Annotated in this window: 58 protein-coding genes, 1 tRNA gene and 1 pseudogene (1 of these 60 running past the window's edge); 14 read left to right on the top strand and 46 right to left on the bottom strand. The window is 70.5% G+C overall.

What is annotated here, in order from left to right; translation table 11 throughout:
- A protein-coding gene (locus IF00_RS0123585; RefSeq protein ID WP_030321126.1) for a hypothetical protein crosses the window boundary here: on the bottom strand, positions 1–190 show its 5' portion. Its footprint begins 140 nt before the window's first position; the window shows 190 of its 330 coding nt (coding positions 1–190); the start codon lies at positions 188–190; its stop codon lies beyond the left edge, outside the window.
- 199 nt (positions 191–389) lie between these two features.
- On the opposite strand from IF00_RS0123585, the gene IF00_RS0123580 reads away from it, so the two are divergent.
- Entirely contained in the window at positions 390–1424 is a 1035-nt protein-coding gene (locus IF00_RS0123580) for an LLM class flavin-dependent oxidoreductase (protein ID WP_030321125.1), read from the top strand.
- Between the two features lie 132 nt (positions 1425–1556).
- Here the strand turns inward: IF00_RS0123580 and IF00_RS0123575 are convergent, their stop codons facing one another.
- Positions 1557–1949: an SCO5389 family protein gene (locus IF00_RS0123575; protein ID WP_015036224.1), complete on the bottom strand. Its 393-nt coding sequence runs from the start codon at positions 1947–1949 to the stop codon at positions 1557–1559.
- Positions 1950–2210: 261 nt separating this feature from the next.
- On the opposite strand from IF00_RS0123575, the gene nucS reads away from it, so the two are divergent.
- Positions 2211–2882: an endonuclease NucS gene (gene nucS, locus IF00_RS0123570; protein ID WP_030321124.1), complete on the top strand. Its 672-nt coding sequence runs from the start codon at positions 2211–2213 to the stop codon at positions 2880–2882.
- Between the two features lie 97 nt (positions 2883–2979).
- Here nucS and IF00_RS0123565 read toward each other — a convergent pair whose 3' ends face one another.
- The 3 genes from IF00_RS0123565 to IF00_RS0123555 all read right to left on the bottom strand — a co-directional run bounded on the left by IF00_RS0123565 (position 2980) and on the right by IF00_RS0123555 (position 7205).
- Positions 2980–5643: an ATP-binding protein gene (locus IF00_RS0123565; RefSeq protein WP_037638871.1), complete on the bottom strand. Its 2664-nt coding sequence runs from the start codon at positions 5641–5643 to the stop codon at positions 2980–2982.
- Between the two features lie 263 nt (positions 5644–5906).
- Positions 5907–6230 carry an STAS domain-containing protein gene (locus IF00_RS0123560; protein ID WP_015036221.1) on the bottom strand — a complete coding sequence of 108 codons (324 nt, stop codon included), beginning with the start codon at positions 6228–6230 and terminating at the stop codon, positions 5907–5909.
- Between the two features lie 126 nt (positions 6231–6356).
- Positions 6357–7205: a 3-hydroxyacyl-CoA dehydrogenase family protein gene (locus IF00_RS0123555; protein ID WP_030321121.1), complete on the bottom strand. Its 849-nt coding sequence runs from the start codon at positions 7203–7205 to the stop codon at positions 6357–6359.
- 222 nt (positions 7206–7427) lie between these two features.
- On the opposite strand from IF00_RS0123555, the gene IF00_RS0123550 reads away from it, so the two are divergent.
- The 3 genes from IF00_RS0123550 to IF00_RS0123540 are packed head-to-tail and all read left to right on the top strand — an operon-like array spanning position 7428 to position 10376.
- Positions 7428–8414 (top strand): EamA family transporter, encoded by a 987-nt coding sequence (locus IF00_RS0123550; protein ID WP_051820565.1) that lies wholly within the window; start codon positions 7428–7430, stop codon positions 8412–8414.
- Positions 8411–9178: a hypothetical protein gene (locus tag IF00_RS45130; RefSeq protein WP_030321118.1), complete on the top strand. Its 768-nt coding sequence runs from the start codon at positions 8411–8413 to the stop codon at positions 9176–9178. Before IF00_RS0123550 ends, IF00_RS45130 begins: the two co-directional genes overlap by 4 nt.
- Positions 9179–9227: 49 nt before the next feature.
- Positions 9228–10376: a cysteine desulfurase family protein gene (locus IF00_RS0123540; protein WP_030321116.1), complete on the top strand. Its 1149-nt coding sequence runs from the start codon at positions 9228–9230 to the stop codon at positions 10374–10376.
- A gap of 61 nt (positions 10377–10437) precedes the next feature.
- On the opposite strand, the gene IF00_RS0123535 is transcribed toward IF00_RS0123540, so the two are convergent.
- Entirely contained in the window at positions 10438–11076 is a 639-nt protein-coding gene (locus tag IF00_RS0123535) for a TetR/AcrR family transcriptional regulator (protein ID WP_030321114.1), read from the bottom strand.
- 106 nt (positions 11077–11182) lie between these two features.
- Between IF00_RS0123535 and IF00_RS0123530 the strand changes: the two genes are divergently transcribed.
- From IF00_RS0123530 to IF00_RS0123520, 3 genes are read left to right on the top strand one after another with little or no spacing between them, the layout of a single operon-like run.
- A complete protein-coding gene (locus tag IF00_RS0123530) occupies positions 11183–11956 on the top strand; it encodes an ABC transporter ATP-binding protein (RefSeq protein ID WP_030321113.1) in 774 nt (257 codons plus the stop codon).
- A gap of 35 nt (positions 11957–11991) precedes the next feature.
- Entirely contained in the window at positions 11992–12741 is a 750-nt protein-coding gene (locus IF00_RS0123525) for an ABC transporter permease (protein ID WP_030321111.1), read from the top strand.
- 13 nt (positions 12742–12754) lie between these two features.
- Positions 12755–13327 (top strand): cob(I)yrinic acid a,c-diamide adenosyltransferase, encoded by a 573-nt coding sequence (locus IF00_RS0123520; protein ID WP_030321109.1) that lies wholly within the window; start codon positions 12755–12757, stop codon positions 13325–13327.
- On the opposite strand, the gene IF00_RS0123515 is transcribed toward IF00_RS0123520, so the two are convergent.
- Positions 13247–13870 (bottom strand): hypothetical protein, encoded by a 624-nt coding sequence (locus IF00_RS0123515; RefSeq protein ID WP_030321108.1) that lies wholly within the window; start codon positions 13868–13870, stop codon positions 13247–13249. The two genes, IF00_RS0123520 and IF00_RS0123515, sit on opposite strands and share 81 nt — an antisense overlap.
- Before the next feature lie 152 nt (positions 13871–14022).
- Here IF00_RS0123515 and IF00_RS0123510 point away from each other — a divergent pair, with 152 nt between their 5' ends.
- The 3 genes from IF00_RS0123510 (at position 14023) to IF00_RS0123500 (ending at position 17840) form a co-directional block, all read left to right on the top strand.
- Positions 14023–15219 carry a sensor histidine kinase gene (locus IF00_RS0123510; protein ID WP_030321106.1) on the top strand — a complete coding sequence of 399 codons (1197 nt, stop codon included), beginning with the start codon at positions 14023–14025 and terminating at the stop codon, positions 15217–15219.
- Positions 15216–15869, top strand: coding sequence for a response regulator (locus tag IF00_RS0123505; protein WP_030321105.1), 654 nt, complete (start codon positions 15216–15218; stop codon positions 15867–15869). Before IF00_RS0123510 ends, IF00_RS0123505 begins: the two co-directional genes overlap by 4 nt.
- A gap of 123 nt (positions 15870–15992) precedes the next feature.
- Positions 15993–17840 carry a glycosyl hydrolase family 18 protein gene (locus IF00_RS0123500; protein ID WP_030321103.1) on the top strand — a complete coding sequence of 616 codons (1848 nt, stop codon included), beginning with the start codon at positions 15993–15995 and terminating at the stop codon, positions 17838–17840.
- 55 nt (positions 17841–17895) lie between these two features.
- Here IF00_RS0123500 and IF00_RS0123495 read toward each other — a convergent pair whose 3' ends face one another.
- The 25 genes and pseudogenes from IF00_RS0123495 to IF00_RS0123375 form a co-directional block, all read right to left on the bottom strand.
- Positions 17896–18342: a DUF2550 domain-containing protein gene (locus IF00_RS0123495; protein WP_030321101.1), complete on the bottom strand. Its 447-nt coding sequence runs from the start codon at positions 18340–18342 to the stop codon at positions 17896–17898.
- A 142-nt stretch (positions 18343–18484) separates the two neighbouring features.
- A complete protein-coding gene (locus IF00_RS0123490) occupies positions 18485–18859 on the bottom strand; it encodes a F0F1 ATP synthase subunit epsilon (protein WP_024761909.1) in 375 nt (124 codons plus the stop codon).
- Between the two features lie 114 nt (positions 18860–18973).
- Positions 18974–20416: a F0F1 ATP synthase subunit beta gene (gene atpD, locus IF00_RS0123485; RefSeq protein ID WP_030321098.1), complete on the bottom strand. Its 1443-nt coding sequence runs from the start codon at positions 20414–20416 to the stop codon at positions 18974–18976.
- The gene (locus tag IF00_RS0123480; RefSeq protein WP_030321096.1) at positions 20416–21333 is read right to left on the bottom strand and encodes a F0F1 ATP synthase subunit gamma; all 918 of its coding nucleotides are present in this window, start codon (positions 21331–21333) and stop codon (positions 20416–20418) included. Before IF00_RS0123480 ends, atpD begins: the two co-directional genes overlap by 1 nt.
- Before the next feature lie 20 nt (positions 21334–21353).
- A complete protein-coding gene (atpA, locus tag IF00_RS0123475) occupies positions 21354–22952 on the bottom strand; it encodes a F0F1 ATP synthase subunit alpha (RefSeq protein WP_030321094.1) in 1599 nt (532 codons plus the stop codon).
- A 146-nt stretch (positions 22953–23098) separates the two neighbouring features.
- A complete protein-coding gene (locus tag IF00_RS0123470; protein WP_030321092.1) occupies positions 23099–23914 on the bottom strand; it encodes a F0F1 ATP synthase subunit delta in 816 nt (271 codons plus the stop codon).
- Complete coding sequence (locus IF00_RS0123465; protein WP_030321090.1) at positions 23911–24456, bottom strand: F0F1 ATP synthase subunit B; 546 nt, start codon at positions 24454–24456, stop codon at positions 23911–23913. Before IF00_RS0123465 ends, IF00_RS0123470 begins: the two co-directional genes overlap by 4 nt.
- A 40-nt stretch (positions 24457–24496) precedes the next feature.
- Positions 24497–24763: an ATP synthase F0 subunit C gene (gene atpE, locus IF00_RS0123460; RefSeq protein WP_030321088.1), complete on the bottom strand. Its 267-nt coding sequence runs from the start codon at positions 24761–24763 to the stop codon at positions 24497–24499.
- A 94-nt stretch (positions 24764–24857) separates the two neighbouring features.
- On the bottom strand, positions 24858–25667 hold the full coding sequence (atpB, locus tag IF00_RS0123455; protein ID WP_030321087.1) for a F0F1 ATP synthase subunit A: 810 nt from the start codon (positions 25665–25667) through the stop codon (positions 24858–24860).
- A 222-nt stretch (positions 25668–25889) separates the two neighbouring features.
- Positions 25890–26303: a Cg1360 family ATP-synthase-associated protein gene (locus IF00_RS0123450; RefSeq protein ID WP_030321086.1), complete on the bottom strand. Its 414-nt coding sequence runs from the start codon at positions 26301–26303 to the stop codon at positions 25890–25892.
- 262 nt (positions 26304–26565) lie between these two features.
- Positions 26566–27879 (bottom strand): MraY family glycosyltransferase, encoded by a 1314-nt coding sequence (locus IF00_RS0123445; RefSeq protein ID WP_030321085.1) that lies wholly within the window; start codon positions 27877–27879, stop codon positions 26566–26568.
- 118 nt (positions 27880–27997) lie between these two features.
- Positions 27998–29245, bottom strand: coding sequence for a serine hydroxymethyltransferase (locus IF00_RS0123440; protein ID WP_030321081.1), 1248 nt, complete (start codon positions 29243–29245; stop codon positions 27998–28000).
- Between the two features lie 222 nt (positions 29246–29467).
- Positions 29468–30106, bottom strand: a pseudogene (locus tag IF00_RS0123435) (low molecular weight phosphatase family protein); the annotation flags it as partial.
- Complete coding sequence (locus IF00_RS0123430) at positions 30103–30750, bottom strand: L-threonylcarbamoyladenylate synthase (protein ID WP_030321077.1); 648 nt, start codon at positions 30748–30750, stop codon at positions 30103–30105. The pseudogene IF00_RS0123435 and the gene IF00_RS0123430, both read right to left, overlap by 4 nt.
- A gap of 49 nt (positions 30751–30799) precedes the next feature.
- Complete coding sequence (gene prmC / locus IF00_RS0123425) at positions 30800–31645, bottom strand: peptide chain release factor N(5)-glutamine methyltransferase (RefSeq protein ID WP_015036198.1); 846 nt, start codon at positions 31643–31645, stop codon at positions 30800–30802.
- A gap of 46 nt (positions 31646–31691) precedes the next feature.
- Positions 31692–32768, bottom strand: a complete 1077-nt coding sequence (gene prfA / locus IF00_RS0123420) for a peptide chain release factor 1 (RefSeq protein ID WP_030321072.1) — start codon at positions 32766–32768, stop codon at positions 31692–31694.
- 97 nt (positions 32769–32865) lie between these two features.
- Complete coding sequence (gene rpmE / locus IF00_RS0123415; protein WP_030321069.1) at positions 32866–33084, bottom strand: 50S ribosomal protein L31; 219 nt, start codon at positions 33082–33084, stop codon at positions 32866–32868.
- A 180-nt stretch (positions 33085–33264) separates the two neighbouring features.
- The gene (locus IF00_RS0123410; RefSeq protein ID WP_030321067.1) at positions 33265–34362 is read right to left on the bottom strand and encodes an LCP family protein; all 1098 of its coding nucleotides are present in this window, start codon (positions 34360–34362) and stop codon (positions 33265–33267) included.
- A gap of 215 nt (positions 34363–34577) precedes the next feature.
- Positions 34578–36620, bottom strand: a complete 2043-nt coding sequence (gene rho, locus IF00_RS0123405) for a transcription termination factor Rho (RefSeq protein ID WP_037638922.1) — start codon at positions 36618–36620, stop codon at positions 34578–34580.
- Positions 36621–37038: 418 nt separating this feature from the next.
- Positions 37039–37956, bottom strand: a complete 918-nt coding sequence (gene thrB / locus IF00_RS0123400) for a homoserine kinase (protein ID WP_030321061.1) — start codon at positions 37954–37956, stop codon at positions 37039–37041.
- 310 nt (positions 37957–38266) lie between these two features.
- Positions 38267–39337: a threonine synthase gene (gene thrC / locus IF00_RS0123395; protein WP_030321059.1), complete on the bottom strand. Its 1071-nt coding sequence runs from the start codon at positions 39335–39337 to the stop codon at positions 38267–38269.
- A gap of 6 nt (positions 39338–39343) precedes the next feature.
- The gene (locus IF00_RS0123390; RefSeq protein WP_030321057.1) at positions 39344–40642 is read right to left on the bottom strand and encodes a homoserine dehydrogenase; all 1299 of its coding nucleotides are present in this window, start codon (positions 40640–40642) and stop codon (positions 39344–39346) included.
- A 146-nt stretch (positions 40643–40788) separates the two neighbouring features.
- Positions 40789–42180: a diaminopimelate decarboxylase gene (gene lysA, locus IF00_RS0123385; protein WP_030321055.1), complete on the bottom strand. Its 1392-nt coding sequence runs from the start codon at positions 42178–42180 to the stop codon at positions 40789–40791.
- Between the two features lie 12 nt (positions 42181–42192).
- Positions 42193–43251: an ArgS-related anticodon-binding protein NrtL gene (nrtL, locus tag IF00_RS0123380; RefSeq protein ID WP_030321053.1), complete on the bottom strand. Its 1059-nt coding sequence runs from the start codon at positions 43249–43251 to the stop codon at positions 42193–42195.
- A gap of 101 nt (positions 43252–43352) precedes the next feature.
- Positions 43353–43835, bottom strand: coding sequence for a response regulator (locus tag IF00_RS0123375; RefSeq protein WP_030321051.1), 483 nt, complete (start codon positions 43833–43835; stop codon positions 43353–43355).
- 160 nt (positions 43836–43995) lie between these two features.
- Here IF00_RS0123375 and IF00_RS0123370 point away from each other — a divergent pair.
- Positions 43996–44067, top strand: a tRNA-Arg gene (locus IF00_RS0123370).
- Between the two features lie 148 nt (positions 44068–44215).
- Here IF00_RS0123370 and IF00_RS0123365 read toward each other — a convergent pair.
- The 14 genes from IF00_RS0123365 to IF00_RS0123300 all read right to left on the bottom strand — a co-directional run bounded on the left by IF00_RS0123365 (position 44216) and on the right by IF00_RS0123300 (position 52882).
- Entirely contained in the window at positions 44216–44896 is a 681-nt protein-coding gene (locus tag IF00_RS0123365) for a hypothetical protein (RefSeq protein WP_030321049.1), read from the bottom strand.
- A gap of 132 nt (positions 44897–45028) precedes the next feature.
- On the bottom strand, positions 45029–46402 hold the full coding sequence (locus IF00_RS0123360; RefSeq protein ID WP_030321048.1) for a tyrosine-type recombinase/integrase: 1374 nt from the start codon (positions 46400–46402) through the stop codon (positions 45029–45031).
- On the bottom strand, positions 46399–46572 hold the full coding sequence (locus IF00_RS0123355; RefSeq protein ID WP_030321046.1) for a helix-turn-helix transcriptional regulator: 174 nt from the start codon (positions 46570–46572) through the stop codon (positions 46399–46401). Before IF00_RS0123355 ends, IF00_RS0123360 begins: the two co-directional genes overlap by 4 nt.
- An 11-nt stretch (positions 46573–46583) precedes the next feature.
- Positions 46584–47987, bottom strand: a complete 1404-nt coding sequence (repSA, locus tag IF00_RS0123350) for a replication initiator protein RepSA (RefSeq protein ID WP_030321043.1) — start codon at positions 47985–47987, stop codon at positions 46584–46586.
- Positions 47984–48625, bottom strand: coding sequence for a DNA methylase (locus IF00_RS0123345; protein WP_245234616.1), 642 nt, complete (start codon positions 48623–48625; stop codon positions 47984–47986). The genes repSA and IF00_RS0123345 overlap by 4 nt, the downstream gene beginning before the upstream one ends.
- Positions 48626–48675: 50 nt before the next feature.
- Complete coding sequence (locus IF00_RS41520) at positions 48676–48867, bottom strand: hypothetical protein (RefSeq protein ID WP_037638859.1); 192 nt, start codon at positions 48865–48867, stop codon at positions 48676–48678.
- A 95-nt stretch (positions 48868–48962) separates the two neighbouring features.
- Positions 48963–49511 (bottom strand): GGDEF domain-containing protein, encoded by a 549-nt coding sequence (locus IF00_RS0123335; protein ID WP_030321040.1) that lies wholly within the window; start codon positions 49509–49511, stop codon positions 48963–48965.
- 5 nt (positions 49512–49516) lie between these two features.
- Positions 49517–49828, bottom strand: a complete 312-nt coding sequence (locus IF00_RS0123330) for a hypothetical protein (RefSeq protein WP_030321038.1) — start codon at positions 49826–49828, stop codon at positions 49517–49519.
- A 13-nt stretch (positions 49829–49841) separates the two neighbouring features.
- Positions 49842–49997, bottom strand: a complete 156-nt coding sequence (locus tag IF00_RS45125; RefSeq protein WP_106975866.1) for a hypothetical protein — start codon at positions 49995–49997, stop codon at positions 49842–49844.
- A gap of 18 nt (positions 49998–50015) precedes the next feature.
- Complete coding sequence (locus IF00_RS0123320) at positions 50016–50204, bottom strand: mobile element transfer protein (RefSeq protein WP_030321037.1); 189 nt, start codon at positions 50202–50204, stop codon at positions 50016–50018.
- Between the two features lie 20 nt (positions 50205–50224).
- Positions 50225–50905 carry a DUF2637 domain-containing protein gene (locus IF00_RS0123315; protein WP_030321035.1) on the bottom strand — a complete coding sequence of 227 codons (681 nt, stop codon included), beginning with the start codon at positions 50903–50905 and terminating at the stop codon, positions 50225–50227.
- Between the two features lie 20 nt (positions 50906–50925).
- On the bottom strand, positions 50926–51117 hold the full coding sequence (locus IF00_RS0123310; protein ID WP_030321032.1) for a hypothetical protein: 192 nt from the start codon (positions 51115–51117) through the stop codon (positions 50926–50928).
- 80 nt (positions 51118–51197) lie between these two features.
- Positions 51198–52547, bottom strand: coding sequence for an FtsK/SpoIIIE domain-containing protein (locus tag IF00_RS0123305; RefSeq protein WP_030321026.1), 1350 nt, complete (start codon positions 52545–52547; stop codon positions 51198–51200).
- A gap of 2 nt (positions 52548–52549) precedes the next feature.
- The gene (locus tag IF00_RS0123300; protein WP_030321024.1) at positions 52550–52882 is read right to left on the bottom strand and encodes an SCO3933 family regulatory protein; all 333 of its coding nucleotides are present in this window, start codon (positions 52880–52882) and stop codon (positions 52550–52552) included.
- Between the two features lie 166 nt (positions 52883–53048).
- Between IF00_RS0123300 and IF00_RS0123295 the strand changes: the two genes are divergently transcribed.
- Entirely contained in the window at positions 53049–53885 is an 837-nt protein-coding gene (locus IF00_RS0123295; protein WP_030321022.1) for a hypothetical protein, read from the top strand.
- A 1-nt stretch (position 53886) separates the two neighbouring features.
- Positions 53887–54699 (top strand): protein phosphatase 2C domain-containing protein, encoded by an 813-nt coding sequence (locus IF00_RS0123290; protein ID WP_030321021.1) that lies wholly within the window; start codon positions 53887–53889, stop codon positions 54697–54699.
- Positions 54700–55167 lie beyond the last annotated feature (468 nt).

Here is a 55167-nt window from a genome sequence, read left to right as displayed (position 1 = left end):
GGATCTCCTGGTCGCAGCCGGGGCAGCGGTAGCGCTTGCCGGGCGCGCTCGCGCCGGCGACGAGGCGGACGAACCACTCCTCGCCCTGCCAGGTCTCGGTACGCTGCACGCCGCCGTACCGGTCGCCGTGGTCGCCCTGCTGCTGCTCGGGCTTCTCGCCGCCTCGGGAACGGTTGTGGCGCGGGGACACGGGCACACCTCACGGGGTCTGGGAACACGGACCGTTCCCTCAAGCCTACGGGCCGCGATGCGGTGCCCCGGGCCCTGTCCGCGACGGCTTAGCCGAAAATCGCAAGAACTTCATGAACGGCCGTTGCCTTTGGCACGTGTCAGACGTTGGTGCCAGTGCGAGGGGAGTTACGCGTCGGCCGCAAAGGAGGCACAAGGCGATGCGCGTGGGTACGTTCGTTCTGGCAGCCCAGTTCCCGGGCCAGGGACAGGGTGAGGCCCTGCACCGGGCGGTGCGGACCGCCGAGGTCGCCGAGGAGGCGGGCCTCGACGCGGTCTGGCTTGCCGAGCACCACTTCGTGCCGTACGGGGTCTGCCCCTCGGCCGTGACACTGGCCGCACTGCTCCTGGGCCGCACCCGCCGGCTGCGGGTGGGCACGGCGGTGAGCGTACTGCCGAACGTGCACCCGGTCGCCCTGGGCGAGCAGGCGGCGCTGCTGCACCTCACGTCGGGCGGCAGGTTCACCCTCGGGGTGGGCCGGGGCGGCCCCTGGGTCGACCTGGAGGTCTTCGGCGCGGGCCTCGGCGCGTACGAGAAGGGCTTCCCCGAATCGCTCGACCTGTTGCTGCGCTGGCTCTCCGAGCCCCGTGTGGGCGCCGAGGGAGAACGGTTCGCCTTCCGCGAGGTGCCGGTGGTGCCCCGCCCCGACGAGCTGATCGGCGGGGACCCGGCCCCGGAGGTCGTGGTGGCCTGCACGTCGCCGAAGAGTGTGCGGCTGGCCGCCGAGCGCGGACTGCCGATGCTGCTCGGGATGCACTGCGGTGACGAGGAGAAGGCCGAGATGGTCACGGCCTGGGCGCACGGCGCGCGGGAGGCCGGACGCGACCCGGACGAGATCGCGCGGATCGGGTCCCACCACGTCTCTGCGGGCGTGGCCCAGCTCGCGGACCGGGGCGCGGACGCGGCCGAGGCGCTGGTGAAGGCGATGCCGGGCTGGCTGAAGCAGGGTCTCGACGCGCATGTGACGGTCGACGGCCGGCACCGGGCGATGCGGGACCCCGTGGCGTACACGGAGCTGCTGTGCGGGCTGCACCCGGTGGGCACGCCCCGGCGCGCGGCGGACCGGCTGGCGGCGACGGCGGAGCGCACGGGCATCACCCGCTTCGCCCTGCTCGCCGAGGGCACGGGCGACCTCGCGGCGACCGAGGAGAACGTGCGGCGGCTCGGCGCGGAAGTCCTGCCGCTGCTCGTCTGACCGTACGGACCGAAGTGCGAACCGTACGGGCTCAGGGCGGGGCTGTGCTGCCGCTCCGGCATCTCCGCGCGGCGATGCGCGTCGACACGCATCGATCGCGTCTCCCGCGATGCGGAGCGACAGCACCATGTCTCAGCAGTCGCGCAGTTCCGGCGACTGGTTCAGCAGCTGCCCCCGTACGGACGTGAAGCGGGCGAGCCGCTCGTCCACCGACGGGTCCAGCGGGAAGACCGCCACCCGGTGGCAGTTCTGGAAGGCGAGACGCACCCCGAAATGCCGCTGCAGCGCACCACGAATGGCATCGCTCGCGAGCGCGCGCAGCAGCTGACCACGTGCCTGCTCATTCGGCGGCGGCGTCTGGTTGTCGGCGAACTCTCCGCCGTCGACCTTCAGCTGAGCCACCAGAGAACTGATCATCTCCCATGCATAGGGCAGGGAGGTCCGGACGCAGTCGACGAAGTCGGCTTCGTCGACCTCGCCTCGCTCGGCCTGTTCCAACAGTGCCGGTGAGACGTCGAGCGACATGGGTTCTCCTCTCGCGACCCCGCGGACGGGGTCTTGCGGGCAGGGGCGAAGGCCGGGCCGCCCGCCACGCAGCGTGCACGGACGACGACCTCCAGCTTCCACGGTAAGCGCGCAGTCCTGCACGCACCAGGAGATGGCGAACACAACCGGCTGATAACCGACGGGTGTTCGGCTCAGGATCATGCTTGGAGGGGGCCCGGAGCGGGTCCGGGTGATGCCCGAATCGCGCGGAAGAGCGCCCGTCTTGTAGCGTTGGCGACCATGCGTCTCGTCATCGCCCGTTGCTCCGTGGACTACGCGGGCCGGCTCACGGCCCACCTGCCCTCCGCGCCCCGTCTGATCCTCATCAAGGCAGACGGCAGTGTCTCCATCCACGCGGACGACCGGGCGTACAAACCGCTCAACTGGATGTCCCCGCCCTGCACCCTCAAGGAGGGCGCAGACGGTGAGGCGGGCGTCTGGACCGTGATCAACAAAGCGGGCGAGAAACTGATCATCACGATGGAGGAGATCCTCCACGACTCCTCGCACGAACTGGGTGTGGACCCGGGTCTCATCAAGGACGGTGTCGAGGCGCACCTCCAGGAGCTGCTCGCCGACCGCATCGAGACCCTGGGCGAGGGCTACACCCTGATCCGCCGCGAGTACCCGACCGCGATCGGCCCGGTGGACATCCTCTGCCGGGACGCGGACGGCGCGACGGTCGCGGTCGAGATCAAGCGGCGCGGCGAGATCGACGGCGTCGAGCAGCTGACCCGCTACCTCGAACTGCTCAACCGCGATCCGCACCTCGCCCCGGTACGGGGCGTCTTCGCGGCGCAGGAGATCAAGCCGCAGGCCCGGGTCCTCGCGACGGACCGCGGGATCGGCTGCGTCGTCCTGGACTACAACGCGATGCGGGGCATCGAGGACGACAAGCTGCGGCTGTTCTGACGGACGGCGGTGGCGGTACGGGACGGCCCCGGGTGCGGTGAACGCGCCCGGGGCCGTCCCCCGTCTCCGTACGTGCGCTCCGGCTCGGTCCCGCCCGTCAGGCGGGGGAGCCCGTGACGTCGCCGGGGGCGGGCGAGCCGCCGAGGGACGAGGACGCGGAGATGCTCGGGCTGTCCGCCCCGCCGGTCGACGGGGAGGTGGTCGGCGGGTCCGTGGTCGGCTCCGGCGGGGTCGTCGTCACCGGCGGCGGGGTCGTCGTCGGCGGCTTCGACGTCGTCGTCGGCGGCTTCGGGGGCGTCGTCGTGGGCCGCGGCGGCCGCGTGGTCGGTCTCGTCGGCGGGGTCGTCGCGGTGGGCGGAGTGGTCGTCGACGGGCTGCCCGAGGACGACGGCGCGCCGGAGCCGCCCGGGGTGCCCGAGCCCGACGGGTCCGTCGAGCCCGACGGGGAGGCGCTCCCGGAGACGGAGGGGCTCGGGGAGCCGGAGCGGGTGGCCTCGCCGGTCTCGCCGGGCTCGTCGCCCTCGGCCGGCTCCTCCTCGCCGTCGATGCCGTCGTCGGTGGTGTCGTCGGTGGCCGTGCTGTCGGAGGTGACGCGATTGGTGGCCGGGTCCTCGCCGTTGCCGGAGGTGGCGCCGAGGGTCACGACGGTGCCCAGGACGGCGACGAGCAGAGCGCCCGCGCCGACGGCGGCGAGGTTGCGGCGCGCGCCGTTGATGATGCCGCCCCCGAGGCCCGGGCGGCCGGCGCCCTTGGCGGTGTCGGGGCGGGTGATGAGCGTCGGGCCCTCGTCGGCGAAGTCGGGGAACGCCGGCATCGAGGACTGCGCCGTCCCCCGGCCGGCGACGCCGGACGGCGCGGTCCGGCCCAGGACTCCCGCGGTTCCGCCCGGGGGCGTGGGGAGGGGCTGGGGGGCCGGTCTGCGTGCGGGGCCACGCAGGGAGGGAATGCCGCGGGGCGGCGAGACGGGCTCCTCGGCGCGGGTCTCGGCCGGGGCGGCGTGCTCCCCGGAGAGGTCGGCGACCAGGGCGAGCGCCCGGCGTCCCGCGACGGTGCCGCGCTTGTCGGCGAGCACGCCGCGCATGCCGATGGAGGCCTCCAGCTCGGCGCGGGCCCGCTCCAGGTTTCCGGCGCACAGGGCGAGGACACCGAGCTCGTGGTGGAAGTAGGCCTCTTCGGCGACCTCGCCGGTGAGCCGGGCGGCCTCCTGTCCGGCGCGCAGGGTCCGCTCCCAGGCGCCCCAGTGCAGTCCGGCGGCGAAGGCGGGGGCGGCGGCGCGGGCGAGCAGGACGGCGGTGGCGCGGTGCTCGGCCTCCGTGTCGGGCTCGCCTCCGGTGCCGGCGACGAGGACGGACAGGGCGGCGAGGACGGCGTCGGACTCGGCGACGGCCCGCTCGGGGGTGACGGAGGGGTGGGCGGCCCACCAGGCGTAGTGCTGGGCGATGGTGTGGGCGCGGTCGGCGGCCGCCTGGTCGGGCTCGTACCCCTGGGCGAGGAGCTGGGTGAGGACGCCGGCGGCCAGCCGGTAGCGGGGGCCGACCGGGGAGAGCAGGCCGCAGGCCCGCAGTTCGCCGAGGGCGGCGTCGGCGTGGGTGTCGCCGACGAGGGCCGGCAGATGGGCCTGGTGCGGTACCTCGCCGCCGAGGGCGACGGCGAAGCGCAGCGCGCTCTGGGCGGAGCGGCTGAGGCGGGAGGCGAGCAGGGCGGCGGGGGCGGCTCCCTCGCCGAGGCTGGGCAGGGGTATCTCGCGCAGTTCGACGTCGGGGTCGTCGACTCCGTCGAAGGCCGCCGCGGCGACGGCCGCGGCCGCTTCGGGGTCGGTCGGTCCGAAGGCCTCCTCAAGGGCGCCGAAGGCGTCGAACTCGGCGGGGGTGACGCGGAGCCGGTCGCGCTGGCGGAGCAGGGCGCCGGCCTGGACGAAGCGGAGCGGCAGGCCCTCGGACTCGAACCACAGGTCGCCGGCCCAGTTGGCCTCGTCGTCGGTGAGGGTGCGGCCGACGGCGCTCTCCAGGAGCTTGAGCGCGGCGCCGCGGCCGAGGCCGGCGAGGTGGATGTCCTCGACGTGAGCGTCGGCCGAGGGGGCGGGGGTGTCGGGTCCCGCCGCGAGCAGGAAGGCGCATTCGGGGGCGGCGGCGAGGAACTCGTCGAGGGCGGCGCCGCCGAACTCCAGGTCGTCGACGACCACGACGGCGCCGATCTCGCGGAGCCGGTCGTGGAGCACGGTTCGGCCGGGCCGGTGGTCCGGGGCGTACCGGACGGCGGCGAACAGCTCGTGGAGGAGTTCGGCCGGGGTGCGGTGGTGGCCGGAGAGCCGGACGACTCCGTCGGGCGCGAGGTCGGCGCAGTCGGCGGCGACGGCGTCGAGGAGGGCGGTGCGGCCGGATCCTGCGGGGCCGCTCAGGCGGGCGGAGCGGCCGCGGCCGAGGATGCCGACGAGGCGCTCGCGCTCCTCCTGGCGTTCGAGGAGGGGCAGGGTGGGAGCGGCCGGGCCCGGTGGTACGGGCGGGGCGGCGGCGCGGGCGGCCTCGGCGCGCTCCTCGGCGGTGAGGGGGCGGGGGGCCGCGGGTTCGTGGCCGGGCGGGCAGGGTTCGATCTCGCTGCCGTCGACCGGGTTGACGGTGACGAGCAGGTCGCCGGAGACGAGCCGGACGACGCGGGCACGCGCGGGTGCGGGGGCCGGGGCGGGGGTGCCGCGTCCCTGGCGGGCGTCGTCGCCCTCGCCGTCGTGTCCGTACTCCTCCGGCCCCCGGTTGATCGGGTCCATGGTCCAAGCCCCCAAGAAGCGGTGTCCGGTGCCCGCCGGGTGGGTCCGTCAATGTGCAGGCGACCGAACCCTAGACCGTGGTCAGGCGCTCGGGAACAGGTGGGGTGCCCAGGAGACCCAGTCGTCACGGTCTTGTGAGGATTGAGCGTGACGCCTGGTTCACACAGCTGCTTCACACACGCGCGCCACCGCGGATCGTCCCGGTCCGGATCGGCCCTGCTCGCGGCCGCCGGCCCGGTCCGGGTCGTCCCCGCTCCGGGTGGTCACACCCGGGGCAGGGACTCCAGCGCGAGGCCGCCCTCGATGGCGAGGATGCGATGCAGCTTCGTGGCGACGAGCAGCCGCTGCATCTGGGGCGGCACCCCGCGCAGGACGAGCCGTCGGCCGCAGCGGCCCGCGCGTCGGTGGGCGCCCATGATGACGCCGAGTCCGGTCGCGTCCCAGGAGTCGAGGCCGGTCAGGTCGAGTACCAGGTCGCCGACTCCGTCGTCGACGGCCGAGTGCAGGACCGTACGGGCGTCCGCCGCGCTCCGGACGTCGAGGCGGCCCCCGACGACCAGCTCGACATGGTCGCCCCTGATGTGCATATGCGCTCCCCGAGAGTGCTCCGTCTTCGCAACAACTGACTGCCGCACCGGCAGATACGTTGCGCCTTGTCAGCGAACCGATACCGAAATTCACCCCACGGGGTGAGGCGGGGTGGCGGGTACGGCTCAGTACTCGTAGAAGCCCTGCCCGCTCTTGCGGCCGATGTCACCCGCGTCCACCATCCGGCGCATCGCTTCGGGCACCGCGAACTTCTCGTCCTGGGACTCGGTGTAGATGTTGTTGGCCGCGTTCACCAGGATGTCGATGCCGGTGAGGTCGGCGGTGGCGAGCGGGCCCATCGCGTGGCCGAAGCCGAGCTTGCAGGCGATGTCGATGTCCTCGGCGGTGGCGACGCCCGACTCGTGGAGCTTGGCGGCCTCGACGACGAGGGCCGAGATGAGGCGGGTGGTGACGAAACCGGCGACGTCGCGGTTGACGACGATGCAGGTCTTGCCGACGGACTCGGCGAACTCCCGGGCGGCGGCGAGGGTCTCGTCGCTGGTCTTGTAACCGCGGACGAGCTCGACGAGCTGCATCATCGGGACCGGCGAGAAGAAGTGGACGCCGACGACGGACTCGGGGCGCCCGGTCACCGCGGCGATCTTGGTGATCGGGATCGCGGAGGTGTTGGAGGCGAGGACCGCGCCGTCCTTGACGACCTTGTCGAGCGAGCGGAAGATCTCGTGCTTGACGTCGAGGTTCTCGAAGACGGCCTCGACGACGATGTCGGCGTCGGCGACGGCCTCGAGCTCGGTGGTGGCGGTGATGCGGCCGAGCGCGGCCTCGGCGTCGGCGGCGTCCAGCTTGCCCTTCGCGACGAACCGGTCGTACGACGCCTTGATGCCGTCGGTTCCCCGGGTGAGGGCGGCGTCGGTGACGTCACGCAGGACGACGTCCCAGCCCGCCTGTGCCGAGACCTGTGCGATGCCGGATCCCATGAGTCCGGCCCCGATGACGGCGAGCTTCCTGGCCACGATGTTCCACCCCTTAACGCCTGTTCACTTCTGGCTCTCCGGCGGAGATTAGCGGTCGGGAGCCGTCGTGTGACCGTGAAGTAATGCGCGTCACGCCCTGTTTGACGGACGTCACACTCGCACCACCCCGTTCGGGCACCTCCACGGTCGCGACATACCCTCGGGGGGTATATGGTCGAGCGCACTTGTCCGACTGCCGCCGCACGGGGAGGAGCCGCCGTCATGCGCCCGTACGCCCCGGGGACCGTCCCCGCGCCGCTGCTCCTGCTGACCGGCATGATCAGCCTCCAGTTCGGCTCCGCGTTCGCGAAGCGGCTCTTCGAGGAGACCGGCCCGGCCGGCGCCACCCTGTTACGGCTGCTCATCGCCGCCACCCTGCTCTGCCTGTTCTCCCGGCCCGCGCCCCGCCTGCTCCGCACCCACGGCCGACTGCTGCTGCCGTACGGGGCCGTGTTCGCCGTGATGCAGTTCTCGTTCTACGAGGCGACCTCACGGCTCCCCCTCGGCGTGGTGGTGACGCTGGAGTTCAGCGGACCGCTGCTGCTCGCCGCCGTCACCTCGCGGCGCGCCCTCGACCGGGTCCGGGTGGCGCTCGCCGGGGCCGGCCTGCTCGTCCTCGGCGGCACGAAGGGCATGGACGACCCGGTCGGTCTGGCCGCGAGCCTGCTCACCGGAGCGGCCCTCACCGCGTACATCCTGCTCGGCGCCCGGGTCGGCAGGGCCGTCCCCGGCGGCTCGGGCCTGGCCCTCGGCCTCACCGTGGCGGCCGCGCTCGCCCTGCCCGCCGCCCCGGCCCTCGGGCTGCCCCCCGCGGACGTCCTGCTCGAACCGGGGGTACTGGGGGCCGCGCTCGCGGTGGCCGTGCTCACGACGGTGGTGCCGTTCTCGCTGGAGTTCGCCGCGCTGCGGCGGATGCCTCCGCGGGTCTTCGCCGTCCTCTCGACGGTGGAGCCGGTGATCGCGGCCCTGGTGGGCCTCGCGCTGCTCGGCGAGCACCTGACGTGGCTCCAGTGGGCGGCCGTGCTCTGCGTGGTGGGCGCGGCCCTCGGCACGGGCCTGGCCGCGGGCGCCCCGGACAAGGAGGCCGCGCCGCCCGGCACGTCACCGGGCACGTCCGACCCGGCCCCGGACCCCCCGCCCGAGCCGCCCGGCACCTCCCCCGCACCGTCCGATCGATCCCCCTCCCGGAAGAACGGAGTGCACCCATGACCCACACCACCAGCACCTGGAGCCCCCAGGTCACGGACCGCGTCGCGCCCCTCCTGGAGACCGTCTCCACGACCTCCCGCTCGGCGGTCCTCGTCGCGGGCGGCTACTTCGACACGGCCGCCGGCATCGGCGCCTTCTCGCTCAACTCCTTCGCCCTCGCCCAGGAGACCGGCGCGGCCGCCCGCCGGCTGCACCGCGGCAACAAGGTGCTCTACGACGTCATCGTCAACGACCTCGGGATGTCCTGTGCCACCGACGTCTGTGCGCTGCCGGCCGCCGCCGGCCCCGCCGGGATCGACCTCTCCCCGCTCACCGCCTCGGCCGCCGGGGCCGGGATCTCGTTCACCGTCACCCGTGAGCGGAACCTGCGCAATCGCGCGGCCCGTTCGATGAAGCGGTGGCTGCGCGACCCGGCGGCCCGGCCGCTGTTCACCCGCGAGGGCGACGAGATCGTCTTCCGCTCCCGCCAGTACGAGAAGGTGCTGGCCGGGGTCGTCACGGACGGCCATGTCGTACCGCGCTGCCCGTTGATCGTCGCCGAGTACTTCGCCCGCTACTTCGCCCGGCTGCGGCGGGCCTTCCCCGACTGCGCGCACCGCCATGTCGTCGACATCAACTCGCTCGCCGACCGCGACAAGGTGACCAAGGGCGCGGAGATCTACCTCCGCACGCACGGCACGCCCGAGGAGGAGATCGTCCTCGTCTTCGCCGACCCCTCCTGCGTCGATCCACTGGCCCTGACCTACACGGCGTACGACTTCTGACGCCCCTTCACCTCCGATCACCCGTCCGAACGGAAGAGGGAGAACCGGCATGGCCACGATCTATCTCGACCACCAGGCGACCACCCCGATGGACCCGGCGGTCGCCGAGGCGATGACCTTCGCCGCCACCCACTGCTACGCCAACCCGTCCAGTCCTCACGCCGCCGGCATCCGCGCCTTCCGGGAGGTCGAGCGGGCGCGCGGGGCGGTCGCCCGGTTCATCGGGGCGGGGCGCAGCGAGATCTGCTTCACCTCCGGCGCGACGGAGGGCAACAACCTCGCGATCAAGGGGGTCGTTCGGCCCGGCGCGGCCCGCCATGTGGTGACGACGGCGGTGGAGCACAAGTCCGTGCTCGACACCTGCCGTTCGCTGCGGGAGGCGGGGCACGAGGTGACGGTACTGCCGGTCGACGAGGAGGGCCGGGTCGATCCGGGGCAGGTGGCGGCGGCGTTACGGCCGGACACCGCGCTGGTCTCGGTGATGCTCGCGAACAACGAGGTCGCCACCGTCCAGCCGGTCGCCGAGATCGGCGCGCTGACCCGGGCGGCGGGGGTCCCGCTGCACTGCGACGCGACCCAGGGCGTGGGCTCGCTGCCGGTGGACGTGGCGGCGCTCGGCGTCGATCTGCTGACGTTCTCCGGGCACAAGATCTACGGCCCCAAGGGCGTCGGCGTGCTGTACGTCGCCAATCGGCTCTCGGACCGGGCGCCGCTGGTGCCGCTGCTGCACGGCGGCGGTCAGGAGCGCGGGCTGCGCGCGGGCACCCTCAACACGGCGGCGGTCATCGGGCTGGGCGCGGCCGTCGGGGTCCTCGCGACGGGCCGGGAGGCGGAGGCGGTACGGCTCGCGGGGCTGCGGGCGCGGTTCCTGTCCGAGCTCGCGGATCTCGTCCCGTACGTGCTCAACAGCGGTACGGGCCCGGGTTTCCTGCCGCACGCCGTCAACCTGTCCTTCCCGGGCGTGGACGCGCAGCAGCTGCTCCTCGAGGTCGCGGATCTGGCGGTCTCGACGGGGTCGGCGTGCAACAGCTCGGCCCAGGAGCCCTCGCACGTGCTGCGGGCGATCGGGCTTGCGCCGGAGCGGATCCGGGGCAGTGTCCGGATCTCGTTCGGCCGCTTCACGACGGAGGCGGACGCGGCCACCGCCGCCCGCGCGCTGGCGGCGGTGGCCGCCCGTGAGCCGGCGCGCTCGGCCTGACCGGGGGCCCTCGCCGTCCCCGGACCGCGGCGCCGGCGTCGCCCGGGGCGCGGTGCCCCCGTCAGCCCTCGCGTACCGCGTAGTCCAGCACCTTCTCGCTCAGCAGCTCCTCGATCTCGTCGAGGAGCACGAGCGCTTCGCGGGAGACGGCGGTCGCCCTGCCCCCGGTGGTCATCGCGCGGGTGATGTAGCCGACGACGGTGCTCTCGATCCAGGCGAGCTGTCCGCCGACGAGCAGCGGCAGCGGGTCCTCGGCGGCGGCGCCGGTCTCCTCGCGGAGGGTGGTGACGACGGCGTCGTGGACCTGCTGCTGGACGTGGAAGAGCCGGGCCTTGAGGGTGGGGGCGTGCTCGATGACGTTCATGAAGGCGTCGAAGCCGTCCATGAGTCCGTACGCGGGTGATACGGCCCCGATGTCCTGGCGGAGTTCGCGCAGGACGGCCCGCGCGGCGGACTCCCCCCGGTCGCGGCCGCGGATCGCGCGGGCGAGGCGCTGGGTGACGCCGTCCATCCGGTCGAGGAAGAGGTCCTCCTTGGCCGGGAAGTAGTTGTACACCGTGTTGACGGACACGTCCGCCGCCTCGGCGACGTCCGCGACGGTCACATGGACGAAGCCGCGCTCCAGGAAGAGCCCGGTCGCGATGTCCGAGATCCGCTGCTTCGTCTCGCGCTTCTTGCGTTCCCTGAGTCCCTCGGCCATGCCCCTCATCCTAGGCTCCCTGAAATTTCAGCACCTCACCAATCTTGCCTGCGCTGAAATTTTGGAGGCGTTGCAAAATTTCAGTGACTCTGTTTTTGTAGTCGCCATGCCCATCATCAGCACGGCCGGGCTCGCCCGGACCTTCACGACCAGGAGCGGCCCCGTCGAGGCCGTCCGCGGAATCGACCTCACCGTCCGGTCCGGCGAGATCCTCGGACTGCTCGGCCCCAACGGCGCCGGCAAGACCACCACCCTCCGGATGCTCACCACGCTGCTGCCGCCCACCGGCGGCGCCGCCACCGTCGCCGGCCACGACCTCCTACGGGACCCCGCCGCCGTCCGCCGCCGCATCGGATACGTCGCCCAGTCCGGCGGCCTCGACCCCCAGGAGACCGTTCGCTCCGAGCTCGTCACCCAGGGCCGCCTCTACGGCATGAACCGGGCCCGCGCGACGGCCCGCGCCGAGGAACTCGCGGACGACCTCGGACTCACCGAGCTCCTCGACCGCAGGACCCCGGCGCTCTCCGGCGGCCAGCGCCGCCGGCTCGACCTCGCCATGGGACTCACCCACCGGCCGGAGATCCTCTTCCTCGACGAACCGACGACCGGCCTCGACCCCGGCAGCCGCACCGACCTGTGGGCCCTGGTCCGGCGTCTGCGCGACGAGCACGGCACCACCGTCGTCCTCACCACCCACTACCTGGACGAGGCAGACAGCCTCGCCGACCGGCTGGTCGTCGTCGACAACGGAACGGTCGTCGCCGAGGACTCCCCCGCCGGCCTCAAGGCCGCCCACGGCGCCGCCAGCCTCCAGGACGCGTTCCTCGCCGTCACCGGGCGCGGTCCGGCCCCCGTCGACACGACCCCCGTAGCCGTCTAGGACCTCCCGGTCCCCTCACGTCCTCAGGACATCCGATGCTTCTCCACGACACCGCGCTCCTCTTCGATCGCTACGCCCGCCAGACCCTGCGCTCCCCGTTCCAGATCTTCTTCGGCGCCCTGATGCCGCTGCTCTACCTGCTGCTCTTCGGGCCGCTGCTCACCGGGCTGCCGCTCGGCACCGAGGGCGACTCCTGGCAGATCCTCGTCCCCGGACTCCTGCTCCAACTGGGGCTCTTCGGCGCCTCGTTCGCCGGCTTCTCGATCATCATGGAGAAGAACTGGGGCGTGTTCGACCGGATGCGGGTCACCCCGGTGAGCCGGCTCGCCCTGCTGCTCGGCCGGGTCCTGCGGGACGCCGCCCTCTTCGTCTTCCAGGCGGCACTGCTCGTCCTGATCGCCCTGCCGATGGGCCTCAGGGCGCCGCTCGCCGGCATCCTGATCGGCTTCGGCTTCGTCGCGCTGCTCTCGGTGGCCCTGGCCTCCCTGTCGTACGCGCTCGCCCTGAAGCTGCGGACCCCGCAGGAGTTCGGACCCGCGATCAACACGCTCGCGATGCCGGCGATGCTGCTGTCGGGCCTGATGCTGCCGATGACCCTCGCCCCCGGCTGGCTGGACGCCCTCTCCCGCCTGATGCCGTTCCGCCATCTGGTGGACGCGGTCCGGGAGGCGTACGTCGGGCACTACACGACACCGACGCTGCTGTACGGAGTGCTCGTCGCCCTAGGCGTCGCGGCGCTCGCCGTGACGGTCGGCACACGGACGTTCCAGAAGGCCATCGCCTAACTAGGCTGGTCCCATGGTCAATCTGACACGCATCTACACCCGTACCGGCGACCAGGGCACCACGGCGCTCGGCGACATGAGCAGGACCGCCAAGACGGATCTGCGGATCTCGGCCTACGCCGACGCCAACGAGGCCAACGCCGCCATCGGTACGGCGATCGCCCTCGGGCAGCTCGACGGGGAGGTCGTGAAGGTCCTCGTCCGGGTGCAGAACGACCTGTTCGACGTGGGCGCCGACCTCTGCACTCCGGTGGTCGAGGACCCGAAGTACCCGCCGCTGCGGGTCGAGCAGTCGTACGTCGACAAGCTGGAGGCCGACTGCGACCTCTTCCTGGAGCAGCTCGACAAGCTGCGCTCCTTCATCCTGCCGGGCGGCACGCCCGGGGCGGCGCTGCTGCACCAGGCGTGCACGGTGGTCCGGCGGGCGGAGCGCTCGACCTGGGCGGCCCTGGAGGCGCACGGCGAGACGATGAACGCCCTGACCGCCACGTACCTCAACCGCCTCTCAGACCTGCTCTTCATCCTTGCCCGGACGGCGAACAAGGAGGTCGGGGACGTGCTGTGGGTCCCGGGCGGGGACCGCTGAGACCTCTCCCCCAGGGGCCTTCCGCGGCCAGATCGCGTAGCTGAGCGCGATCAGGCCGTGGATGCCCGCCGCCCGCCAGGCGACGAAGATCCAGCCGTGGAGACTGTCGGTGTTCCCGTCGTCGCCGACGTACAGGGCGGCCAGGAGCAGCAGCCCCGAGGCGACGGCCGCCGCCGTGACCGAGCCGAGCCAGACCTTGCCCTCGTGGCGGGCGCGGGCCATCCCGTACTGCGGCGGCTTCGGGGGCCGGGGCGCGCCGCCGAAGCGGTGGGCGGCGTGGCCGTCGAGCCACTTCACGGTGCGGTGGCCGTGGCCGACGGTGTAGCCGATGTAGAGGGCGGCGAGACCGTGCTTCCAGCTGGGGTCGGCGCCGTTCTTGAGATCGATCGCGGTGACGACGAGGAGGAGAACCTCCAGGAGCGGCTCGCAGAGCAGCAGCGCGATACCCGTCCGGGGCATCTTCAGGAGGTAGCGGGTGGCGAGGCCGGCTGCCAGCAGGACCCAGAAGCCCACCTCGCAGATGACGATCAGCGTGACGATCACGACGGTTCCCCTTTCGGTACCCCCTCAGCGTCCCCCGGCGGTCCGCCCGGATCGTCGTCGCCGATGACGACGTGCGACTACATCCTTCGACGGAGGAGCGGATCGGCCTGGACGGCGAGGCCCGGGGCGGGCGCGCCGTGTTGGATGGGAACGTGACACTCCCCCGACCGCACCGCCTCGACCTGCTCATGGCCGCCGGCGGCCTCGCCATCGGTCTGCTGATGTGGTCCTTCGGACTGCACACCCAGACCGACCGGATGATCACCGCGCGCTGGGCGACCCTGATCCCGCTGTTCGTCATGACCGCGATGCTGGCGCTGCGCCGGACGAGGCCGTTGACCGCCCTCAACGTGGGCACGGTCGCCCTCGTGGCGGACCAGTTCACCTACGGCACGCTCGTGACCGCGCTGATGTTCACGGACCTGGTCTACGCGGCCGTGCTGTACGGGACGGCCGCCGCCGCCCGGCGCATCCCGTATCTGACCGGGCTCATCACGATCGGCCTGACGATCGGCTTCCTGGTCTGGTGGCAGAACGCGATCGCTCTGGTGGTCGGCCTGATCACCGGCATGATCTCGTTCCTGCCCGCGCTGACCGGAGCGATCGTCCGCAATCACCGCCAGGCCACCGACGCCGCCCTGCTCCGCGCGGAGCAGACCGCACTGCTCGCCGAGATGGACCGCACCCAGGCCGTCGTCGCCGAGCGGGCCCGGATGGCGCGCGAACTGCACGATATGGTCGCGAACCACCTCTCGGCCATCGCGATCCACTCCACCGCGGCGATGTCGATCGACGAACCGGCCACCACCCGGCAGGCGCTGACCGTGATCCGGGAGAACAGCGTCGCCGGCCTCTCGGAGATGCGGCGGCTCATCGGCCTCCTCCGGGACAGCGGCGGCGACCCGGAGCCGGCCGCCGCGCCCACCCTCGCAGGTCTGGACGCCCTGATCGCCCAGGCGCGGGCCAACGCGGGGCCGAGCGGTCTCGACCTCGTCCTGGAGGACGGCCGGGAGTCGACGGAGTCCCTCCCGGCGCCGGTGGAACTGGCCGCGTACCGGATCGCGCAGGAGTCCCTGACGAACGCGCTCAAGCACGCGGCTCCGGGCGAGGTCAGGGTGGTCCTCACCGGCGGACGGGTGACCCTTACCGTCGAGGTGACGAGTCCGCTCGGGGAACGCCCCGGCCCGACCGCGCCCGGTTCGGGCGCCGGCCTTGTGGGGATGCGGGAGCGGGTGGACCTGCTCGGCGGCGCCTTCGAGGCGGGTCCGGTGACGGACCTCGACGGGCGGAAGCAGTGGCAGGTCAGGGCGGAACTGCCCATGGACGTGAAAGACGAGGAGCGGGCATGACAGTGCGGGTGGTGGTCGCCGAAGACCAGTCCGCGGTACGGGCGGGGCTTGTGCTCATCCTGGGCAGCGCACCGGACATCGAGGTCGTCGGCGAGGCGGCGGACGGCGAGCGGGCGGTGGAGCTCGCCCGCGAGCTGCGCCCCGATCTGGTCCTGATGGATGTGCAGATGCCCCGGATGGACGGGGTGACGGCGACCGGGATCGTCGTGTCGGAGGGCCTCGCCGATGTGCTGGTCCTGACGACCTTCGATCTCGACGCGTATGTCTTCGGGGCGCTGCGGGCGGGGGCTTCGGGCTTCCTGCTGAAGAACGCGGAGGCGCGGGAGCTGATCGAGGCGGTCCGGACGGTGGCGCGCGGCGAGGGGCTGATCGCTCCCGCGGTGACCCGGCGGCTGATCGCGGAGTTCGCGGCGACGGGCGCTCCGGTGCGGTCGACCGCGAAGACGGACCCCTCCGTGCTCGATGTCCTGACCCCCCGGGAGCGGCAGGTCCTGTCGACGCTCGGCCAGGGCCTGTCGAACGCGGAGATCGCGGTACGGCTCGACATGGCGGAGGCGACGGTGAAGACCCATGTCAGCAAGGTGCTCGGGAAGCTGGCGCTGCGGAGCAGGGTCCAAGCGGCTGTCCTGGCACAGGAGTTGGGAGTCTGAGCCGACTCGGCGACGTTGGTCTGGACCTCTTGACGATTGGTCCAGACCTTCCTACGCTCGCGGGGCGCGCGCATCTTCACGGACCACCCCCACCCATGTCCGTCCGCAACTTGAGGAGCACCGTTGAGCACTCAAGCACCGACGCGCAGAACAGGGTTCAGACACCGGGCCGCCGCCGGTCTCACCGCCCTGATCCTGCCCCTCGCCGCCATGGTCGGCCTCGCCACCCCCGCCGAAGCGGCCACCTCGGCCACCGCCACGTACACCAAGACCCAGGACTGGGGCACCGGATTCGGTGCCGGCTGGACCGTCAAGAACACCGGCACCACCACCATCAACTCCTGGACCGTCGAGTGGGACTACCCCGCCGGCACCTCCGTGACCTCCGCCTGGGACGCCACCGTCACCAGCTCCGGTAACCACTGGACCGCCAAGAACGTCGGCTGGAACGGAACCCTCGCCCCCGGCGCCTCCGTCTCCTTCGGCTACAACGGCGCAGGCCCCGGCGCCCCCAGCGGCTGCAAGATCAACGGCGCCGCCTGCGACGGCACCGGCCAGCCCGGCGACAACGCCCCCACGGCCCCCGGAACCCCCGTCGCCTCCGACATCACCGACACCTCGGTGAAGCTCACCTGGACCGCGGCCACCGACGACAAGGGCATCAAGAACTACGACGTCAAGCGCGACGGCACCACCGTCGCCACCGTCACCGGCCTCACATACACCAACACGGGCCTGACCGCCGGCACCGACTACAGCTACACGGTCGTCGCCCGCGACACCGTCGACCAGACCGGCCCCGACTCCGGCGCGGCCCCCGTCCGCACCACCGGCGGCGGTGGCGGCCAGCCGAACCCCAACGCCGTGAAGATGGGCTACTTCACCAACTGGGGCGTCTACGGGCGCAACTACCACGTGAAGAACATCGTGACCTCGGGCTCCGCGTCCAAGATCACCCACATCAACTACGCCTTCGGCAACGTCACGGGCGGCAAGTGCACCATCGGTGACGCCTACGCCGACTACGACAAGGCCTACACCGCCGACCAGTCCGTCGACGGCGTCGCCGACACCTGGGACCAGCCGCTGCGCGGCAACTTCAACCAGCTGCGCAAGCTGAAGAAGGCCTACCCGAACATCAAGATCCTGTGGTCCTTCGGCGGCTGGACCTGGTCCGGCGGCTTCGGTCAGGCCGTCCAGAACCCGGCCGCCTTCGCGCAGTCCTGCTACGACCTGATCGAGGACCCGCGCTGGGCCGACGTCTTCGACGGCATCGACCTGGACTGGGAGTACCCCAACGCCTGCGGTCTGTCCTGTGACACCAGCGGCGCCGCCTCCTTCAAGAACATGATGCAGGCCATGCGTGCCAAGTTCGGCCCCAGCTACCTGGTCACCGCGGCCGTCACGGCCGACGCCTCCGCCGGCGGCAAGATCGACGCCGCCGACTACGCGGGCGCCGCGCCGTACATGAACTGGTTCAACGTCATGACGTACGACTTCTTCGGCGCCTGGGCGGCGCAGGGCCCGACGGCCCCGCACTCCCCGCTCACCTCGTACGCCGGCATCCCGCAGGCGGGCTTCAACTCCGCCGAGGCGATCGCCAAGTTCAAGGCGAAGGGCGTCCCCGCCAACAAGCTGCTGCTCGGCATCGGCTTCTACGGACGCGGCTGGACCGGCGTCACCCAGGCCGCCCCCGGCGGCACGGCGACCGGCCCCGCCCCCGGCACCTACGAGCAGGGCATCGAGGACTACAAGGTCCTCAAGACCTCCTGCCCGGCCACCGGCACGATCGCGGGCACGGCCTACGCCAAGTGCGGCAGCAACTGGTGGAGCTACGACACCCCGGCCACCGTGAACTCGAAGATGAGCTGGGCCAAGAACCAGGGCCTCGGCGGAGCGTTCTTCTGGGAGTTCAGCGGTGACACCGGCAACGGCGAGCTCGTCGGCGCCATCAACACCGGCCTGAACTAGCACCTACGACGAAGCGGGGGACGACGCAGCACGCCGTCCCCCGCTTTCTCACGTCTCAGGCCACGTTGACCCGCTGCCCGGGAGGCGCCGCCTCCAGCCAGGCCATGAAACCCGTCCGGGCGTCCTCGCTCATCGCGAGCTCCAGGCGGACGCCCTCGTACATACAGGGCTGGATCACCATCTCGGAGAGCAGCGCGAGCTCCTCCTCGCCCTCCGGCATCCGGCGCTCCAGGGCCACGATGGAGGAACGCTCCAGGGTCCGGCGCGGGCGGGGCGCGTACGAGAAGACACGGAACCAGGCGATCTCGTCACCGCTGTAGCGGGCGACGCCGTACACCCAGCCCTTGCCGCTCGGATCCGGCTCGTCCGGGACGTTCCAGTGCAGCGAACAGTCGAAGGTGCCGCCGGCACGCTGAATCAGCCTCCGGCGCAAGCCGAAGACGAAGAGCCCGATCACCACCAGTGCGACGACCAGGCCGCACACGAGCAGAGCGAGGAACATCTTCACCGACCTCCTCGCTGCGTCCCGTAGCCGGCACCGCCGGCAGAACCGAATACAACCTGCATCTGCATCGCCTCAGCCGCGGCACGGTCTGGAAAATTCCAGCCGTGCCGCGGCTGAGGGCACTACTCTGCGCGGACCGTCAGCGGACCGCTACCGCGCGCAGCCGGACATCGGCGCGCCGCTCGGCGGCCGCGTCGGAATCCGACTTCGCACGCTCCAGCGCGCGCTCGGCGCGCTGGGCGTCGATCTCGTCCGCCAGCTCGCAGATCTCCGCGAGCAGAGACAGCTTGTCGTCGGCGAACGAGATGAATCCACCGTGGACGGCGGCGACGACAGTCGCGCCCTCACTGGTACGGATGGTCACCGGGCCCGACTCCAGCACACCGAGCAGCGGCTGGTGGCCGGGCATGACGCCGATGTCGCCGGAGGTGGTACGCGCGATGACCAGGGTGGCCTCGCCGGACCAGACACTCCGGTCCGCGGCGACCAGCTCGACGTGCAGCTCAGCAGCCAAGGGTGGCTCCTCGGGTCACCACCCGGCGGTCGTGCCGGGTGTTGGGGTCAATTCTAGGGGGCGTGGTGAGGGGGGCGGGACCGGAATCCCGCCCCCCTCGGGAGAGCACGGGGCTCAGGAGACGCCGAGCTCCTTGGCGTTGGCCTTGAGGTCCTCAATGCCACCGCACATGAAGAACGCCTGCTCGGGGAAGTGGTCGTACTCACCGTCGCAGATCGCGTTGAACGCGGCGATCGACTCGTCGAGCGGAACGTCCGAACCGTCCACACCGGTGAACTGCTTCGCCGCGTGGGTGTTCTGGGACAGGAAGCGCTCGACACGGCGGGCGCGGTGGACAACGAGCTTGTCCTCCTCGCTCAGCTCGTCGATACCGAGGATCGCGATGATGTCCTGGAGGTCCTTGTACTTCTGCAGGATTCCCTTGACGCGCGTGGCGGCGTCGTAGTGGTCCTGCGCGATGTAGCGCGGGTCCAGGATCCGGGACGTGGAGTCCAGCGGGTCCACGGCCGGGTAGATGCCCTTCTCGGAGATCGGACGGGAGAGAACCGTCGTCGCGTCGAGGTGGGCGAAGGTGGTGGCCGGAGCCGGGTCGGTCAGGTCGTCCGCGGGGACGTAGATCGCCTGCATCGAGGTGATCGAGTGACCACGGGTCGAGGTGATGCGCTCCTGGAGGAGACCCATCTCGTCGGCCAGGTTCGGCTGGTAACCCACCGCGGAGGGCATACGGCCGAGCAGGGTCGACACCTCGGAACCGGCCTGGGTGAAGCGGAAGATGTTGTCGATGAAGAACAGCACGTCCTGCTTCTGCACATCGCGGAAGTACTCCGCCATGGTCAGACCGGCGAGGGCCACGCGGAGACGGGTGCCCGGGGGCTCGTCCATCTGGCCGAAGACCAGCGCGGTCTTGTCCAGAACGCCGGCCTCCTCCATCTCCACCATGAGGTCGTTGCCCTCACGGGTGCGCTCGCCGACGCCCGCGAAGACCGACACACCGTCGTGCAGCTTGGCCACACGGACGATCATTTCCTGGATCAGAACGGTCTTGCCGACACCGGCACCACCGAACAGACCGATCTTTCCACCCTTGACGTACGGGGTGAGAAGGTCGACGACCTTCAGGCCGGTCTCGAACATCTCGGTCTTGGACTCGAGCTGGTCGAAGGCCGGGGCCTTGCGGTGGATCGTCCAGCGCGGCGCGTCGGCCACGGTGGACTCGTCCGCGTTCAGCACCTGACCCAGCGTGTTGAACACGCGGCCCTTGGTGACGTCACCGACGGGCACGGTGATGCCCGTGCCGGTGTCGGTCACCGGGGCCTGGCGGACCAGGCCGTCGGTGGGCTGCATCGAGATGGTGCGGACAACGCCGTCACCGAGGTGCTGGGCGACCTCGAGGGTCAGCGTCTTGGTCGCGCCCTCCTCGGCCGGGTCCGGAACCTGGACGTTCAGCGCGTTGTAGATCTCCGGCATCGCGTCGACGGGGAACTCCACGTCGACGACCGGGCCGATGACCCGGGCGACGCGGCCCGTGGCGGCGGCCGTCTCAACAGTGGTCGTCATTACTTGTCACTCCCCGCGGTCGCGTCGGCCAGGGCTGCGGTGCCACCGACGATCTCGCTGATTTCCTGGGTGATTTCGGCCTGGCGGGCCGCGTTGGCAAGTCGGGAGAGGTTGTTGATCAAGTCTCCCGCGTTGTCGGTCGCCGACTTCATCGCGCGGCGCGTGGCAGCGTGCTTGGAAGCAGCCGACTGGAGCAGCGCGTTGTAGATCCGGCTCTCGACGTACCGCGGCAGCAGGGCGTCGAGGACGTCCTCCGCCGACGGCTCGAAGTCGTACAGCGGACGAAGCGTGTCCGAGTCGCCCGCCTCCTTCGCCACCTCGTCGAGGCTGAGGGGCAGCAGCCGGGCCTCGACCGCGGTCTGCGTCATCATCGAGACGAACTCGGTGTAGACGATGTGGAGTTCGTCCACACCACCCTCGGCCGTGTCCTGCTCGATCGCCTCGATCAGCGGAGCCGCGATCGTCTTGGCGTCGCCGTACGAAGGCTGGTCCGTGAACCCGGTCCACGAGCCGGCCAGCTTCCGCTCACGGAAGTTGTAGTGCGCGATGCCACGACGGCCGACCACGTAGATGGTGACCTCGCGACCCTCGCCCTCCAGCTTCGCCGTCAGCTTCTCCGCCGCCTTGATGGCGTTGGAGTTGAAGGCACCGGCCAGACCACGGTCGCTCGAGAGGAGCAGGACCGCGGCCCGGATCGGGTTCTCCGCCTCAGTGGTCAGCGGGTGCTTGTCGTTCGCACCCGTGGCCACCGCCGTGACCGCGCGCGTCAGCTCGGTCGCGTACGGAGTCGACGCCTGCACCTTGCGCTGCGCCTTGACGACACGCGAGGCGGCGATCATCTCCATCGCCTTGGTGATCTTCTTCGTCGCGGTGACGGATTTGATGCGACGCTTGTAGACCCGGAGCTGCGCTCCCATGAGTCAGGTCCCTTCCGTCGTCACTTCGAGACGTTGACGGCGGCAGGAGCGTCCTCGCCCAGCAGCTTGCCGTCAGAGGTCTCGAACTGCTTCTTGAACTCCGCGATGGCGTCGCCCACGGCCTGCAGGGTGTCGTCGGACATCTTGCCGCCCTCACGGATGGAGGTCATGAGGCCCGAGTGGTTCTGGCGGAGGTACGCCAGGAGCTCGGCCTCGAAGCGGCGGATGTCGGCGACCGGGACATCGTCCATCTTGCCGGTGGTGCCGGCCCAGACGGAGACGACCTGGTTCTCGGTGGGCATCGGCTGGTACTGAGCCTGCTTGAGCAGCTCGACCATGCGCTGTCCACGCTCCAGCTGTGCCTTGGAGGCGGCGTCCAGGTCGGAGCCGAAGGCGGCGAACGCCTCGAGCTCACGGAACTGGGCCAGGTCCACGCGGAGGCGACCGGAGATCTGCTTCATCGCCTTGTGCTGGGCGGAGCCACCGACACGCGAGACCGAGATACCGACGTTCAGGGCCGGACGCTGGCCGGCGTTGAACAGGTCGGACTCCAGGAAGCACTGGCCGTCGGTGATGGAGATGACGTTGGTCGGGATGAACGCCGACACGTCGTTCGCCTTGGTCTCGACGATCGGAAGACCGGTCATCGAACCGGCACCCAGCTCGTCCGAGAGCTTCGCGCAGCGCTCGAGCAGACGCGAGTGCAGGTAGAAGACGTCACCCGGGTAGGCCTCACGGCCCGGCGGGCGGCGCAGCAGCAGCGACACGGCGCGGTAGGCGTCGGCCTGCTTCGACAGGTCGTCGAAGACGATCAGGACGTGCTTGCCCTGGTACATCCAGTGCTGGCCGATGGCGGAGCCGGTGTACGGCGCCAGGTACTTGAAGCCGGCCGGGTCGGACGCCGGGGCGGCGACGATCGTCGTGTACTCGAGCGCACCGGCCTCTTCCAGGGCGCCGCGCACGGACGCGATGGTCGAGCCCTTCTGGCCGACGGCGACGTAGATGCAGCGGACCTGCTTGTTCACGTCGCCCGAGCGCCAGTTGTCGCGCTGGTTGATGATCGTGTCGACACACAGAGCGGTCTTGCCGGTCTGACGGTCACCGATGATCAGCTGACGCTGACCACGGCCGACCGGCGTCATGGCGTCGACGGCCTTGTAGCCGGTCTCCATCGGCTCGTGCACCGACTTACGGGCCATAACGCCCGGGGCCTGCAGCTCGAGGGCGCGGCGGCCCTCGGTCGCGATCTCGCCGAGACCGTCGATCGGGTTGCCGAGCGGGTCGACGACGCGACCCAGGTAACCCTCACCGACACCGACGGAGAGGACCTCGCCGGTGCGCTGCACCGACTGACCCTCCTCGATGCCACTGAACTCGCCGAGGACGATCGCACCGATCTCGCGCTCTTCGAGGTTCAGCGCGAGACCCAGGGTCCCGTCCTCGAACTTCAGCAGCTCGTTCGCCATGGCCGAGGGAAGACCCTCGACCTTCGCGATACCGTCACCGGCCAGGCTGACCGTGCCGACCTCCTCGCGCGAGGCCGCGTCCGGCTGGTACGACTGGACAAAGTTCTCCAGTGCGTCCCGGATCTCCTCCGGCCGGATCGTGAGCTCCGCCATCTGGGTTCCCTGCTCTCCTTGTTGGGCCCGAAGTTTCTTAAGGGGTCTGGGGGCCGACCCCCAGGAATCTTCTGCAATCTCTGCACGGCCCAACCGGGCCGCTGGTGATGCTGTGTAGCTGTGATGCCTTGTGCTGGTGACGGTCGTCAGCCGGCCAGTCGACGGGTCGCCTCGTCGAGGCGCTCCGCGATCGATCCGTTGATGACCTCGTCGCCGACCTGCACCGTGATCCCGCCGAGGACCGCGGGGTCCACGTCCAGGTTCAGGTGCATCTCGCGGCCGTACAGCTTGGCGAGTACGGCTCCGAGGCGCTGCTTCTGCTGGTCCGACAGCGGCACCGCCGAGGTGACGACGGCGACCATCCGGTCCCGGCGCGCCGCGGCGAGCTTGGAGAGGGACTCGAGTCCCGCTTCCAGGCTACGTCCCCGGGGCTGGGTCACCAGACGGACGACCAGGCGCTCGGTGGCGACATTGGCCTTGCCGCCGAGCAGGCTGCGGAGCAGCTCGCCCTTGGCGGTGGCCGTGGCGGCCTTGTCCGTCAGCGCCGAGCGGAGCTCGGGGCTGGAGGACACGATCCGGCCGAAGCGGAACAGTTCGTCCTCGACACCGTCGAGGGCGCCCGCCTTCTGCGCCGCGGTGAGGTCGGCGGTGTTCGCCAGCTCCTCGGTCGCGTCGACCAGGTCACGCGAACGCGACCAGCGGGAACGCACCATGCCGGACACCAGGTCGACGGTCTCGCCGCCCACCTGACCGCTCAGGAGTCGCTGCGCGAGCTCGGCCTTGGCCTCGCCCGACTGCGCGGGGTCGGTCAGGACCCGGCGCAGCGACACCTCGCGGTCGAGCAGCGTGGTGACTGCGGCCAGCTCGTCCGCGAGCTTCGTCGCGTCGGCCGACGTGTTGTCGGTCAGCGCGTCGAGGGACTCACGTCCGGCGGCCAGTGCCTCACGGCTCGCTCCGTTCATCGGACGGCCTCCGCCTTCTCCTCGAGCTCGTCGAGGAAGCGGTCGATCGTCCGGCTCTGGCGGGCGGAGTCCTCGAGGGACTCGCCGACCAGCTTGCCGGCCAGGTCGGTGGCGAGCTTGCCCACGTCCTGACGCAGCGAGGCAGAAGCGGCCTTGCGGTCGGCCGCGATCTGCGTGTGGCCGGCCGCGATGATCTCCTCGCGCTGGCGCTGGCCTTCCGCCTTCATCTCCTGGATGATCGCGGTGCCCTGCTCCGTCGCCTCCTGGCGAAGACGCGCGGCCTCGTGGCGGGCTTCGGCGAGCTGGGCCTTGTACTGCTCCAGCACGCTCTGAGCCTCGATCTGGGCCGACTCGGCCTTCTCGATGCCACCCTCGATGGCCTCGCGACGCTGCTCCAGAACCTTGTTGATGTTCGGGAGAAGCTTCTTGGCGAGGAAACCGAAGACGATGACGAAGGCGATCAGGCCGATGACGAGCTCGTCGAGATGCGGGATCAGAGGAGGCTGGGGCTCCTCCGCCTGCGCAAGAAGCAGCGCGTTCACATCAGTGCCTTCCGTAAAAGAATCGGGCTGTCGGTCCGGCTTACTGGTAGACGAAGCCCATGACGATGCCGATGAGGGCGAGCGCCTCACAGAACGCGAAGCCCATGATCTGGTTGGTGCGGATCAGGCCGGCAGCTTCGGGCTGACGGGCGAGCGCCTGCGTACCGTTACCGAAGATGATGCCGACGCCGACGCCGGGGCCGATCGCGGCGAGGCCATAGCCGATGGACGCGACGTTGCCGACGACCGTGGTCTTGGCGGAGTCACCGGGGACGGCGAGGTTGACCAGTTCGAGAGCAGCGGACATGCCGTTACTTCCTTCTCTTTCAATGACCCGGTGGGGGTTGGCCACCGGACGACTGTTGGATTGGGGGTGAAGCTGCGATCCGGGACGGATCGGCTCAGTGGTGCTCGGAGAGCGCGCCCTGGATGTAGCTGCAGGCCAGGAGGACGAAGACGTACGCCTGGACGGCCTGGATGAAGAGCTCGAAGGCGGTCATCACGAGGACCATCACGAACGAGGCGCCGGCGTAGACGAAGCCCAGGCCGTTCATGAGGTACCAGGTGGCCAGCGAGAACATCACGATCAGCAGGTGACCGGCGAACATGTTCGCGAACAGTCGCACCGCGTGCGTGAAGGGCCGGATCAGCAGGTTCGAGAAGAACTCGAGGACGACGACCATCGGAAGGATCGCGCCGAGCGACTTGTCGTAGCCGACGATGTTCTTCCAGCCGCCGACGAAGCCGTGCTTCTTGAACGTCAGCGAGATCCACATGACGTAGACGATCAGCGCGAGACCGGCCGGGAAGGCGATCAGCGAGGTGACCGGGAACTGGGCGAGCGGAACGATCGACCAGAGGTTCATGATCCAGACGAAGAAGAACAACGACACCATGAAGGGGACGTACTTCTCGCCGTCCTTCTTGCCGATGATCTCGTAGACGATGCCGCGGCGCACGAAGTCGTAACCGGCCTCGCCGACCATCTGCATCTTGCCGGGGATCAGCTTGGGCTTGTTGAAGGCGGCCCAGAAGAACCCGACGACCACGATGGAGCCGAGGATGGCGAGCAGCATCGGCTTGGTGAACTCGATGCCCCCCACCGTCGCGATGGGCTCGTACATGAACGTGTGCAGGCCCGGCGCCGGGAAGCCACATCCACTGAAGATGTGGCAATCCGGGTCGAAGGCAAGCGTCTGGTCAGCACTCACCGCGGGCTCCTTCAGCGTGGCGCATAGGTACGGCAACCTCGTTGTGTCGGCGCGGCACGCAGCCGCGGGTCGGCACTGGACTGGTCTTACGGATAAGGGGGCGGCGGTTCGGCATCGAGCCTCGCGCTGGGACAGGCGTCTCGGATGCCCGCGCCCGCAGTGCCGCAGTTGGCACCGGACGATAGCAGGAAGCCGAACGCGGCTTTATCCCGGCCCTACCCTTCACGACTTCGACCCCGTGTTTCCGGGGTCGATGTACGTGATCTTGGCCTTCATGTAGGCGCGGGCCTGTGCGGCGACCCACACCACGGTCGTCGCGAGCAGCGTGAAGGCGAAGGCCTTGAAGTCGAACAGCGTGGTGTTCTTGAGCAAAGCCAGGAAGATGAAGAGCAGCAGCAACTGGGCCGTGTAGAGCATGAGCCCCATGGCCTGGAACAGATGCGGGAGCGACTTCGCCGTCCGCTGCAGGACGACCTGCCCGATTCCCATGAAGAGGAGCACGAGCAGGGTGCCGACGACGGCGCCGAGCGCGCCCTTGCCACCGGCGACCACAGCGCTGACGACCGTGGCGATCGCGCCGACGGCAGCGGTGGGGATGACGGTGTGCAGAAGGATGCGTGCGTCGTTGGACGGCATGGCGGTGTCTCCGCTTGCTGGAGGGGGCGATGGTGTCGTCAAGGACGAGCGTAAGCCCGGTCCGAGGTGGGTCTCGGGGCCAACAGACCGTCGCACTACGGTCTTTCGGCACTGTCGCCGGGTCTCGTGAACGGTATCACAAACTATTTGAATAGGTCTTTACCCATAAGGTGTGCCAACAGTCACACATGAGAGCTACCCCGCGCGTGTGTGCGCGACAGTACGACGCCTTGTCTGCTAATGGCCGCGAATGCGGCTTTCGTCAACTTGGCGTTCCGGCCTTCCGCCTGTCGGTGAAGCGCCCCCGGTTGCCGATGGCGGTGGCGCCGTTGATCCCCGCCGGCACCGGGATCCGCTCCTCCTCGACCACGACGGGATCCGGAGCGGCCTCCACGACGGGAACCCGCTTGCGGCGCCGGTAGCGAGGCGGTACGACCGACTCGGCCCAGCGGGGCGCGCGCGGGGTGAAGCGCGGCAGCAGGAGCAGCACCAGGCCGATCGCGCTGAGCGCGACGACGCAGAGGACGATCCACATCGACGCCGAGTGGACCGAGTACGCCAGCGTCCCGAAGGCGATGAGCGCCGACCAGAAGTACATGATCAGGACCGCGCGGCTGTGCGAGTGCCCGATCTCCAGGAGCCGGTGGTGCAGGTGGCCGCGGTCGGCCGCGAACGGCGACTGGCCCTTCCAGGTACGGCGCACGATCGCGAGGATCAGGTCCGCCATGGGGATCGCGATGATCGTCAGCGGCAGCACCAGCGGGATGAAGACCGGCAGGGCGGCGTGCGTGGCCTCACGGGTCGAACCCTCGAAGATCTTCAGCGCGTCCGGGTCGACCTGGCCGGTGATCGAGATGGCCGAGGCCGCCAGGATCAGACCGATCAGCATCGAGCCGGAGTCGCCCATGAAGATCCGCGCCGGGTGCATGTTGTGCGGCAGGAAGCCCAGGCACATGCCCATGAGGATGACGGTGAAGAGCGTCGCGGGAGCGGCGGCCTCGATCGTGTAGCCGTACCAGAGGCGATACGCGTACAGGAAGAACGCGGCGGCGGCGATGCAGACCATGCCGGCCGCGAGACCGTCGAGGCCGTCGACGAAGTTGACCGCGTTGATGGTGAGGACGACCAGGGCGACGGTCAGGAGCGTGCCCTGCCACGGGGTCAGCGAGACGACGCCGACACCCGGGATCGGCAGCCACAGGATCGTCAGACCCTGCGCCACCATGACGCCCGCCGAGATCATCTGCGCGCCCAGCTTGATCAGGGCGTCCAGCTCGAACTTGTCGTCCAGGACGCCGATCAGCCAGATCAGGGCGGCACCGGAGAGCAGCGCGCGCGGCTCGTTGGAGAGCTCGAAGACGCTGTTCAGGTTCTGCAGGTGGTCGGCGACGAGGAGTCCCGCGCACAGCCCGAAGAACATGGCGATGCCACCGAGCCGCGGAGTCGGTTCTCGGTGTACGTCTCGGGCGCGGATCTCCGGCATCGCCCCGGTCGCGATGGCGAACTTCCGCACCGGGCCGGTGAGCAGATAGGTCACCGCGGCCGTGACACAGAGCGTCAGCAGGTAATCACGCACGGGCTGCCCCACAGGTTTCGCTGGCCATCTCAGCCCCACACCCTAGCCGTGCCGTCCATGTGCTTGGAGACACCTGGACCCCCCGAACGGTTGCACAGCGACTTTCCGTGACCTCTCCTCAACCTCCATACGGGGGAAATCGCCCGGTCAGCCCCCGTACCTCCGCCCGTACGCGGGCCGTCTCCGCGGGATCGTCACGCAGCGCCGCGGTGAACAGCGCGGCGATCCGCGCCATCTCCGGGGCCCCCATCCCCTGGGTGGTGACGGCGGCGGTGCCGAGCCGGATCCCGCGCCCCTCCCCGTACGGGAGCGCGCAGGTGTCGAGGACCATGCCGGCGGCGGCGAGCCGGGCGCGGGCGGTGCGGCCGTCGACGCCGAGGGGGGCGGGGTCGGCGGTGATGAGGTGGGTGTCGGTGCCGCCGGTCGTCAGCGCGAACCCCTCGGCGGCGAGCGCGGCCGCGAGCACGCGCGCGTGCTCGACCACCTGATGGGCGTATGCGGTGAACGCCGGAGTGGACGCCTCGCCGAAGGCCACCGCCTTCGCCGCGATGGTGTGCATCTGCGCGCCGCCCTGGGTGAACGGGAAGACGGCCCGGTCGATCCGCCCCGCGAGCTCCTCCCCGCAGAGGACCATCCCGCCGCGCGGCCCGCGCAGCACCTTGTGGGTGGTCGCGCAGACGACATCGGCGTACGGGACGGGGCTGGGGGCCGCTCCCCCGGCGACCAGGCCGATGGGGTGGGCGGCGTCGGCGATGAGATAGGCGCCGACCTCGTCGGCGATCTCGCGGAAGAGCGCGTAGTCGAGGTGCCGGGGGTACGCGATGGAGCCGCACACGATCGCCTTGGGGCGGTGGTGGCGGGCGAGCGCGGCGACCTGCTCGTAGTCCACGAGCCCGGTCTCGGCGTCGACGCCGTACGGGACGAAGTCGAACCAGCGCCCGGAGAAGTTGGCGGGCGAACCGTGCGTGAGGTGCCCGCCGTGGTCCAGGCCCATGGCGAGCACCGTGTCACCGGGCCTCAGAAGGGCCGCGTACGCCGCCAGGACGGCCGAGGAGCCCGAGTGTGCCTGGACGTTCGCGTGGTCGGCGCCGAACAGCGCGGTGGCCCGCTCCACGGCGATCCGCTCGGCGGCGTCGGCGTACTCGCAGCCACCGTGATGACGTGCGCCGGGATACCCCTCGGCGTACTTGTTGGCGAGCGGGGAGCCGAGGGCGGCGAGAACGGCGGGCGAGGTGAAGTTCTCGGCCGCGATCAACTGCAGGCTGTCGGCCTGCCGCCGCGCCTCGCCGAGCAGCACGTCGGCGATCTCCGGGTCCTGCCGGCGCAGGACGTCGAGAGCCTCATCGGGGGGAGCGGTGACCGGCATGGCTGACTCCGGGCGTGGAGGGATGTCAGCACCAATGTAGGCAGCCCCGCGCCCACGCGCCGCGCGACCGCACGCCCGTCAGCGCCGTCACCACGGGATCCAGCGCCTGATTGATCTCGTCGCCGATCGAACGGAAGAAGGTGATCGGGGCTCCGTACGCGACCCGATCCCCGACGCGCCCCTCGCGCCCCTCGGCCCCGAGGGGCCTCCCGGGCTTCCGCGCGACCGCACGCCCGTCAGCGCCGTCACCACGGGATCCAGCGCCTGATTGATCTCGTCGCCGATCGAACGGAAGAAGGTGATCGGGGCTCCGTACGGGTCGTTGACCTCGTCCGCGTCCACCGAGGGGGCCAGGAGCCACCCGCGTAGAGCCGCTGCCGCGCGGACCAGGGCACGCGCGCGTTCCACCATGCCCTCGTCGCGGGCGTCCGGCAGCGTCGCCGGGTCGATCGCGCGGACCAGGCGGGTGAACTCCTTCAGGGTGAAGGTGCGCAGACCCGCCGAGTGGCCCATCGAGATGACCTGGGCGCGGTGGTCGCGGGTCGCCGTGAGGACCAGGTCCGCGCGGATGACGTGCTCGTCGAGGAGCTCGCGCCCCACGAAGCCGCTGGAGTCCGCGCCGAAGTCGGCGAGGACCAGTTCCGCGTTGGCCTCCATCGGGGCGCCCTCGTGGCCCCAGGTGCCCGCGCTCTCCACGATCAGGCCGCCGCCGAGCGGGTCGCCGAGGCGGTCGCTCAGGGCATGCCGGGTCAGCCGCTCGGTGATCGGCGAGCGGCAGACGTTGCCGGTGCTGACGTGGAGGATGCGGAAGGTGTTGCTGTCGTCGAACCCCGCTATGCCACGCCCCTCAGGGGCGGTCAATTCGCCACCTCGAGGTCGGGTACGACCTTCCGGAGCTCCTCCGGCGAGAGCGCGCCCTCGCGCAGCAGCACCGGCACCTTGCCCGTGACGTCGACGATGGAGGACGGGACGATGCCGGGCGTCGGTCCGCCGTCCAGGTAGACGGAGACGGAGTCGCCGAGCATCTGCTGGGCCGCGTCGCAGTCCTCCGGGGACGGGTGGCCGGTGAGGTTCGCCGACGAGACGGCCATCGGGCCGACCTCGGTGAGCAGCTCGATGGCGACCGGGTGCAGCGGCATGCGGATGGCGACGGTGCCCCGGGTGTCGCCCAGGTCCCACTGCAGGGACGGCTGGTGCTTGGCGACGAGGGTGAGGGCGCCGGGCCAGAAGGCGTCGACGAGCTCCCACGCCTGCTCGGAGAAGTCCGTGACCAGGCCGTGGAGGGTGTTCGGGGAGCCGATGAGCACGGGCGTGGGCATGTTGCGGCCCCGGCCCTTGGCGGCGAGGAGATCCGCCACGGCCTCGCTGCTGAAGGCGTCCGCCCCGATCCCGTACACGGTGTCGGTGGGCAGCACGACCAGCTCGCCCCGGCGGACGGCGGACGCGGCCTCGCGCAGACCGGTCACACGGTCGGTCGCCTCGTTGCAGTCGTATCGCCGTGCCATCAGTTCCCGGCCTCCTCGTACGCGTGGTTCGTCATGGCGGTCATGCCGGTCATGGCATGGCCTTGCGGGCGGTCGCGAAGCGCGGCCGGTTGTTCAGGTCCGGGTGGTCGGCGGCGTCGGCCCAGCCGGCCTCTTCGTTGAAGATCCACGGCACCTGCCCGCCCTGGGTGTCCGCGTGCTCGATGACGACGAGGCCGCCGGGGCGGAGCAGCCGGTGGGCGGTGCGCTCGATGCCGCGGATCGTGTCGAGGCCGTCCTCGCCGGAGAAGAGGGCCATCTCCGGGTCGTGGTCACGGGCCTCGGGTGCCACGTACTCCCACTCGGTGAGCGGGATGTACGGCGGGTTGGAGATGACCAGGTCGACCTGGCCGTCCAGCTCCGGGAGCGCGCTGAGCGCGTCGCCCTGGTGGACGGTGACGCGGGAGCCCTCGGCGTTCTTGCGCGTCCACACGAGCGCGTCGTCGGAGAGCTCGACCGCGTGCACGCGCGAGCGCGGCACCTCCTGGGCCATCGCGAGGGCGATGGCGCCGGAGCCGGTGCAGAGGTCGACGATGAGGGGCTCGACGACGTCCATCGCGCGGACGGCGTCTATGGCCCAGCCGACGACCGACTCGGTCTCCGGGCGCGGCACGAAGACCCCGGGCCCGACCTGGAGCTCCAGGTACCGGAAGAACGCCCGCCCGGTGATGTGCTGGAGCGGTTCACGGGCCTCGCGGCGGGCGACCGTCTCCCAGTAGCGGGCGTCGAAGTCCGCGTCCTTGACGTTGTGCAGCTCCCCCCGCTTGACGCCGTGCACGAACGCGGCGAGCTCCTCCGCGTCGAAACGCGGTGAGGGAACGCCGGCGTCGGCCAGCCGCTGGGTGGCCTGGGCCACCTCGGCAAGCAGCAGGTTCACGCTGGTCCTCCGTGGTGCGGGGTGGGGCTTACGGAACTGACGCCACTTACGCCGCGGCGAGCTTGGCGGCCGAGTCGGCGTCGACGCACGCCTGGATCATCGGGTCCAGGTCGCCGTCGAGCACCTGGTCCAGGTTGTACGCCTTGAAGCCGACGCGGTGGTCCGAGATCCGGTTCTCCGGGAAGTTGTACGTACGGATCTTCTCGGACCGGTCGACGGTGCGGACCTGGCTGCGCCGGGCGTCGGCGGCCTTGGACTCGGCCTCCTCCTGCGCGGCGGCGAGCAGCCGGGACCGCAGGATACGCATGGCCTGCTCCTTGTTCTGGAGCTGGCTCTTCTCGTTCTGGCAGGAGGCGACGATGCCGGTCGGCAGGTGGGTGATGCGGACGGCGGAGTCGGTGGTGTTGACCGACTGGCCGCCGGGGCCCGACGAGCGGTAGACGTCGATGCGCAGGTCGTTGGCGTGGACCTCGACCTCGACCTCCTCGGCCTCGGGCGTGACCAGGACGCCGGCGGCGGAGGTGTGGATGCGGCCGGCGGACTCGGTCGCGGGCACACGCTGCACGCGGTGCACCCCGCCCTCGTACTTCAGGCGCGCCCAGACGCCCTGGCCGGGCTCCGTGGCGCCGTTGCCGCCCTTGGTCTTCACGGCGACCTGGACGTCCTTGTAGCCGCCCAGCTCGGACTCGGTGGCGTCGATGATCTCGGTCTTCCAGCCGATGCGCTCGGCGTACCGCAGGTACATGCGGAGCAGGTCACCGGCGAAGAGGGCGGACTCGTCGCCGCCCGCGCCCGCCTTGATCTCCAGGATGACGTCCTTGTCGTCGCTCGGGTCGCGCGGGACGAGGAGCAGACGGAGCTTCTCGGTGAGCTCCTCCCGGTCCTTCTCCAGCTGCTTGACCTCGGCGGCGAAGTCGGGATCGTCGTGTGCCAGCTCGCGGGCGGTCTCGATGTCGTCACCGGTCTGCTTCCAGGCCCGGTAGGCGGCGACGATCGGGGTCAGCTCGGCGTAGCGCTTGTTCAGCTTGCGCGCGTTCGCCTGGTCGGCGTGGACCGAGGGGTCCGCGAGCTTCGTCTCCAGGCCGGCGTGCTCGCCGACCAGTTCCTCGACCGCCTCGAACATCGGGGGCTCCTGGTTTTTTCGTCAGTTGCTACGGGGACGGCAAAGCGCCGGTCCCGGCCACCCGCGCGGGGCGACCGTGGACCGGCGCAGGGGCTCGCTACTTGGCGGAGCCGGCCTTGCCGAAGCGGGCCTCGAAGCGGGCGACGCGGCCGCCGGTGTCGAGGATCTTCTGCTTGCCCGTGTAGAACGGGTGGCACTCGGAGCAGACCTCGGCACGGATGGTGCCCTCGGTCAGGGTGCTCCGGGTGGTGAACGACGCGCCACAGGTGCAGCTGACCTGGGTCTCGACGTACTCGGGGTGAATCTCGCGCTTCAAGGTGTCTCCTAGTTTCGGGAGGGCTCCGGGTCGCTTCCGCGGGGCGCGGCAAACGTGAACCGGGGCCGACGTACCAGTCTGCCAGGACTGGCCGCATCTCCCCAAACCGGGGTGGCGGCGAAAGTATTCCTGAGCTGCCTCGGACGGCGGGTCGCCGTGCTCGGCGCGGCGTCGCGTGCGCTATCTCACGATGCCGTCGGCCTGGCCGGTGGCCGCGTCCTTCGTCGCCGACGCGGGGATCGGCAGGTCCTTCTTCAGCGCCGTCCAGACCTGCCGCGACTGGGCCTCCAGGGGCACGACGCGGTTGGGGTCCCGGGGGTCGTACTCGACGGGCAGGGTGACCATGTGGACGTTCTGGGAGCCGATGCCGGAGAGGCCCTTGGCGAAGCCCATCAGCTCCTGGACCGAGTCGAGTTCGGAGTCCGGGGTGATGGCCTTGGTGGCGGCGTCGGCGAGGTCGAGGAGCTTCTTCGGGTTGGTGAGGACGCCGACGTCCTTGACCTGGTTCATGAAGGCCTTCATGAAGGCCTGCTGGAGCTGGATGCGGCCGAGGTCGCTGCCGTCGCCGACGCTCTTGCGGGTCCGCACGAGGCCGAGGGACTGCTCGCCGTCGAGGGTGTGGGTGCCCGGTGCGAGGTCGAGGTGGCTCTTGCCGTCCTTGATGGCGGTGGTGGTGGTGATCTCCACCCCGCCGAGCTTGTCGATGAGCTTCGTGAAGCCGGTGAAGTCGACCTCGATGTAGTGGTCCATGCGGATGCCGGAGATCGACTCGACGGTCTTGACGGCGCAGGCGGGGCCGCCGACCTCGTACGCCGTGTTGAACATCGCCCGCCGCTCGGCGGCGACGGCGGTGCCCTGCGCGTCCGTGCACTTCGGCCGGTCGACGAGGGTGTCGCGGGGGATGGAGACGACGCTGGCCTTCTTGTGACCCTCGTAGACGTGGACGACCATCGCGGTGTCGGAGCGGGCGCCGCCCTCGTCCTTGCCGTACGCGCCGTTGTCGCCGGAGCGGGAGTCGGAGCCGAGGACGAGGATGTCCAGGGAGCCGTTGTCGACGTCGTCGGGGCGGTCGGTGCCCAGCTGGGCGTTGATGTCGACGGTCTCGAGGTTGCCGTCGAGCTTGAAGTAGACGTATCCGAGGCCCGCACCCCCGAGGACGAGGACGGCGAGGGCACCCGAGACCAGCACGGCCGCCTTGCGGCTGCGCCTGGCGGGCTCCTTGCGGCGGCGGCCGCTGCCCGCGCCGCTTATTCGGCCGCTCTTGCTCTGCTCGGTCATCGCCATCCCTCGGCCCTAGGTTCACCATATGTGACGGTGAGGCACCCGAAAGGGTTGCATGCGGGCCTGTGAGGTTTCGGCGAGCGCGGGCCGGTACAGCACTGCGCCCACCGTGCGGGGCACGGTGGGCGCAGTGGTTCACGCAGGTCACGACGGGGTTACGGCACCGAGGCCGCGTCCCCGCCGTACGACTGGGGTATGACGCGGGTCACACGTCAGTCGTCGTTCTTGCCGCCAGGAGTCGTCTTCTGGATCTGGAGCAGGAACTCGCCGTTCGACTTCGTCTGCTTCATCTTGTCGAGCAGCAGCTCGATCGCCTGCTGCTGGTCGAGAGCGTGCAGCACGCGACGCAGCTTCCAGGTGACGGCGAGCTCGTCGCTGCCGAGCAGGATCTCTTCCTTACGCGTACCCGAGGCGTCGACGTCGACGGCCGGGAAGATGCGCTTGTCGGCGAGCTTCCGGTCGAGCTTGAGCTCCATGTTGCCGGTGCCCTTGAACTCCTCGAAGATCACCTCGTCCATGCGCGAGCCGGTGTCGACCAGCGCGGTGGCCAGGATGGTCAGCGAGCCGCCGTCCTCGATGTTGCGCGCCGCACCGAAGAAGCGCTTCGGCGGGTAGAGCGCGGTCGAGTCGACACCACCGGACAGGATGCGGCCGGAGGCCGGCGCCGCGAGGTTGTACGCGCGGCCCAGGCGGGTGATCGAGTCGAGCAGGACGACCACGTCGTGACCCAGCTCCACGAGCCGCTTGGCACGCTCGATGGCCAGCTCGGCGACGGTGGTGTGGTCCTCGGCCGGACGGTCGAAGGTCGAGGAGATGACCTCGCCCTTGACCGACCGCTGCATGTCGGTGACCTCTTCCGGACGCTCGTCGACCAGGACGACCATCAGGTGGCACTCGGGGTTGTTGTGCGTGATCGCGTTGGCGATCGCCTGCATGATCATGGTCTTGCCGGTCTTCGGCGGGGCCACGATCAGACCGCGCTGGCCCTTGCCGATCGGCGACACGAGGTCGATGATCCGCGTGGTCAGCACGCCCGGGTCGGTCTCCAGACGGAGCCGGTCCTGCGGGTAGAGCGGGGTCAGCTTGTTGAACTCGGGGCGGCCGCGGCCGGAGTCGGCGGCCATGCCGTTCGCCGAGTCCAGGCGGACCAGCGCGTTGAACTTCTCGCGGCGCTCGCCCTCCTTCGGCTGACGCACGGCACCGGTGACGTGGTCGCCCTTGCGCAGGCCGTTCTTGCGGACCTGGGCGAGGGAGACGTACACGTCGTTCGGACCGGGCAGGTAGCCGGAGGTCCGGATGAACGCGTAGTTGTCGAGGATGTCGAGGATGCCCGCGACGGGGATCAGGACGTCGTCGTCGGCGACCTGCGGCTCGCCGGCCTGGAAGTCGTCACGGCCACGACGCCCACGACGGTCGCGGTAGCGGCCGCGGCGACCGCGGCGACCGCCGGCCTCGTCGTCGTAGTCGTCCTGCGGGCCGGCCTGCTGGCCGCCCTGCTGACCCTGGCCCTGGACCTGCTGGCCCTGGCCCTGGCCGCCCTGGCGCTGGCGCTGGCCGCCCTGGCCACCGCCCTGCTGCTCGTCGCCCTTGCCGCGGTCGCGCTGACGGTCACGGCGGTCGCGGCGCTCGCCACGCTCCCCGCGCTCGCCGCGGTCGCGACGGCCACGCCCCTCGGCGCCGTCGGCGGCGGCCTCGGCCTTGGTGTCGGTGCCCGCGTCGGCCTTGGCCTCGGTACGGGTCTCGGTCTTGACGACCTGCGCGGCCTCGGCCTTGGCCTCGCCCTCCGGCGAACCGGCGGGGGCGGTGGCACGGCGACGACGACGCTCGCCTGCGGGCTGGTCGTCGGAGGCCGGCTGACCCGGGATGTCGATCTGCTGCTGGGCGACGGCCTTCTCGGCCTTCTCCGCCTTGGGCTCGGCGGCCTCGGCAGCGGTGTCACCCGTACGGGTCTTGGCGGTGGCGCGGCGCTTCGGCTTGGTCTCGGCGGCGTCGGCGGTCTTGGCGGGGGCGGCGGAGCCTCCGCCGGCCTGCGCCTCCTTGATGACCTCGATCAGCTGGCTCTTGCGCATCCGCGCGGTGCCCCTGATGCCGAGGCCGGACGCGACCTGCTGCAGCTCGGCCAGGACCATGCCGTCGAGGCCGGTGCCGGAGCGGCGGCGCCGTGCGGTGCCGCCGGTGGCAGCACCTGCGGCGGGCGCGGCGGCGTCGACACTGCTGTCGGCAGTCACGCCCATCAGATCGGTGGTGTCGCTCACGAAGGGTCCTTCCCTGGAGCGGACGTCGGCCATCTGGCTCGGCGACCGGTTGTGCTGTCCGGCAGCGGTCCCGTGTTGGGTGGACCGTGTCCGGGGCGGTGGTCCCGCCGGGTGCGGCGGAGAGAAAACGTGCTGGGTCCGGCCCGAGCGCCCCCTGCTCGGCCCTCGCGAGGAAAGAAGAGCGAGGGGTGTCGTGCCGGTTCCGGAGCGTGCTCGAAACTGCTCAGGCAGGCTGCTCAGGCAGTTGGGGAGGCTCCCGGAAGAATCGGTGGTCCCTGATGGGGACACTCAGCACCGCGCCACAAAGGCGCCGGGTGCTGACTTGAGGTTAACACTACCGGCTCCAACAAACATTCCCCCTCTCCCTCACCGGCAATCTCCTGTCCCGGACGCTGCCCGGCGTCCGGCCGCCGTGCGCCTAGGGCGCCAGCGGAAGGACGCTCGCTCCGGACGCGTCGAGGTCGAGCCGGTTCGCGGCCCAGCCCTCGCCCGCGAGGCGGGCGACCTTGTCGGCCGTCCCGTGTTCGGCCAGCGCGAGGACCGTGGGGCCCGCGCCGGAGATGACCGCGGGGACGCCGTCCGCCCGCAGCCGGTTCACCAGGGCGATGCTGTCGGGCATCGCGGGAGCCCGGTACTCCTGGTGCAGCCGGTCCTCGGTGGCCGCGAGCAGCAGCTCGGGGCGGCGGGTCAGGGCCTCGACGAGGAGGGCGGCGCGCCCGGCGTTGGCAGCGGCGTCCACGTGCGGGACGGTGCGCGGCAGGAGTCCTCGGGCGGTCTCGGTCAGCACCGGCTTCCCGGGGACGAAAACCACCGGAACGATGGAATCCGAGGGATCCATCCTGATCGCCCGCGCGGCACCGGACTCGGTCCAGGCGAGCGTGAATCCGCCGAGCAGACAGGCGGCGACGTTGTCGGGGTGCCCCTCGATCTCGGTGGCCAGCTCCAGGAGGGCGGCCTCGTCGAGCTTGGCGTCCCCGCCTATGGTCACGGCGCGGGCGGCGACGATGCCGGCACAGATGGCGGCGGAGGAGGAGCCGAGGCCGCGGCCGTGCGGGATGCGGTTGGCACAGACGACCTCGAGGCCGCGCGGCTGTCCGCCGAGCAGGTCGAAGGCGGTGCGCAGGGAGCGTACGAGCAGGTGGCTCTCGTCGCGCGGGAGCGTCTCGGCGCCCTCGCCGGCGATGTCGACGTGCAGCCCGGAGTCGGCGACACGGACGACGACGTCGTCGTAGAGGCCCAGCGACAGGCCGAAGGCGTCGAAGCCCGGACCGAGATTGGCGCTGGTGGCGGGGACGCGCACCCGTACGGCGGCGGCGCGGAACGCTGGACCGGCCATCGCTCGATGATCTCCTTGCATTGCGACAACGGGTTGTTCTGGAACAGCGGGTGTTTCAGAGGGTGTTTCGGCGGGTGTTTCAAGAGAAGTACCGGGAACCCGGGGTCCGTTTCAGCCACGGAGGCGACGACGGCAACAACACCGCGCATATGCGTCGGGGCGGGTTCGGTACAGCCTATCGAAGGAAGGTTCTGCCGCGACATAGGGCGCACAGGAGGCGCACGATGCGTGTCGCGAGCCAACCTGTGCGCCTATGTACGTTCCTGATCGGGTTTCGATCAGCACGTTTCCCCGCGCGGAGGGGTGAGGATCAGGCCAGACCGAGGCGTTCGGCGGCGGTGGCCGCGTCGACCGGAACGGTGACCGGCTGCGGCGCGCCGGCGACGGCCCAGTCGGGGTCCTTGAGCCCGTTGCCGGTGACCGTGCAGACGATCCGCTGGCCCGGGTCGACCTTGCCCTGGGCGGCGGCCTTCAGCAGACCGGCGACCGAGGCGGCCGAGGCGGGCTCGACGAAGACGCCCTCCTGCGCGGCCAACAGGCGGTAGGCCTGCAGGATCTCACGGTCCGTCACCTCGTCGATGAAGCCGCCCGACTCGTCACGCGCGGCGATCGCGTAGTCCCACGAGGCCGGGTTGCCGATGCGGATCGCGGTGGCGATCGTCGACGGGTCCTTGACGACCTCGCCCCGGACCAGCGGGGCGGAACCGGAGGCCTGGAAGCCCCACATGCGGGGGCGGTGCGTCGCGAGACCGTCCGCCGCGTACTCGCGGTACCCCTTCCAGTACGCCGTGATGTTGCCGGCGTTGCCCACGGGCAGGACGTGGATGTCGGGCGCGTCGCCCAGCATGTCCACGATCTCGAAGGCGGCGGTCTTCTGGCCCTCGATGCGGACCGGGTTGACCGAATTGACCAGCGCCACCGGGTAGTTCTCCGAGAGGCTGCGGGCCAGGGTCAGGCAGTCGTCGAAGTTGCCGTCGACCTGGAGGATCTTCGCGCCGTGCACGAGGGCCTGGCCCATCTTGCCGAGCGCGATCTTGCCCTGCGGCACGAGGACGGCCGACACCATGCCGGCGCGTACCGCGTAGGCCGCGGCCGAGGCGGAGGTGTTGCCGGTGGAGGCGCAGATGACGGCCTGCGCCCCCTCCTCCTTGGCCTTGGTGATGGCCATGGTCATGCCCCGGTCCTTGAAGGAGCCGGTGGGGTTGGCGCCCTCGACCTTGAGGTGCACCTCGCAGCCCGTGCGCTCGGAGAGGACCTGAGCGGGTACGAGCGGCGTGCCGCCCTCACGGAGCGTGACGACCGGCGTCTTTTCCGTGACCGGAAGACGGTCCCGGTACTCCTCGATGATGCCGCGCCACTGGTGGGTGCCCTTGTGGGTCATGGGTCCTTACTCCCCTTCAACACGCATGATGCTGGCGACACCGCGCACGGTGTCGAGCTTGCGCAGCGCCTCGACGGTCCCCGAAAGGGCGGCGTCGGGCGCGCGGTGGGTGACGACGACGAGGGAGGCCTCGCCGAATCCGTCTTGTCGACCTTGCTGGCGCACCGTGTCGATGGATACGCCGTGCTCGGCGAAGACCGTCGCGACCTGGGCGAGGACGCCCGGCTTGTCGGCCACGTCGAGACTGATGTGGTACCGCGTCACCACGTCGCCCATGGGGCTCACGGGCAGCTGGGTGTACGCGGACTCGCCGGGGCCGTTGGCCTCGTTGAGCTTGTTGCGGCACACGGCGACGAGGTCGCCGAGGACGGCCGAGGCCGTCGGAGCGCCGCCGGCGCCGGGGCCGTAGAACATGAGCTGCCCGGCGGCGTCGGCCTCGACGAAGACCGCGTTGTACGCCTCGCGGACGGAGGCCAGCGGGTGGCTGAGCGGGATCATCGCCGGGTGCACGCGCGCGGTGACGGACTCGCCGTCGGCGGCGCGCTCGCAGATGGCGAGCAGCTTGATGGTGCAGCCCATCCGCTTGGCGGAGGCGAAGTCGGCGGCGGTGACCTCGGTCATGCCCTCGCGGTAGACGTCGTCGAGGCGCACGCGCGTGTGGAAGGCGATCCCGGCGAGGATGGCGGCCTTGGCGGCGGCGTCGAAGCCCTCGACGTCGGCGGTCGGGTCGGCCTCGGCGTACCCGAGGGCGGTGGCCTCGTCGAGCGCCTCGGAGTAGCCGGCCCCGGAGGTGTCCATCTTGTCGAGGATGAAGTTCGTCGTGCCGTTGACGATGCCCATCACGCGGTTGATCTTGTCGCCGGCGAGGGACTCGCGCAGCGGGCGGATGAGCGGGATGGCGCCGGCGACGGCGGCCTCGTAGTAGAGGTCCTGGCCGTGCTCCTGGGCGGCGGCGTACAGGTTCGCGCCGTCCTGGGCGAGCAGCGCCTTGTTCGCCGAGACGACGGAGGCGCCGTGCTCGAAGGCGGTGGTGATGAGGGTGCGGGCCGGCTCGACCCCGCCGATGACCTCGACGATCACGTCGATGTCCCCCCGTTTCACGAGGGCGGTGGCATCGGTGGTGATCAGCTCCGCGGGGATGCCCTCCCGGACCTTGTCCGGGCGGCGGACCGCCACGCCGGCGAGCTCGACCGGGGCGCCGATGCGCGCGGCGAGGTCGTCGGCGTGCGTCGTCATGATGCGCGCCACCTCTGAGCCGACCACTCCACAGCCCAGCAGCGCCACCTTCAGCGGACGCGTACGCATCATCCGACCTCTTTCTCGTCCTACTTCGTATCTCTACGTTCGAGTCTCTGCGACTCTCAACGGTGGAACCAGTCTCACTCACCGGACGGGGGTTTCAGCCCCTCGTCCGGATCCTGAGACATCTATTTCATCACTCGACTATTTCATCACCCGACGTCGAGACGCAGGAGATCTTCCTCCGTCTCGCGCCGCACGATGACCCGCGCCTCGCCGTCGCGGACGGCGACGACGGGCGGCCGGAGTGCGTGGTTGTAGTTGCTGGCCATGGAGCGGCAGTACGCACCGGTGGCCGGCACGGCGATGAGGTCGCCGGGCGCCAGGTCCGAGGGCAGGAAGGCGTCCCGTACGACGATGTCGCCGCTCTCGCAGTGCTTGCCGACGACCCGGGAGAGCATGGGCGCGGCGTCGCTGGTCCGCGAGACGAGGCTGACGCTGTACTCGGCGTCGTACAGCGCGGTGCGGATGTTGTCCGACATGCCGCCGTCGACACTCACGTACGTCCGCAGCCCTTCGAGCGGCTTGACGGTGCCGACCTCGTACAGCGTGAACGCGGTGGGCCCGACGATGGCGCGCCCGGGCTCGACGGAGATACGGGGGGTGGCGAGGCCCGCGGCCTCGCACTCGCGCGTCACGATCTCGCTCAGCGCCTTGGCGATCTCGTGCGGCTCGCGCGGGTCGTCCTCGGAGGTGTACGCGATGCCGAGGCCGCCGCCGAGATCGATCTCGGGCAGCTCGACCCCGTGCTCGTCCCGCACCTCGGCGAGCAGCTGGACGACGCGTCGCGCGGAGACCTCGAAGCCCGCCATGTCGAAGATCTGCGAGCCGATGTGCGAGTGAATGCCGATGAGCTCGAGGCCGTCGAGCTTGAGGGCCCGCCGCACGGCCTCGGCGGCCTGCCCGCCGGCGAGCGCGATGCCGAACTTCTGGTCCTCGTGCGCGGTGGCGATGAACTCGTGCGTGTGGGCCTCGACGCCGACGGTCACGCGGATCTGCACGCGCTGGCGCCTGCCGAGGGACTGCGCGATGTGCGCGACGCGCGCGATCTCCTGGAAGGAGTCGAGAACGATCCGCCCCACACCGGCCTCGACGGCCGTACGGATCTCGTTCTCGCTCTTGTTGTTGCCGTGGAAGGCGATGCGCTCGGCGGGCATCCCGGCGGAGAGGGCGGTGGTGAGCTCCCCACCGGAACACACGTCGAGGTTCAGCCCCTCTTCCTTGAGCCACCGCACGATGGCCCGGGAGAGGAAGGCCTTCCCGGCGTAGAAGACGTCGGCGTCCTTGCCGAAGGCCTCGGCCCAGGCACGGCAGCGAGTACGGAAGTCGCTCTCGTCGAGGAAGTAGGCGGGAGTCCCGAACTCCTCGGCGAGCTCGGTCACGCTCAGCCCTCCGACGGTGGCGACTCCGCGCTCGTCCCGCTCGACGGTCCGGGACCAGACCTTGGGGTCGAGGACGTTCAGGTCGGCGGGCGGCGCGGTGTAGTGACCCTCGGGAAGGACGTCGGCATGGCGAGGGCCTGCGGGATGGGCGGAACGACTCATGTCTGAACTCTTTCAAATCCGTTCGGGTGCGCTGATGCCGAGCACGGAGAGGCCACCGGCGAGCACCGTCCCGGCGGCTTCGGCGAGCGCGAGCCGGGAACGATGGGCGGCCGAGGGTTTCTCGTCGCCGAGCGGCAGAACGGTGTGCTGGAACGCGAGCAGCGCGTCGGCGGTGGCTTCCAGGTGCCGGGCGACCCGGTCTGGGGCGCGGTGGCGGGCGGCGGTCAGGAGGGCGACGGGGTGATCGCCGAGGACGCCGAGAAGTCCGGGTGCGTGGACGGGTGTCTCGTACGCGGGCCCGAAGCCGAGCTGCGCGGCGTTGACGAGCAGCCTCCGGACCCGGGAGTGGGCGTACCGCACGCGGAAGAGGGAGTTGCGCTCGTGCTGGACCAGGAGGGGAGGCCCGTCGAGGGGCCGGTCCTGGGGAGCGGCCCGGAGGAGAGCCCAGCGGGCGGCGTCGACACCGAGGGCGTCGGGGTCGTACGCCCCGGGGTACACGTGGATCCGCTCGTCGACGCAGTCGTCGATCCGGTGATCGACGGACTCGTCGATTCGGTGATCGACCGACTGGCCGGCGGGCCGGCCGACGGCCTGGCCGACCGGCTGCCCCCCGCGGAACCCGGCGTCGGCGCCCTGGGTCCGGAGGAGCCGGACGACGGTCTCGGTGACGAGCAGCGCACGCGACTCTGTCAGGTCGGCGAAGCGGACGGTGACCCCGGCGAGGGCGGTGCCCCTCCCGTACGCCTCCCCGGCCTCGCGGACGGCCCGCACGAGCTCACCGCCTGCGTCGGGCCGAAGGGTGAAGTTCAGGAAGCCGGGCCCGGTGACGGCGACCGCTTGGAGTCCGGGGGCGTCACGGAGACGTTCTTCGAGGATCCCGGCGACGTCGAGGGCGGAGCGTCCGGCGGACCGGGCGAGAGTGAGGGCGACGTTGCTGGCGTACTCGCCGACGCCGCCGGGCCGAGCCCGCTCGACCTTGACCACCGGGGGCACGTCGACCCGCAGCGCACCGTCGTCGACCGCACGGCGCACGGCGTGCAGCACGGTGAGGGAGAGGTCCGCGGGGGTCACGGGACAAGCGTAGGGGAGGAGGGGGGGCGTCACGCGAACCGGTTTCGCCATGCGGTCACCCGAGGCGGGGACCTGCCCGGTGGTCGGGCGACGGACGGCGCTCAGTGCGGACGGTTGGTGCTCCCGGCGCGTCGGGACTCCTGGCAGCCGTCGACTGCGGCCGGGTCCTCTCCCCCGTCGGGCCCGGCCCCCTCGGGCCGCTCCCGGCGCTCGCGGTGCATCAGCTGACGGACGACGCGGACGAGCTCGGCGGGCTCGAAGGGCTTGGCGAGAAAGGCGTCGACACCGGAGCCGACCCCACCGGACACCTCGTGCTCACCGCAGGCGCTGATGATCGCGACGGGGAGGTGACTGGTCCGGGGATCGGCCCGCAGCCGCTCGGCGGTCCTGATCCCGTCCAAGCGGGGCATGACGACGTCCAGGGTGACGACATCAGGACAGACCTGATGTACGACATCCAGACACTCGGCACCATCGGCCGCGGTCACGACCTCGAACCCCTCGAGTTCGAGATTGACCCTGATCAACTGCCGGATCACCTTGTTGTCGTCGACAACGAGCACCCGACCGGACACGCCTGACACACGAACGAGAGTAGGGCGCCCCCAACGGCCGCGTCCGGGTTTTGCCCACTTCTGACCCGTGCGGGGGACCCAGCCCCTGGTGACACCCCGGAAATACCTGTTCACAGCCACTCCCGCGAAGCTGGTAGGGTTCTACCCGTCGCCGCCGAACGCGGCGGACGCCCCCGTAGCTCAGGGGATAGAGCAACGGCCTCCGGAGCCGTGTGCGCAGGTTCGAATCCTGCCGGGGGCACTTCGCAGAAGTGCCACACAGACCCCGTGATCAGCGGAAACGCTGAACGCGGGGTCTTGTTGTATATGCAGGCGTGTGCAGCGCTGAGCGGCCGTATGTCGGGGTCCGTGGACTATTCGTGGACAGGGACCGAGGCCGTTGTCGCCGGTCAGAGAACAGACAGGTCGAGCCATCTGTCGAAGCGGTCCATGCCGTCGAAGCGGTCGACGATCAGCTTGGCGAGCGCGTTCGACTCAACGACCGACGGCGCATCGATCACAAGGAACTCAGGGCGAGACGGGTCGATGTGGAACCCGCACCCTGCCTCGTCCAGAAGCGGCTCCAACCACTCGGCTCGTGGCCTGTCCACGGCAGCGAACACCACGGGGTTCTCCGCCCAGGGGCGCTCCGAAACATGACCGCGGCAGCTCGCGACCGGCACGGCGCCGATGTACGAGAGCGCATACGCCAGGCCCGCTACCCCTACCTCCAGATCCCCCAGATCCGCGTAGAAGTCTTCGGGTTCTCCCTCCGAGAAGCTCGGGATCCGCTGAAGGAGCTGACGACGGATGCCCTCATCCTGGACCCCGTCCACCACGCCGGTGTCACAGGCGCGGGCGATCTCTTCGAACTGCGACTCCGAAGACGCCAGTTCCGCAAGCATGGCAATCTGCGCCGCCTCAGCGGAGACGATGGTTCGCGCTTCCTCCGATGTCACGCCCAAGATCATCCAGACGCCGCGAAAGGCCCCGATCCCTTCATCGTCCGGAATATCCTCCTCCGTCGGCATCCAGAACTCAGCTTCTTCGGGTATACGACTGGATACCGGGTACTCCGTGCGCGGAATCATGGCCCTCCATACGGGTGCGAGCGGTTGAAGTAGAGGTCATTTTGTCTCGCAGTCGGAGGGCGGACAAGAGCGCCTGAACAGGCAAAGGGCCCAGGTCAATCACAACCTGGGCCCAGCTAAGAGCGCTACCGCCTATTCGTACTCACTGAGCAAGTCCTCGATGCGCCGATTCGCCACTTCCTGACGGCCGTCAAGGCACTTCGCGTACCGACTCAACAGCACCTCCACACTGTTGCCGGCTCGCTCGGCAACCTCGGTGGCGTCCACCCCCGCGTTCAACCACGTCGAGAGGGCCGAGTGTCGGAGATCGTAGGGGCGTCGGGCGAGCGGAGAGGCGACGACGGCCGGCGGGAGCGCGAGCTCCCGAGCTTCCTGCCACGCCCGGTAGTACGTGGAGGAGGAGACCACTCCCCCGTTCTCGCTGAAGAACAGGCGCCCGCCCTCGGCAGTACCGAACGTCTCGATGTGCTCCCGGAAGACAGCCACGAGCTGGGGCGGGATGGGCACCCGGCGGACGTCCTCGGTCGGGCGGTTCTTCAGGCCGCGGTCGTCATGGCTCTCCCCCGTGTCGGTCCACTGTTTCCCGACGCTCGGGCGAGTCCGGTGAAGCAGTGCGGAGCCCCACCCGGAGTCGGGCAGCGAGAGATCCGGCTCCGCCAGGCCGACGGCTTCGGCAGGTCGGAACCCTCCGAAGTACATGCCGGCGAACAGGCCGACCAGACGCCGACCTCGGGCTCGTCGGTAGCCGCCGACATACGAGACCGCGTGGAGGAGGGACCGAGCCTGCTCAGGATTGGCGACGATCCTCGGGTCCACCTCACTGGACACCTTGGGCTTCTGCCAGCGAACCGCAGCGAGCGGGTTCTCGGGGAACTCCCCTAGGTCTACGGCGTAGTGCACCGCGTTGACGAGGGTCCGGCGCTTTCGCCGTACCGTCTCGGCAGCGGCCGCCGTGCCGTCGAGCTTGAGCTTGAGCGAGTCGAGGACCGCGCGCCCGATCACCGGGTCGGCGAGGTCGGAGAGCGGGCGGGAAGCCTTCACCACCCAGTGCAGCGCGTTGCCGATCTCGGTCGGCAGCTCACGGTCGTCGGGCCCCGGAAGAACGAACGCCCAGTTCCTTAGCGCCCTACGGAGCAGCTCATCGGACGGACGCCCCGGACGATCATCGAGGAGGGCCGTTGTGACCGAGGCCAGTGATTCGTTGATCCCGTCGCGCGTGTTCGGTGCCGCGTGCGGCCATTTCATGGCCAGATACTTCAGCGCGAAGGCGTACCAGGTGAGAGCGGACTTCTTCTCCTCCATGGAGCCCGGAAGGCCGGATTCGGTGTCGAATTCCTCGCCGTCGCGAGCCGCCCGCACCAGCTTGGAGCGGTAGTTGTCGGCGAGTGCCTTCGTGCGGAAAGAATCGGAGAAGACCCGGCCGGCGACAGCCCAGCGCACGTCATAGGACGGCTTCTTGGTGTTCCGCTTGCGAACACCCCAGATCTTGACGTCGAGCGACTTCACGCGGCAGCCCCTTCCAGCCCTCGGAGCCAGGCGGAGAAGTCCGAGCGCCAGACCCGCAGCTCGCCATTCGGTAGCTTGAATGCCGCCGGTCCCTGCCCCAACTCACGCCAGCGGTAGAAGGTCCGCCGCGACACCCCACCCAACTCGACGAGCATCTGCGGCACAGTCATCAGCTCGTCCGTCACAGCAGCTCATCCCCCTGTGCTTCTAGTTCGGTTCGGATCTCTCTGGCGTGGTCGCGGTTGTGCTGAATGTCGCGGCGGATGTTGGCGGCGAGCCAGGACTCACCCGGGGTGGCGCCGTGGCCGGCATACGCCCAGTGCGCTATGACGAGGAGGGTCGACTCGGGGTGCTCGTCCGGGTCGGGGAGGCCGAGGGCGGTGCGTTGCTGCGCCGCGCGGTAGTCGGCGCGGACCTGGCGTAAGGCGCCGAGGGTGGTGGAGTAGGCACGGGATTTGGTCGAGAAGTGGCCGCGGAAGCCGAGCATGTGCGCCCAGGCGCGGAGACGTCGGTCCGGGTAGGCCGCATCGAGGTCCATGCAGGCTTCCATCAGGCGCCGGGGGTGCTCGGGGACGTCGAGGAGGATCAAGGCTTCCTTGTTGCCCACGCGGTGGTCGACGGATCCGGTCGTCTCGGCAGCCTTCGTGGCGTACTTGGCGACGTAGGCGGCGACGGCCTGTTCGGTGAGGTCCTCGCCCTGGCCGAAGGCGCCAATGGGCTGGACGTCGAGCTGAGTGCCCCACGTGAGCGTGAGGTCCTGAGCGACGCCGTGCGCGGGGGCGGCCGGGACGACAACCTGGACGCGGGCGGCCGCAGCCTGGATGGCGTCGGTGAGGAGGCCGAGGGTGGCCCAGTGCGGGGGCGGGGTGTGGGGTCCGTCCGGGCCGTCGAAGCGGATGACGGCGTGAAAGTGGACGGCGCCGCGCTTCTGGTACTCGGCAACCTTGCCGAAGGAGACGCGGGACTGTTCGCGGGCGGCTTTCTGGGTGAGGCCGGCGCGGGCGGCGATCTCGCGGCGGAGGTAGATGGTGAAGTAGCGCCACAGCTCGGAGGCGTGGTTGTTCCAGAGCACCGCGGCCGCGTAGTCGTAGGTGGTCGGGTCGAGCGGTGTCCCGAGTTCGGGCGCGTCATCCTGGTGCTGCTTGCCGCAGCGGCAGGGCCGGGTACCGGGCCGGTTGTGGACGGGGCCGAAGGACGGGGCGGTGAGGGTAGCGAAGACGCGGGGGTGGTCGCGGATCGTCTCGGGGGTGCCCTTGTCGGGGTTGCCGACGAGTCCGGCGCGGATGAGGTGGTAGGTGTCTCCGGCGTAGGTCCAGGCGCAGGAGAGGCAGCGTGAGGCGCGGCGGTTGCCGCAGGCGACGCGGAGGACGCCGCCGGGTTCGGCGTCGGTGTTGTAGGCGTGCAGGACCGTACGGGTGGCGGGATCGAGCAGCTTGGTCCCGCCGGTGAGGCGGATGGGGGCGGTGCAGCCGCCGGTGCGGCGGAGTTGTTCGGTGAGGCGGTCGAAGCCGGGAGACCCGGCCAGCCGGAGCAGGTCGCTCAGGGTGGCCGGGTCCAGGCCCGCCGCGATGGCGGAGTCGGTCACGCCAGGACCTCCTGTCGCGCGGTCATGAAGGCGGTGCCGATCCAGCGGGTGTAGGCGGGAGGGATGGCCTCGGTGAGTTCTTCGTGGACGTCGGTCCAGGTGATGTCCATGGCGTCCTGCATCTCGGGCACGGTGGCCTTGCCGCCGCCCTTGCCGTATGCGGCGACGTAGGGGCCTTCGCGGCGGATGCCGTGGCGGTGGCCGCGTACGTAGCCGCGGTGGCGGGAGTGGGCCGGCTTGGTGGTGGCCCAGCGGCCGAGTTCGAAGTTGCGGTGCCGCAGGACGCCGAGGCCGAACATCTCGCCGCACAGGGTGAGGTCCTTGCGGATCGCGGCCCGGCCGTTGGGCTGCTCGATCACGTACGGCAGGCCGGAGGTGTCGAGGAGTTCGCGGGTCGGGGCGACGAGGTCGACGTGGGTGCCGCCCCAGCCCCGGGAAGCGTTCGTGCCGACCGTGACGGCGCAGCCGGCCTGGCAGGGCGGGGAGGCGTGGACGAGGGTGTACCGCTCGATCTCTCCCGAGGCGATCAGACCCGCGAGATAGTCGAGGGCGTCGCCGCGGTGGTAGGCGAAGGGGTAGCGGGGGCGGTCGGCGATGTCGCAGCCGTCGACCGCGAACCCGGCGCGGTGGTACCCCATGGCGCCGCCGCCGGCACAGGAGAACAGGTCCAGGACCCGGGGCGTGGCGTTCACGCGGCACCTCGTACGGCGCGGGTGGTGCGCAGGGCGGGGACGGTGTGGCCGAGGCCCCGGCAGGTGGGGCAGTTGACCCGGACGGTGCCCCGGGTGCCGTCGACGTCGGCGAAGCCGGTGGTGATGGTGGCGGTGGCGAAGCCGTCGCAGTCGCGGCAGACGCGCGCGGTCAGGGTGGTCTGGGACATGATGGGCTTTCCCTTTCGGGTCCGGTGGATCTGGGAGGGGTTGAAGGCGCCCGGGGCGGCGGAAGTTTGGCGACCTAGGCCGTCCCGGGTGCCCCTTAGCGTGTGTTGCGCCTGCCGTGGCCCTTGGACGCGTACATCGCCGCATCGGCGGCCGAGAGCGCGTCGGTGAGCGTGGGGACCGGCAGCTGGTCGCGGTGGCAGCGGCCAACCGAGGCCGAGACCGGCAGGACGTGACCGTGGTGGCGGACCGGCGCGTCGAGGGCGATCCGCAGCGCGAAGGGGCCGGCGGTGTGGGCGGGGTCGGTGACGATGGCGGCGAACTCGTCTCCACCGAGGCGGGCGGCGATCCCGTGACGGCCGCACCAGTCGGCCAGACGCTGGGCGGTGGCGGTGAGGACGGCGTCTCCGGCGGCGTGGCCGTGGGTGTCGTTGATGGCCTTGAAGTCGTCGAGGTCGATCAGGAGGACGAGTGCGCTCGCGTGCTTGGCCAGGAGGTGTTCGGCGCGGGTGGTCCATCCGGCTCGGGTGTGGAGGCCGGTGAGGGGGTCGCGGCGGGCGGTGGCCAGGCGGCGCCAGAGCAGTCCGCCGTGCAGGGCCCAGCCGAGGGCCGGTAAGCCAGCCGCGGCGATCGTCTGCGTGTCCATGGTGGTCACCGGCCCTTCTGCATGTCGCGGACGACAAGGCGCAGGACGACGGCGATCAGGGCGACGGAGACGCCGGTGATGGCGACCGCGAGGAGCATGGAGACCAGGACGGCGCCGACGACCAGGACGACGGCGCCACCGCCGGCGGCGAGGGCGAGCGCGCTGCCGGGGGTGAGCTGGACCGTGGTCCGGGCCGGGGCGACCGGTGCCGGGGCGGGGGCCTGGACCGGCTCGACGTCGGTCACGGGGGCGGGCTGGATGGGCGGTGTGACGATGCCGGTCGGGAGCGGGTTGACCGGGATGCGGGGCTGGAGCATGACGGGGTTCTCCCTACTTGATCGTGGTGTCGATGAGGGGTGCGAGAAGGCTGTCGGCGAGGAGGTAGCCGCCGAGGAGGAGGACGGCGACGAGCCACCAGGGCGGGCGGATGAGCTTGATGCCGAGGCCGCCGACGACGATCAGGGCGAGCCAGAGCGGGACGTCCATGACGCGTTCTCCTTCGGGTCAGCGGGGGTTGCAGCGGTGGGTGCTCGCGGCGAGTTCGGCGGCGGCGCGGGTGTTGTAGTCGGCGGAGAAGTCGCAGCGCGGGGCGGTGCACACGGCGGTGTGCTTGGTCCGGCCGCGGCCGTCGTGGTGGGTGCCGACCTGGACCGGGCCGATCTTGATGACGTGGTGGAAGCGGTTCGGGCGCACGGGTCTTGCCTCCTGTCTGGTCAGGCGAGTTGGAGGGCGATGGAGTCCGCGAGGGGTGCGGGGATGCCGAGGCGGGCGCGGAGGGTGGCCGCGTCGATCGGGGCACCGGTCTGGGCGTGATGGGCGTCCGCGATCTTCCGGGCGTGGTCGAGCAGCGCGGGCGGGACCGAAGCCGCGGGCGCCGGGGTGACAGGTTCCGGCGTGACCTCGGGTGTCGACGGCGTTTCCTGTGCGGCAGGTTCGGCCGGCGGAAGCTCGGGAGACGGGTCCGGGACACGCTCGACGACAAGGTCCGGCGCGGCGGGTTCGAGGTCAGGCTCAGCCGCAGGTTCGGGCTCGGGGGTGTGCGCGTGGGCGAGGAGGGTGCCGCCAAGGAAGGCGAGGGCGGGCCACCCGGCGACGAGGATGCGCAGCCAGTCGGGGACGTCGTTCATGTCCAGGAGTCCGGCGGTGGCGACGTTGGCGCCGAGTGATGCGATGAGGGCGATGGCGAACCAGAGCCAGGCGTCACGGTTGCCGCCGTCTTTGCGCATCCGGCGCCAGGCAGCGACCAAGAGCAGATCGACGGAGACCGGGTATGCCCAGGCCTTCCATCCGTCCTGCCCGGCCGCGGCCGCGAGGTCGTGCAGGTGGGCGAAGGACAGGGCACCGGCGATGACGGCTTGGATGAGCACTGCATCGAGGCGGAGGGTGCGGAACACCGGGTCACCTCCTTCCTGGGTCAGGTGGTGCCGGTGCCGAAGCAGTCCGGGCAAAGTCCGGTCTGCGTGGCGTCGATCGCCCGGTTCTTGCGCCCGACGAGGACAGCCGTCGTGGTCTCTCCGGTGCCGGCGCAGGTGCCGCAGGGCGGCGGAGCGGGCGGGAGCTTGGGCGAGCCCCGGCGCGGGGCGGGTGTCTTCTTCACGCTGGTCATGGCGGTTCCCTTTCGGCTTCAGGCATGGGTCGGGTAGGGACCTGGCGTGAGACGGTCACTCCAACCGAGAAGGGAGAGACTCAGCTGGTTGCCGGGATCGGCTTCACCAGCGGGACGGGCCCGGCCGACCCGACGACGGCGGGAACGGTCGGCCGGAAGGGGCCGAATCGCGGGACGTCCGGGGTGAGGTGGGCGTGCTCGGAGCAGATGGCAGCGGCGTCGGCCGTAGTCAGCTCGGGGGTGCGGATGCGGGACCAGCCGCCGGAGGTGTCACCGGCCACTGCGAGGCCCGGCAGGTCGGGCGGGATCGATGTCACGGCGACGACCGCGTCCGGGGCGATGTCGCCGAGCCCCATTTCGGCGGTCTGCTTGTCGTTGACCCGGTGCACTACGCGTCCGGTGAGCTGGGCCCGCAGTGCGGTGGCGCCCTTGCCGAGGTCGGAGCCGAAGCGCTGCCCGCAAACCTCCAGGAACATGCCGGCCGCGCGAGCCATCTGCCCGAGCCGGATCAGCTGCGTGACCATCCGGTCCCGCCGTTCCTCATCCTTCTTCGTCGCCACGAGGAACAGCTCCGCGACCTCATCCACCAGCAGCACGACCGGCACCGGGCGGACGACGTCGGGGAGTTCCCACACGTCAGCGGCGCCGTGGTCGCTCAGCAGGTCGAACCGGTCCTCCATCTCTTCCACGAGCGCGTCCAAGAGCCCCGACGCCTCTTCGGGCGTGATAGCGAGCGCGGACAGGCGGGGCGCGTAGCGCTGCTGCTCGACTCCCCGCTTGCAGTCGATACCGACCAAGGCGACCCGGAGGCGTGCGAGTCCGGCGATCAGGTTGCGCTGGTACATCGACTTGCCCGACTGGTTCGCGCCCAGGGTCAACGCGTGCGGGACCTTGAGATAGTCGCGGACGAACGCGGTGCCGTCCTCCCGCAATGCGACCGGAACGCTCATCGGGCCGACCGGAAGGTTGCGCGGCATCTTCACCTGCCGCAGGACGTTGTAGCCGGTCATCCTCAGTTCGACGAACCCCGGCTTGGTCTCGGTCACGTGGACGGAGTGGACGCCCCAGGCGTGCCGCAGCCGCTCGGAGGCCGCCATCACGTCGGCGGGCTCCAGACCGGCGGGGAGTCGGAGGGTGACCCGCAGGCCGGTCGAGGAGGCCCGCACCCGGCGGACCTTCGGCGGCACCGGCTGGACGTCGGGGCGGCGGGCGACGTTGCGGACCATGAACGCCCGCAGACGGGACGGCTGAACCGTCAGCCCGCACACGTCCATCGTCGACCGGTACGTCACCGCGAACCGCACGGTGGCCACCGGCAGACCCGCCAGCGACCAGAACACACGCGGCGCGCGGACCTTCGCGTACCCGAGACCGCCACCGGCCCCGGCGAGCGGGAGGCCGACCTCCCATAACGTCGACAGATCCGTCATCGTCAGACCCCGACCTGGGTGACCGCGACCGCGCGGAACGAGATGCCGTGACGGGTCTGCCCGTTGAACGTGTTCTCCCAGTCCCGGGCCTTGAGCCCGATCACCGACACCGGCATACCCGGCGCGAGCCCGTCGGGGAGACCGGTCTCCGGGACGGTCACCTGGTAGAGGTTGCCCTCCCCCTCGTCCGAAATCAGCAGGCCCACCGTGGACAGCCCGGCACCGGTCTCCCGGTCCATCGCGCGCTCACCGGTCTGCTTGCTCACGAGCTTCGGCGTGGGAGCCGTGGCCACGAACACCACAGCGGTCGAAAGGTCGATCTTGAAGGACGGCATCTTCACTCTCCCGGTAAGGGGGGCTTAACAGCCCGAGCGTCGGAACCCCAGTACTGCTAAGGGGGGGTTAGCAGCCAAGATGCACGCGACTGGTGCGGGATGTCAAGCCCCCCTTAACATGTGGGTATGAAGTCAGCCCAATGTCCGGTTCCGCGAGGTGTTCGCCGTGATTGAAGAAGTGCGGCGGGTCGCCGCCATGCAAGATCACGCGCTCCGCGTGAAGGCCGCCGTGGAGCTGATGGGGGACCTGCAAGCCGCCGTCGTCGAGACTTCTCGCATGCGCAAGGAGAGCATCGCTTGGCTTCGCGACAACGGGCACTCCATGGCCGACGTGGCCAAGATGATGGGCGTCAGCCGGGCGCGCGTGGCACAGCTCCGCGATGCCGGCCCCCCTCCGGAGCGCGCATTCCTCGGTACCGAGCACGCTCAGGTACTCGTTCCCATGCGGCCGGGCGAGCGAGATTACGTGGCGCTCGAAGACAGCTCCACGGGACAGAAACTGTTGGCCTTGGCACATCGTCTGCAACTCGAAGGAGACCTCGGCTACATCCCGACCTCCGGCGAGATCGACCTCAACCGTGACGACCTGCTGGTCGTCTGTGGACCGAAAACTTCACCTGTCACCGCCGAAGCATTGGGCAAGGACCCACGGCTAGCTTTCGAGACCTTGCCAGATGGGCGCTGGGCCCTGATCGAGCGAGGCGCCGGCACCGTACACACCTCCCCTACCGACGACCCCGAGAAGCCCTCACCGACGGATGTCGCCTATCTCGGCAGACTGCCGAGGCCTGACGGGCAGGGGAACTTCCTGCTCATCGCCGGCGTCCATGCAGTCGGTTCGCTAGGCGTGGCTCACTTCCTCTCCGAGAACGTCGCCGATCTCTACAAGCAGGTGGGCACGGCCCCGTTCTCCATGGCCATCGCAGCGGACTACGACCCGAACACCAAGACGATCAGCAGTAGCCGGGTGCTGAGCGATGTCCTGATCCACGAGACCACCTGACGTGCTCGTCGACGCCGCCAGCTACCCCCGCCCTGGGGGTACGAATGAGGACTTCGTGCTCTTCGACTCCACCGCGGCCGTGGTTCTGGACGGCGCCGGGATGGCACCCGGCATGCAGTCGGGGTGCCGGCATGGAGTCGCTTGGTACGTGGAGCAGCTGGGGACATTCCTGCATGCAGAGGCAGTCCGGGCAGACAAGCCCCTCGCCGTTTGCCTGGCGACGGCGATCGAGTCGACGACGAACAAGCACCGGGACACCTGCGCGGTCGATGGTCCGCTGTCTCCATCCGCAACGGTGTCGGTGGCCCGCGTGCGAGGCGACGTCGTCGAGTGGCTCGTACTCGGAGACTGCACAGTTCTCGTCCAGAGCGACGGCACAGTGACAGCCGCAACGGACGATCGCCTTGTCCACGTGGCGCCTCGAGCCCGTGAAGCTCTCGCCAGGGCAGCCTCAGGGTCGCCTGAGCGGCAGCGGGCCCATGAAGCCTTGGTTCGAGAAGAGCGCAGCCAGCGCAATACTCAGGGCGGTTACTGGGTGGCGGCAGCCGACCCGACGGCAGCAAGCCAGGCACTCACCGGCTCAGAGACCGTGGCCCGGGTCGAGGGCGTAGCACTTCTGACCGACGGTGCTGGACGACTGGTGACGACGTTCCACTCAACCGACTGGCAGGGCTACATGGGCCTACTGAGGCACAGTGGCCCCGAGGGAGTGCTCCGGCAGGTCCGCGAAGCGGAAGCATCCGACCCCAGCCTCAGCCAATGGCCACGAAGCAAGCAGTACGACGACGCCACAATCGCGCACATCCGCCCATAGGCACGGTGGAGTTGTTACAGATTTCTCTACCTCATCAAGGCACCCGCCGCGCACAGCGCGGCGCGCGCGGCCCGTCGCCCGGGCCTGCGCTCCTGTCTCCGCCCCGCTCCAGCCCGACCGCCGTCCGCACGCCTAACAGCTCGGGTTGATGGGTGACGAACCCGGGGCAGCCGGGGCGAGTGCCCAAGGTGCGGGTCAGAGCAATGCCTCCGGCGGGGGCGCTCAGGCTCCGGGATGTAGGGGGTCGTGGGCGTCTGCCGGCAGCATCGTGGTGAAGGTGGGGGCTCCCATCCCGCCTGCCATCGACCCAGGCAGAGCCGAGCAGACACGGCACCGGGCGTCCAGGTCGTTCGTACAGTGGCGCGCTCCACCTGGACGCCCGGCACCGCGCCCGCTCCACATACGTGTGGGTCGACGGCAGACGGGATGGGAGCTGGGGGCATGGCTAGCGGGCATGGAGCGGTCTTT

It is taken from the genome of Streptomyces flavochromogenes (assembly GCF_000717595.1).
Classification (GTDB): domain Bacteria; phylum Actinomycetota; class Actinomycetes; order Streptomycetales; family Streptomycetaceae; genus Streptomyces; species Streptomyces flavochromogenes.
Note: the sequence above shows the minus strand (reverse complement) of the source record. Positions and strands in the feature narration are given on the sequence as shown.

What these genes read in the sequence shown, in the direction of transcription:
- thrB (WP_030321061.1), bottom strand. Translation starts at nt 37,956, where the DNA reads ATGGCCGGTCCAGCGTTCCGCGCCGCCGCCGTACGGGTGCGCGTCCCC.
- IF00_RS0123335 (WP_030321040.1), bottom strand. Translation starts at nt 49,511, where the DNA reads ATGGACACGCAGACGATCGCCGCGGCTGGCTTACCGGCCCTCGGCTGG.
- prfA (WP_030321072.1), bottom strand. Translation starts at nt 32,768, where the DNA reads ATGTTCGAGGCGGTCGAGGAACTGGTCGGCGAGCACGCCGGCCTGGAG.
- IF00_RS0123565 (WP_037638871.1), bottom strand. Translation starts at nt 5,643, where the DNA reads ATGGACCCGATCAACCGGGGGCCGGAGGAGTACGGACACGACGGCGAG.
- IF00_RS45130 (WP_030321118.1), top strand. Translation starts at nt 8,411, where the DNA reads ATGACCCACACCACCAGCACCTGGAGCCCCCAGGTCACGGACCGCGTC.
- IF00_RS0123535 (WP_030321114.1), bottom strand. Translation starts at nt 11,076, where the DNA reads ATGGCCGAGGGACTCAGGGAACGCAAGAAGCGCGAGACGAAGCAGCGG.
- IF00_RS0123440 (WP_030321081.1), bottom strand. Translation starts at nt 29,245, where the DNA reads ATGCCGGTCACCGCTCCCCCCGATGAGGCTCTCGACGTCCTGCGCCGG.
- IF00_RS0123530 (WP_030321113.1), top strand. Translation starts at nt 11,183, where the DNA reads ATGCCCATCATCAGCACGGCCGGGCTCGCCCGGACCTTCACGACCAGG.
- IF00_RS0123305 (WP_030321026.1), bottom strand. Translation starts at nt 52,547, where the DNA reads ATGACGGATCTGTCGACGTTATGGGAGGTCGGCCTCCCGCTCGCCGGG.
- lysA (WP_030321055.1), bottom strand. Translation starts at nt 42,180, where the DNA reads ATGAGTCGTTCCGCCCATCCCGCAGGCCCTCGCCATGCCGACGTCCTT.
- atpD (WP_030321098.1), bottom strand. Translation starts at nt 20,416, where the DNA reads ATGACGACCACTGTTGAGACGGCCGCCGCCACGGGCCGCGTCGCCCGG.
- IF00_RS0123330 (WP_030321038.1), bottom strand. Translation starts at nt 49,828, where the DNA reads ATGCTCCAGCCCCGCATCCCGGTCAACCCGCTCCCGACCGGCATCGTC.
- IF00_RS0123410 (WP_030321067.1), bottom strand. Translation starts at nt 34,362, where the DNA reads ATGACCGAGCAGAGCAAGAGCGGCCGAATAAGCGGCGCGGGCAGCGGC.
- IF00_RS0123505 (WP_030321105.1), top strand. Translation starts at nt 15,216, where the DNA reads ATGACAGTGCGGGTGGTGGTCGCCGAAGACCAGTCCGCGGTACGGGCG.
- IF00_RS0123520 (WP_030321109.1), top strand. Translation starts at nt 12,755, where the DNA reads ATGGTCAATCTGACACGCATCTACACCCGTACCGGCGACCAGGGCACC.
- IF00_RS0123580 (WP_030321125.1), top strand. Translation starts at nt 390, where the DNA reads ATGCGCGTGGGTACGTTCGTTCTGGCAGCCCAGTTCCCGGGCCAGGGA.
- IF00_RS0123345 (WP_245234616.1), bottom strand. Translation starts at nt 48,625, where the DNA reads ATGGGGTACCACCGCGCCGGGTTCGCGGTCGACGGCTGCGACATCGCC.
- thrC (WP_030321059.1), bottom strand. Translation starts at nt 39,337, where the DNA reads ATGACCCACAAGGGCACCCACCAGTGGCGCGGCATCATCGAGGAGTAC.
- IF00_RS41520 (WP_037638859.1), bottom strand. Translation starts at nt 48,867, where the DNA reads ATGTCCCAGACCACCCTGACCGCGCGCGTCTGCCGCGACTGCGACGGC.
- IF00_RS0123575 (WP_015036224.1), bottom strand. Translation starts at nt 1,949, where the DNA reads ATGTCGCTCGACGTCTCACCGGCACTGTTGGAACAGGCCGAGCGAGGC.
- IF00_RS45125 (WP_106975866.1), bottom strand. Translation starts at nt 49,997, where the DNA reads ATGGACGTCCCGCTCTGGCTCGCCCTGATCGTCGTCGGCGGCCTCGGC.
- IF00_RS0123550 (WP_051820565.1), top strand. Translation starts at nt 7,428, where the DNA reads ATGCGCCCGTACGCCCCGGGGACCGTCCCCGCGCCGCTGCTCCTGCTG.
- IF00_RS0123390 (WP_030321057.1), bottom strand. Translation starts at nt 40,642, where the DNA reads ATGCGTACGCGTCCGCTGAAGGTGGCGCTGCTGGGCTGTGGAGTGGTC.
- IF00_RS0123525 (WP_030321111.1), top strand. Translation starts at nt 11,992, where the DNA reads ATGCTTCTCCACGACACCGCGCTCCTCTTCGATCGCTACGCCCGCCAG.
- IF00_RS0123300 (WP_030321024.1), bottom strand. Translation starts at nt 52,882, where the DNA reads ATGCCGTCCTTCAAGATCGACCTTTCGACCGCTGTGGTGTTCGTGGCC.
- atpE (WP_030321088.1), bottom strand. Translation starts at nt 24,763, where the DNA reads ATGTCCGCTGCTCTCGAACTGGTCAACCTCGCCGTCCCCGGTGACTCC.
- atpA (WP_030321094.1), bottom strand. Translation starts at nt 22,952, where the DNA reads ATGGCGGAGCTCACGATCCGGCCGGAGGAGATCCGGGACGCACTGGAG.
- IF00_RS0123310 (WP_030321032.1), bottom strand. Translation starts at nt 51,117, where the DNA reads ATGACCAGCGTGAAGAAGACACCCGCCCCGCGCCGGGGCTCGCCCAAG.
- IF00_RS0123450 (WP_030321086.1), bottom strand. Translation starts at nt 26,303, where the DNA reads ATGCCGTCCAACGACGCACGCATCCTTCTGCACACCGTCATCCCCACC.
- IF00_RS0123430 (WP_030321077.1), bottom strand. Translation starts at nt 30,750, where the DNA reads ATGGCACGGCGATACGACTGCAACGAGGCGACCGACCGTGTGACCGGT.
- IF00_RS0123470 (WP_030321092.1), bottom strand. Translation starts at nt 23,914, where the DNA reads ATGAACGGAGCGAGCCGTGAGGCACTGGCCGCCGGACGTGAGTCCCTC.
- nucS (WP_030321124.1), top strand. Translation starts at nt 2,211, where the DNA reads ATGCGTCTCGTCATCGCCCGTTGCTCCGTGGACTACGCGGGCCGGCTC.
- IF00_RS0123495 (WP_030321101.1), bottom strand. Translation starts at nt 18,342, where the DNA reads ATGTTCCTCGCTCTGCTCGTGTGCGGCCTGGTCGTCGCACTGGTGGTG.
- IF00_RS0123540 (WP_030321116.1), top strand. Translation starts at nt 9,228, where the DNA reads ATGGCCACGATCTATCTCGACCACCAGGCGACCACCCCGATGGACCCG.
- IF00_RS0123480 (WP_030321096.1), bottom strand. Translation starts at nt 21,333, where the DNA reads ATGGGAGCGCAGCTCCGGGTCTACAAGCGTCGCATCAAATCCGTCACC.
- IF00_RS0123365 (WP_030321049.1), bottom strand. Translation starts at nt 44,896, where the DNA reads ATGATTCCGCGCACGGAGTACCCGGTATCCAGTCGTATACCCGAAGAA.
- IF00_RS0123355 (WP_030321046.1), bottom strand. Translation starts at nt 46,572, where the DNA reads ATGACTGTGCCGCAGATGCTCGTCGAGTTGGGTGGGGTGTCGCGGCGG.
- IF00_RS0123560 (WP_015036221.1), bottom strand. Translation starts at nt 6,230, where the DNA reads ATGCACATCAGGGGCGACCATGTCGAGCTGGTCGTCGGGGGCCGCCTC.